This window comes from Streptomyces sp. NRRL S-340, assembly GCF_000720185.1.
Classification (GTDB): domain Bacteria; phylum Actinomycetota; class Actinomycetes; order Streptomycetales; family Streptomycetaceae; genus Streptomyces.
Map to the genome: position 1 here is coordinate 169704 of NZ_JOIY01000008.1, position 57510 is coordinate 227213.

Annotated in this window: 55 protein-coding genes and 4 pseudogenes (2 of these 59 running past the window's edge); 36 read left to right on the plus strand and 23 right to left on the minus strand. The window is 71.0% G+C overall.

The genetic code is table 11. The annotated features are described in order from the left end of the window. Nucleotides 1–405 carry the 5' portion of a sulfate adenylyltransferase subunit CysD gene (cysD, locus tag IG64_RS08120; RefSeq protein ID WP_037853592.1) on the minus strand. It extends 516 nt beyond the left edge of the window, so only the first 405 of its 921 coding nucleotides appear in the window; its start codon is at nt 403–405; its stop codon lies beyond the left edge, outside the window. Beyond that, nucleotides 402–962, minus strand: a complete 561-nt coding sequence (gene cysC, locus IG64_RS08125; RefSeq protein ID WP_037853594.1) for an adenylyl-sulfate kinase — start codon at nt 960–962, stop codon at nt 402–404. Before cysC ends, cysD begins: the two co-directional genes overlap by 4 nt. A 64-nt stretch (nt 963–1026) precedes the next feature. On the opposite strand from cysC, the gene IG64_RS08130 reads away from it, so the two are divergent. Continuing rightward, entirely contained in the window at nt 1027–1428 is a 402-nt protein-coding gene (locus tag IG64_RS08130; protein WP_199811534.1) for a PaaI family thioesterase, read from the plus strand. Nucleotides 1429–1625: 197 nt separating this feature from the next. On the opposite strand, the gene IG64_RS38505 is transcribed toward IG64_RS08130, so the two are convergent. The 6 genes from IG64_RS38505 to IG64_RS08155 form a co-directional block, all read right to left on the minus strand. Next, the gene (locus tag IG64_RS38505; protein ID WP_078883863.1) at nt 1626–1838 is read right to left on the minus strand and encodes an acyl-CoA carboxylase epsilon subunit; all 213 of its coding nucleotides are present in this window, start codon (nt 1836–1838) and stop codon (nt 1626–1628) included. Between the two features lie 3 nt (nt 1839–1841). Further along, nucleotides 1842–3053 carry an acyltransferase family protein gene (locus IG64_RS08135; RefSeq protein WP_051812495.1) on the minus strand — a complete coding sequence of 404 codons (1212 nt, stop codon included), beginning with the start codon at nt 3051–3053 and terminating at the stop codon, nt 1842–1844. After that, nucleotides 3050–3319: an acyl carrier protein gene (locus IG64_RS08140; protein WP_078883864.1), complete on the minus strand. Its 270-nt coding sequence runs from the start codon at nt 3317–3319 to the stop codon at nt 3050–3052. The genes IG64_RS08135 and IG64_RS08140 overlap by 4 nt, the downstream gene beginning before the upstream one ends. Beyond that, the gene (locus tag IG64_RS08145; RefSeq protein ID WP_051812497.1) at nt 3316–4338 is read right to left on the minus strand and encodes a transketolase family protein; all 1023 of its coding nucleotides are present in this window, start codon (nt 4336–4338) and stop codon (nt 3316–3318) included. Before IG64_RS08145 ends, IG64_RS08140 begins: the two co-directional genes overlap by 4 nt. Next, nucleotides 4335–5180, minus strand: coding sequence for a transketolase (locus IG64_RS08150; protein WP_234438429.1), 846 nt, complete (start codon nt 5178–5180; stop codon nt 4335–4337). Before IG64_RS08150 ends, IG64_RS08145 begins: the two co-directional genes overlap by 4 nt. 86 nt (nt 5181–5266) lie before the next feature. Then, the gene (locus IG64_RS08155; RefSeq protein WP_037853599.1) at nt 5267–6589 is read right to left on the minus strand and encodes a DegT/DnrJ/EryC1/StrS family aminotransferase; all 1323 of its coding nucleotides are present in this window, start codon (nt 6587–6589) and stop codon (nt 5267–5269) included. Nucleotides 6590–6787: 198 nt separating this feature from the next. Here IG64_RS08155 and IG64_RS08160 point away from each other — a divergent pair, with 198 nt between their 5' ends. The 18 genes from IG64_RS08160 to IG64_RS08245 all read left to right on the plus strand — a co-directional run bounded on the left by IG64_RS08160 (nt 6788) and on the right by IG64_RS08245 (nt 30982). After that, complete coding sequence (locus tag IG64_RS08160; RefSeq protein ID WP_037853601.1) at nt 6788–6967, plus strand: hypothetical protein; 180 nt, start codon at nt 6788–6790, stop codon at nt 6965–6967. Between the two features lie 8 nt (nt 6968–6975). After that, nucleotides 6976–7950, plus strand: coding sequence for an N-acetyl-gamma-glutamyl-phosphate reductase (argC, locus tag IG64_RS08165; protein ID WP_234438430.1), 975 nt, complete (start codon nt 6976–6978; stop codon nt 7948–7950). A gap of 78 nt (nt 7951–8028) precedes the next feature. Further along, nucleotides 8029–8907: an acetylglutamate kinase gene (argB, locus tag IG64_RS08170; protein ID WP_078883865.1), complete on the plus strand. Its 879-nt coding sequence runs from the start codon at nt 8029–8031 to the stop codon at nt 8905–8907. Further along, a complete protein-coding gene (locus IG64_RS08175) occupies nt 8900–10030 on the plus strand; it encodes a M20/M25/M40 family metallo-hydrolase (protein WP_051812499.1) in 1131 nt (376 codons plus the stop codon). Before argB ends, IG64_RS08175 begins: the two co-directional genes overlap by 8 nt. Next, nucleotides 10027–10851, plus strand: a complete 825-nt coding sequence (locus tag IG64_RS08180; protein WP_063758764.1) for a mycofactocin-coupled SDR family oxidoreductase — start codon at nt 10027–10029, stop codon at nt 10849–10851. The genes IG64_RS08175 and IG64_RS08180 overlap by 4 nt, the downstream gene beginning before the upstream one ends. Before the next feature lie 76 nt (nt 10852–10927). After that, on the plus strand, nt 10928–15553 hold the full coding sequence (locus IG64_RS08185) for a non-ribosomal peptide synthetase (protein WP_107474194.1): 4626 nt from the start codon (nt 10928–10930) through the stop codon (nt 15551–15553). Between the two features lie 30 nt (nt 15554–15583). Next, nucleotides 15584–15814 (plus strand): MbtH family protein, encoded by a 231-nt coding sequence (locus tag IG64_RS08190; protein ID WP_037853609.1) that lies wholly within the window; start codon nt 15584–15586, stop codon nt 15812–15814. Beyond that, the gene (locus tag IG64_RS08195) at nt 15807–21146 is read left to right on the plus strand and encodes a type I polyketide synthase (protein WP_107474195.1); all 5340 of its coding nucleotides are present in this window, start codon (nt 15807–15809) and stop codon (nt 21144–21146) included. Before IG64_RS08190 ends, IG64_RS08195 begins: the two co-directional genes overlap by 8 nt. A 302-nt stretch (nt 21147–21448) precedes the next feature. Beyond that, complete coding sequence (locus IG64_RS08200) at nt 21449–22123, plus strand: 2OG-Fe dioxygenase family protein (protein ID WP_037853611.1); 675 nt, start codon at nt 21449–21451, stop codon at nt 22121–22123. 19 nt (nt 22124–22142) lie between these two features. After that, nucleotides 22143–22799 (plus strand): hypothetical protein, encoded by a 657-nt coding sequence (locus tag IG64_RS08205; protein WP_199811535.1) that lies wholly within the window; start codon nt 22143–22145, stop codon nt 22797–22799. Continuing rightward, nucleotides 22796–23809, plus strand: coding sequence for a BtrH N-terminal domain-containing protein (locus tag IG64_RS08210; RefSeq protein ID WP_051812502.1), 1014 nt, complete (start codon nt 22796–22798; stop codon nt 23807–23809). Before IG64_RS08205 ends, IG64_RS08210 begins: the two co-directional genes overlap by 4 nt. 79 nt (nt 23810–23888) lie before the next feature. Next, nucleotides 23889–24752 (plus strand): RimK family alpha-L-glutamate ligase, encoded by an 864-nt coding sequence (locus IG64_RS08215; RefSeq protein ID WP_037853614.1) that lies wholly within the window; start codon nt 23889–23891, stop codon nt 24750–24752. Further along, nucleotides 24749–25480 (plus strand): hypothetical protein, encoded by a 732-nt coding sequence (locus IG64_RS08220; RefSeq protein WP_037853615.1) that lies wholly within the window; start codon nt 24749–24751, stop codon nt 25478–25480. Before IG64_RS08215 ends, IG64_RS08220 begins: the two co-directional genes overlap by 4 nt. A 69-nt stretch (nt 25481–25549) precedes the next feature. Next, nucleotides 25550–26809 (plus strand): cytochrome P450, encoded by a 1260-nt coding sequence (locus tag IG64_RS08225; RefSeq protein ID WP_037853616.1) that lies wholly within the window; start codon nt 25550–25552, stop codon nt 26807–26809. After that, nucleotides 26806–27570, plus strand: coding sequence for a thioesterase II family protein (locus IG64_RS08230; protein WP_199811536.1), 765 nt, complete (start codon nt 26806–26808; stop codon nt 27568–27570). The genes IG64_RS08225 and IG64_RS08230 overlap by 4 nt, the downstream gene beginning before the upstream one ends. A 21-nt stretch (nt 27571–27591) precedes the next feature. Continuing rightward, nucleotides 27592–28752, plus strand: a complete 1161-nt coding sequence (locus tag IG64_RS08235) for an acyl-CoA dehydrogenase family protein (RefSeq protein WP_037853618.1) — start codon at nt 27592–27594, stop codon at nt 28750–28752. Between the two features lie 5 nt (nt 28753–28757). Then, complete coding sequence (locus tag IG64_RS08240; protein ID WP_037853619.1) at nt 28758–29759, plus strand: acyl-CoA dehydrogenase family protein; 1002 nt, start codon at nt 28758–28760, stop codon at nt 29757–29759. A 143-nt stretch (nt 29760–29902) separates the two neighbouring features. Then, nucleotides 29903–30982 (plus strand): winged helix DNA-binding domain-containing protein, encoded by a 1080-nt coding sequence (locus IG64_RS08245; protein ID WP_051812505.1) that lies wholly within the window; start codon nt 29903–29905, stop codon nt 30980–30982. A 38-nt stretch (nt 30983–31020) separates the two neighbouring features. Here IG64_RS08245 and IG64_RS08250 read toward each other — a convergent pair whose 3' ends face one another. Continuing rightward, nucleotides 31021–31548, minus strand: coding sequence for a DinB family protein (locus tag IG64_RS08250; protein WP_037853621.1), 528 nt, complete (start codon nt 31546–31548; stop codon nt 31021–31023). A 318-nt stretch (nt 31549–31866) separates the two neighbouring features. On the opposite strand from IG64_RS08250, the gene IG64_RS08255 reads away from it, so the two are divergent. The 3 genes from IG64_RS08255 (at nt 31867) to IG64_RS41500 (ending at nt 33234) form a co-directional block, all read left to right on the plus strand. Further along, nucleotides 31867–32253 carry a VOC family protein gene (locus tag IG64_RS08255; RefSeq protein WP_037853623.1) on the plus strand — a complete coding sequence of 129 codons (387 nt, stop codon included), beginning with the start codon at nt 31867–31869 and terminating at the stop codon, nt 32251–32253. Between the two features lie 375 nt (nt 32254–32628). Next, nucleotides 32629–32925, plus strand: a complete 297-nt coding sequence (locus IG64_RS08260) for a hypothetical protein (RefSeq protein ID WP_037853625.1) — start codon at nt 32629–32631, stop codon at nt 32923–32925. A gap of 141 nt (nt 32926–33066) precedes the next feature. Further along, nucleotides 33067–33234, plus strand: coding sequence for a hypothetical protein (locus IG64_RS41500; protein ID WP_199811538.1), 168 nt, complete (start codon nt 33067–33069; stop codon nt 33232–33234). A 585-nt stretch (nt 33235–33819) separates the two neighbouring features. Here IG64_RS41500 and IG64_RS08265 read toward each other — a convergent pair. Both IG64_RS08265 and IG64_RS08270 read right to left on the minus strand, forming a co-directional pair. Beyond that, nucleotides 33820–35010, minus strand: a complete 1191-nt coding sequence (locus IG64_RS08265) for an FAD-dependent monooxygenase (RefSeq protein ID WP_037853802.1) — start codon at nt 35008–35010, stop codon at nt 33820–33822. 8 nt (nt 35011–35018) lie between these two features. Then, the gene (locus IG64_RS08270) at nt 35019–35804 is read right to left on the minus strand and encodes a hypothetical protein (RefSeq protein ID WP_063758766.1); all 786 of its coding nucleotides are present in this window, start codon (nt 35802–35804) and stop codon (nt 35019–35021) included. Nucleotides 35805–35931: 127 nt separating this feature from the next. On the opposite strand from IG64_RS08270, the gene IG64_RS08275 reads away from it, so the two are divergent. Next, nucleotides 35932–36588 (plus strand): TetR/AcrR family transcriptional regulator, encoded by a 657-nt coding sequence (locus IG64_RS08275; protein WP_234438431.1) that lies wholly within the window; start codon nt 35932–35934, stop codon nt 36586–36588. A 445-nt stretch (nt 36589–37033) separates the two neighbouring features. On the opposite strand, the gene IG64_RS08280 is transcribed toward IG64_RS08275, so the two are convergent. From IG64_RS08280 to IG64_RS08290, 3 genes and pseudogenes are all read right to left on the minus strand, one after another. Continuing rightward, a complete protein-coding gene (locus IG64_RS08280; RefSeq protein WP_107474196.1) occupies nt 37034–37444 on the minus strand; it encodes a RidA family protein in 411 nt (136 codons plus the stop codon). A gap of 445 nt (nt 37445–37889) precedes the next feature. Further along, nucleotides 37890–38155 (minus strand): annotated as a pseudogene (locus tag IG64_RS38510) (MFS transporter); the annotation flags it as partial. 85 nt (nt 38156–38240) lie between these two features. Beyond that, the gene (locus IG64_RS08290) at nt 38241–38459 is read right to left on the minus strand and encodes a hypothetical protein (protein ID WP_234438432.1); all 219 of its coding nucleotides are present in this window, start codon (nt 38457–38459) and stop codon (nt 38241–38243) included. A 523-nt stretch (nt 38460–38982) separates the two neighbouring features. On the opposite strand from IG64_RS08290, the gene IG64_RS08295 reads away from it, so the two are divergent. Together IG64_RS08295 and IG64_RS08305 are read left to right on the plus strand one after the other, a co-directional pair. Further along, nucleotides 38983–40119, plus strand: a complete 1137-nt coding sequence (locus IG64_RS08295) for a M23 family metallopeptidase (RefSeq protein WP_037853630.1) — start codon at nt 38983–38985, stop codon at nt 40117–40119. An 801-nt stretch (nt 40120–40920) separates the two neighbouring features. Next, on the plus strand, nt 40921–41265 hold the full coding sequence (locus IG64_RS08305; protein WP_037853634.1) for a hypothetical protein: 345 nt from the start codon (nt 40921–40923) through the stop codon (nt 41263–41265). 65 nt (nt 41266–41330) lie between these two features. On the opposite strand, the pseudogene IG64_RS08310 reads toward IG64_RS08305, so the two are convergent. Further along, a pseudogene (locus tag IG64_RS08310) lies at nt 41331–41951 on the minus strand (SDR family NAD(P)-dependent oxidoreductase); the annotation flags it as partial. A 29-nt stretch (nt 41952–41980) separates the two neighbouring features. On the opposite strand from IG64_RS08310, the gene IG64_RS08315 reads away from it, so the two are divergent. From IG64_RS08315 to IG64_RS41505, 4 genes and pseudogenes are all read left to right on the plus strand, one after another. Beyond that, entirely contained in the window at nt 41981–42331 is a 351-nt protein-coding gene (locus tag IG64_RS08315; protein WP_051812509.1) for a CmcI family methyltransferase, read from the plus strand. 105 nt (nt 42332–42436) lie between these two features. After that, nucleotides 42437–42550, plus strand: a pseudogene (locus tag IG64_RS43055) (N-acetyltransferase); the annotation flags it as partial. A 387-nt stretch (nt 42551–42937) separates the two neighbouring features. After that, nucleotides 42938–46168: a TIM-barrel domain-containing protein gene (locus IG64_RS08320; protein ID WP_078883870.1), complete on the plus strand. Its 3231-nt coding sequence runs from the start codon at nt 42938–42940 to the stop codon at nt 46166–46168. A 603-nt stretch (nt 46169–46771) separates the two neighbouring features. Then, entirely contained in the window at nt 46772–47065 is a 294-nt protein-coding gene (locus IG64_RS41505; RefSeq protein WP_199811539.1) for a hypothetical protein, read from the plus strand. A gap of 73 nt (nt 47066–47138) precedes the next feature. Here IG64_RS41505 and IG64_RS08335 read toward each other — a convergent pair whose 3' ends face one another. The 3 genes from IG64_RS08335 to IG64_RS08345 form a co-directional block, all read right to left on the minus strand. After that, nucleotides 47139–47426 carry a hypothetical protein gene (locus IG64_RS08335; protein ID WP_037853639.1) on the minus strand — a complete coding sequence of 96 codons (288 nt, stop codon included), beginning with the start codon at nt 47424–47426 and terminating at the stop codon, nt 47139–47141. Between the two features lie 108 nt (nt 47427–47534). After that, nucleotides 47535–48431, minus strand: a complete 897-nt coding sequence (locus IG64_RS08340) for an SCO6745 family protein (protein WP_037853640.1) — start codon at nt 48429–48431, stop codon at nt 47535–47537. Between the two features lie 33 nt (nt 48432–48464). Beyond that, nucleotides 48465–48998, minus strand: a complete 534-nt coding sequence (locus IG64_RS08345) for a YbhB/YbcL family Raf kinase inhibitor-like protein (RefSeq protein WP_037853641.1) — start codon at nt 48996–48998, stop codon at nt 48465–48467. 99 nt (nt 48999–49097) lie between these two features. On the opposite strand from IG64_RS08345, the gene IG64_RS08350 reads away from it, so the two are divergent. Then, nucleotides 49098–49790, plus strand: coding sequence for a GntR family transcriptional regulator (locus IG64_RS08350; protein WP_037853643.1), 693 nt, complete (start codon nt 49098–49100; stop codon nt 49788–49790). 287 nt (nt 49791–50077) lie between these two features. Here the strand turns inward: IG64_RS08350 and IG64_RS38520 are convergent, their stop codons facing one another. Beyond that, nucleotides 50078–50236 carry a transposase gene (locus IG64_RS38520; RefSeq protein WP_158771500.1) on the minus strand — a complete coding sequence of 53 codons (159 nt, stop codon included), beginning with the start codon at nt 50234–50236 and terminating at the stop codon, nt 50078–50080. A gap of 1074 nt (nt 50237–51310) precedes the next feature. Between IG64_RS38520 and IG64_RS08360 the strand changes: the two genes are divergently transcribed. Then, a complete protein-coding gene (locus IG64_RS08360) occupies nt 51311–51634 on the plus strand; it encodes a hypothetical protein (protein ID WP_158771502.1) in 324 nt (107 codons plus the stop codon). Between the two features lie 120 nt (nt 51635–51754). Here the strand turns inward: IG64_RS08360 and IG64_RS08365 are convergent, their stop codons facing one another. The 3 genes from IG64_RS08365 to IG64_RS42040 form a co-directional block, all read right to left on the minus strand. Continuing rightward, nucleotides 51755–52231 carry a hypothetical protein gene (locus IG64_RS08365; protein WP_158771504.1) on the minus strand — a complete coding sequence of 159 codons (477 nt, stop codon included), beginning with the start codon at nt 52229–52231 and terminating at the stop codon, nt 51755–51757. 174 nt (nt 52232–52405) lie between these two features. Further along, a complete protein-coding gene (locus tag IG64_RS42035; RefSeq protein ID WP_234438434.1) occupies nt 52406–52633 on the minus strand; it encodes a hypothetical protein in 228 nt (75 codons plus the stop codon). Between the two features lie 107 nt (nt 52634–52740). Further along, a complete protein-coding gene (locus tag IG64_RS42040) occupies nt 52741–52944 on the minus strand; it encodes a hypothetical protein (protein WP_234438435.1) in 204 nt (67 codons plus the stop codon). Nucleotides 52945–52980: 36 nt separating this feature from the next. Between IG64_RS42040 and IG64_RS08375 the strand changes: the two genes are divergently transcribed. The 3 genes from IG64_RS08375 (at nt 52981) to IG64_RS08385 (ending at nt 54528) form a co-directional block, all read left to right on the plus strand. Then, nucleotides 52981–53358, plus strand: coding sequence for a transposase family protein (locus tag IG64_RS08375; protein ID WP_234438436.1), 378 nt, complete (start codon nt 52981–52983; stop codon nt 53356–53358). A gap of 51 nt (nt 53359–53409) precedes the next feature. Continuing rightward, nucleotides 53410–53754, plus strand: coding sequence for a hypothetical protein (locus IG64_RS08380; protein ID WP_051812513.1), 345 nt, complete (start codon nt 53410–53412; stop codon nt 53752–53754). Between the two features lie 258 nt (nt 53755–54012). After that, complete coding sequence (locus IG64_RS08385; protein WP_158771506.1) at nt 54013–54528, plus strand: hypothetical protein; 516 nt, start codon at nt 54013–54015, stop codon at nt 54526–54528. Between the two features lie 4 nt (nt 54529–54532). Here IG64_RS08385 and IG64_RS38525 read toward each other — a convergent pair whose 3' ends face one another. Then, nucleotides 54533–55726, minus strand: coding sequence for an ISL3 family transposase (locus IG64_RS38525; protein WP_234438437.1), 1194 nt, complete (start codon nt 55724–55726; stop codon nt 54533–54535). A gap of 773 nt (nt 55727–56499) precedes the next feature. Between IG64_RS38525 and IG64_RS08395 the strand changes: the two genes are divergently transcribed. Then, a complete protein-coding gene (locus IG64_RS08395) occupies nt 56500–56949 on the plus strand; it encodes an ABC transporter permease (RefSeq protein WP_037853652.1) in 450 nt (149 codons plus the stop codon). A 244-nt stretch (nt 56950–57193) separates the two neighbouring features. Next, nucleotides 57194–57510, plus strand: a pseudogene (locus tag IG64_RS42045) (transposase) (its annotated part continues 147 nt past the right edge of the window); the annotation flags it as partial.

The following is a 57510-nucleotide window of genomic DNA, read 5'->3' on the forward strand; positions in this document are numbered from 1 at the left end:
AACCGCGTCGAACCCCTCGCTCTGGATCTTCTCCGTGAGCGGCACGGTCTGCAGCGGGTTGCGGGTGCCGTCCGGGCGCTCCCTGAGCACCCCGCGGTCGATGTAGTCCTGTACGGACGCGACGTGCAGCCGCAGCCCGTGGCGGGCCACCGCGCGATCACGGTAGGCGAGGACCTCGGGGAAGTTGTGCCCGGTGTCGACGTGCAGCAGCGAGAAGGGGGCCGGCGCGGGCGCGAACGCCTTGAGCGCCAGGTGCAGCATGACGATCGAGTCCTTGCCCCCGGAGAACAGGATCACCGGCTTCTCGAACTCGCCCGCCACCTCCCGGAAGATGTGCACGGCCTCGGACTCCAGCGCGTCCAGATGGCTGATCCCGTGGCGCGGGAGCGGTGTCGTCGCCGTCATGCCACGAACCGCCTGCGCACGAGCAGATCCATGAGCAGGGAGGCCGACGCGTCGGCCGACTGCCGGACCGTCGGGATGACGAGATCGGGCTTCTCGGGCGCCTGGTAGGGGTCGTCGACCCCGGTGAGGCCGGTGAGTTCGCCGGCCCGCTGCCGGGCGTACAGGCCCTTGACGTCCCGTTGCGCGCAGACCTCCACGGGCGTGGCCACATGGACTTCGAGGAAGGCGGTTCCGCTCGCGGTGTGCCGCTGCCGGACGGCGTCGCGGCTGTCGGCGTACGGCGCGACCACCGGCACGAGGACGATCACGCCGTTGCGGGCGAGGACCTCGGCCATCAGACCGATGCGCTGCAGATTCTCGTGCCGGTCCGCCCGGCCGAATCCGAGCCCTGCCGACAGGGTCTTCCGCATGACGTCACCGTCCAGGACCTCCACGCGGTGTCCCGCGTCGCGCAGTCGCCCGGCGAGCAGGGACGCGACCGTCGTCTTGCCCGCACTGGGCAGACCCGTCAGCAGGACGGTCACGCCGCAGTCACATGATTCAGGCCCGATCACCATGGTCGATCCGAACCGCCTTCCAGATGCAGTGGGAACTTACGACAAAAGCTGAAATACTCGATACATGATGACAACTGACAAGCTGCACAGCAGCCTTGGACCCTACGTCGAGCACCTGGGCCTGCGGTTCGAGCGGATCGGCCCGGACCAGGCGGTGGCGTACTGGTCGGTGCGCGCCGACCTGCTGCAGCCTCACGGGATACTGCACGGCGGGGTGCACTGCGCCGTGGTCGAGTCCGTGGCCAGCGCGGCGGCGGACCGCTGGCTGGGCGACCGGGGGACCGTGGTCGGGGTCAGCAACAGCACGGACTTCTTCGCTCCCGCGACCGTGGCCGACGGCCGCCTCACGTCGACGGCCCTGCCGGTCCACCGCGGCGCCACCCAACAGGTCTGGTCGGTGGAGACGGTGGACGCGGCGGGCCGGCTCCTCGCCCGTGGACAGGTCCGGCTGCAGAACCTGCGCTGACCGCGGCCCCGTACGGACAGGAAGGGAGAGGGCCTGAGAGCTGCGGACAGAAGCGGGCCCCGGCGGGCGGCGCCCGGCACGCGCCCCCGCCGCGCCGCCGGAAGGCCCTGGCAGCTCCACCACGAGGACCTTCTGGCGTCTTGCGGCCGCACGCACCGGACACCGCCCGCTGAGGAAACCACTTCTGTTCGCAGCTCTCAGTCCTGCCAGCTGTGCGGTGCCCGGAATCGCGGAATGCGCAGCGGGCGCCGCCGGCCGGCGGGGGAGTCGTCTCGGGAGGGGACACCCCCGGCCCGCCGCCGGGCCGCGGCGCAGACCAGCAACAAGGCGGCGAGAGCGGCGAGTTCCTCGGGCTCCGCGTGTCCCCTCTCGACCCGGAGCAACCAGGCGGGACCGGTCTGCCGGGACAGGGCTCAGCCCCGTTCCGGGGCGGCTGTGAGCACACTCTCGGCCCGGGCTGCGCGGGGACGGCTCCACCGCTTCATGACGGGCCGCTCCACCAGCGTGTACAGCAGCCACGCCAGCACCAGGCTGGTTGCGATGGTCAGGCCTGCCAGACCGAGGATCTCCGGCCATGACGAGGGGGCAGGCCGCGCGCCCCAGGCGGGGGAGCTGCGGCCGATCCAGCCGTAGGCCACCACCAGCCAGTGCACCAGGTACAGGGCGAAGGAGATCTCGCCCAGGAACACCAGGGGCCTGCTGCCGAGCCAGGTCCGGCCGCTGCGGGCGTCGATGTCGGCGCTGGCGACGGCCGCGACCAGGAAGGCGAGCGGTAGCGACGTGAGCGCCACGAACCCGAGCTCGTCGGGCATGCCGCCCTCGGCGACGAGCGGAATCAGCGGGAACACGAGCGCCACGACGAACGGCAGCCGGATCCACCGCCGGTTGACGACGATCAGCGCCGTCACGATGCCCAGCACGAACTCCAGCATCCGCACCGGCGGGAAGAACGTCATGAACCACATGGAGAGCCAGTTCTGGCCGGTGCCCGGGTGGACGCCCCCGGACGTCGGCATCCAGGAAGCCACCAGCGGCACCGCCCAGATCGCGGCGTAGACCACTGCGAACGTCACCCACAGGCGGGCGGGCGGAATCTTCCGCAGCAGCTTCAGGAGCCAGGGGAACGCGAGGTAGAAGAGCACCTCGCAGGCGAGCGACCAGGTCGGGGTGTTCGACCACAGGTTGTACTGGAGCTTCATGTCCGGGATCCAGGACTGCACCAGGAGCAGCGTCGTGCTCGCGTCCCGTCCCGACAGGGCATGTCCCGCGCCCGCCGCGAGCAGAAGGGCGGCGAGCATCGTGACCAGATGGTTCGGATAGATCTTGAAGAAGCGGCGCCGCCAGAACCGCCCCACGGAGTCTCCGTCCCGGGCGACCCAGGTCAGCACGAACCCGCTCAGGATGAAGAAGAACGACACCCCGAAGGCACCGCACTCGTACAGGACCCTGATCGCGAACGTCTGGTCCGGAGCCACCCGCGGCAGCAGGTTGGTCCCGACGTGCGAGATCACCACCAGGAACGCGGCGAAGAACCGCAGCCCGGTCAGGGACGGAAGCCGGTGGACCCGGTGTCCGGCCGTGGCGGCGGGCACCTCCGGTACCGGCACCGGTCTCTGGATGGTCATGGGGCCTCCCTGCGGGACGGGTCGAGCTCGAGGGCCAGCGCGCGCACCACGGTGGAGCGGTAGAAGTTCCGTACGGGGATGCGCAGCCCGCGTTCCCGCTCGATCAGGTCGATCACTTCCATGGCGGCCAGCGAGGTTCCGCCGAGCACGAAGAAGTCGTCGTCGGGGGCCGCGTCCTGTTCCAGACGGAGTACGCGTCGGAACACGCTCTGCACGTAACGGATGCGGTCCTCGTCGTGGACCAGCCCTGGGCTCGCCATCGTCATCCCCTCATGGTTGGGCCGGCGGCAGTGTGCTGCGCCGGTGATTCGGCTCGTGCTGCGTGCAGGTGCCGGGCCGCCTCCGCCACCGCGCCGGTGCTCACGCCGAGCTGCTCCAGCGCGGCGCGCTGGCCGGCGACGCGCACGCCCGGGCGGCCTCGTACGGCCACGCGGCGTACCGGGAGGGCCAGTTCGGCGGCGACCACCTCGGTGACCGCGTCGCCCAGCCCGCCCTGGGGCCGGTGCTCCTCCACCGTCACCACTCCGGCACGGCCCCGGCATGCGGCCAGCAGGCCCTCGTGGTCCAACGGGTGCAGGGTGTGCAGGTCCAGGACCTGCGCCTCGGTGCCGCCGGCCGCCAGTTCCGCCGCGGCCTCCAGCGCGAGGAGCAGGGGCAGCGGCCCCGCCGCCACCAGCGTGACGTCGGCGCCCTCGCGCAGGACCCGGGCGCGGCCCAGCCGGAAGGCGGGGGCGGGTCCCGGCGGCACGGGGGTGGCCGAGCGGCCCAGCCGCAGGTACCCGGGTCCGGGCACCTCGTGCAACTGGCGGGTGGCAGCGCCGATCTGACGCGCGTCACCAGGTACGACGACGGTCAGGTCGGACAGGGCGCGGGTCACCGCGAGGTCCTCCAGCGCGAAGTGGCTGGTGCCGAAGTGGGCGGCGGAGAGACCGCCGTGGGTGGCCACCACCCGCACGGGCAGCCGGTTCCCCACGACGTCCAGCTTGAGGAACTCGCCCGCGCGCATCGTGGCGAAGGTGGCCATCGTGTGCACGTAGGGAAGGAATCCGCGGCGGGCCAGTCCGGCGGCCACCGTCATCAGGTTCGCCTCCGCGATCCCCACATTGACGTACCGGTCCGGGAAGCGCTCGCCGAAGGTGTTCTCCAGGCCGCCGGTGTCGGAGTCGAGGCAGACCACGCGGCTGTCCGCAGCGGCCAGTTCCAGCAACGCCTCGCGGTACGCGGCCCGGGGATCCGGGCCGGGGACCGACTGCGGGGCCTGCCCGGCGGGGTGCGCTGTCGTCACGCCGTACCTCCCTGCGCGGGGTGGCCGAGCGCGGCCAGCGCCCTGCGGACCAGGGCCGGTTTGAGCTTGGCGTAGTGACCGGCAACGCGGGCCTCCAGGAACGGCACCCCGCGGCCCTTCACGGTGCGCGCGAGCACCGCGACCGGACCGCCCGGGGACGGCTGCAGGGCCTCGTACAGCGCGGGCAGGTCGTGTCCGTCGACGGCGCGTGTCTCCCAGCCGAAGGCCGCGAACTTGGCGTCCAGCGGTTCGAGCCCGACGCAGCCCTCCGTACCGCCCGTGATCTGCAGCCCGTTGCGGTCCACCACCGCGACCAGCCCGGGCGGCCTGCGGTGGCCGGCGAGCAGGGCGGCCTCCCAGACGCTGCCCTCCTGCAGTTCACCGTCTCCGAGCAGGGTGTACACGCGTCCGTCGCCGCCGCGCAGCTGCTCGGCGATGGCCAGCCCCACCGACAGGCCGAGTCCGTGGCCCAGGGAACCGGTGGCGAACTCGACCCCCGGCAGGTCGTGCGAGGGATGACCGAACAGCCGGCTGCCCGGCGCGGTGTAGCTGTCGAGTTCGTCCGCCGGGAGCCTGCCGAGCTGGACCAGCGTGCTGTACAGCGCGGGTGCGGCGTGGCCCTTGCTGAGCACGAACGAGTCGCCCGGGCGCAGGAGCCGAGCGTGCAGGACGGCCAGGACGTCCGCGCACGACAGACTGCCGCCGACGTGCGCGCCCTCGGGCCCGCCCGCCATGCGGATCACGTCCTGGCGGATCCGCCGGGCCATGTCCGCCGGGTCGAGCGGCTCCGGAGGCGGCGCGGGGGCGGGTGGGCGCGGTGGGCCGGTGAGGGGTACGGCCATCGTGCGGATTCCCTTCGGACGGGCGTCGGTCCGGGGCGTGGACCAGGACGTGGAGTGGAGGAACCGGCGGGGGAGCGGCGGGTGGCTCACCCCTGGCGCAGCGCCTCCCGCCAGCCGGGAGCGGGGCGGGAGGCGGCCATCCGGCGGACGAGGTCGAGGTGCTGCCAGACCTTCTCGAACGCGTCGGCGTACGACTGCAGCAGGGGCCCGGCGGCCGGATCGAGGTGCCGGCGCTGCAGGCACAGCGATCCGTCGACGACGGCGACGGTCACCGGGAGGAGGGCGTCCACCTGGTCCGCGGCGTCCGTCAGGGACGTCCCGGGGGGACGGAACGCGGGCTGCGCCGCGAGCGGAGCGACCTGGTACCGGGACACGGGCACACCCTCGGCCCGCAGGATCCGGTGCAGGGCGGCGCGCAGGGCGCAGCGGTGCTCGGGCCCGAGGCCGAACGCCTCCGGCTCCGGCATCAGCCGCAGGATGTGCCAGGCGTGGGTGCGTCCGGCCGGGACCTGTGGCACCCGCAGTCCGGGCAGCTGAGCCAGCCGGTTCAGGAATCGGCGGATCCCCGGCTCGCGGCGGCGGGCGTAGTCGTCGAAGCGGGCCAGCTGGGAGCGGGTGAAGGCGGCCGCCATCGGTGTGATCCGGGCGTTGAGCGCGGCCCGGTGGGCGATGTAGCTGCGGGCCCCGGTGGGTTCCAGTTCGCCGAAGTTGCGCAGCCGTACCAGCTGTTCGTGCAGGCTGTCGTCGTCAGTGGTGATCAGGCCGCCCTCACCGCAGCTCGGTAGGTTCTTGTGGGGATGCAGGCTGAAGCAGCCCGCCTTGCCGAGGGCGCCGACCCGGCGCCCGTCGACCTGTGCGCCGTGTGCCTGGGCCGCGTCCTCCACGACGGGGATGCCCCGTCGGCCGGCCAGTTCGTCCAGCGCCCGCATGTCGGCGGGCAGTCCGTGCAGGTGTACCGGCAGGAGCGCGGCGGTTCGCGGTCCGCAGACGGCTGAGGCGGACCTCGGGTCGAGTGTGTAGGTGTCGGGTTCCACGTCGGCGAACACGGGGGTGGCGCCCGCCGCGCACACTGCGTGGGCGGTGGCGTTCATGGTCAGTGCCGGGACGATCACCTCGTCGCCCGGACCGATCCCGCAGCCGCGCAGGGCCAGATGCAGGGCGGCGGTGCCGGAGGCGACAGCGACACAGTGCCGGGTCCCGGTGGCCTGCGCCCAGGTCCGTTCCAGGCCGCCGACCTCGGGTTCTCCGGGGGAGGCGGCGTTCAGGGGGCCCTCGCGCAACACCCGCAGCACGGCCCGTTCGTCGGCGGGGGTGACGAGCGGCCAGGTGCCGCCCGGGCTGTCCCTCGGTACGGCCCGGTCTCCGCCGAGCAGTGCCAGGCGGGTCGTGGCGTGGGCGAGCTCGGGCATGGACGGGCACCTCCGGTCGTACGGCTGCGAGTTCCCCACTGTGCAGATTCCGCGTACTCGGCGCCCCATTGTTGCCGCATCCTGGAGAGACTGTCGACAGTCTGAATCAACTGATCTTTGGGGGTGTGCCCTTGTAGAGACTGTGTTAGCTTCTGCAGTGTCCTTGGAGCTAATCACACAATCTACAGGAGGCAACACATGACTACGGCGCTGAGCGTGCCGTGTCCCGAGTGTGCCGGGACGCTGGAAGTACGCCCTGATGTGCTCGCCGCCGAGATCGTGGTCTGCGGACAGTGTTCGAGCGAGCTCGAGGTCGTGGCGACCGGGCCCGTGGTGCTGGCCCTCGCTCCCGAGGTCGAAGAGGACTGGGGCGAGTAGCCGTGAAGGTGAGCGTCGTCGGCGCGGCCGGGTACACCGGAGGTGAACTGCTGCGGCTGGTGCATGCCCACCCCAAGCTGGAACTGGGACAGGCCCTCTCGCGGCGGCATGCGGGCCGGCCGGTGGCGGAGGTGCACCCCAACCTGCATCATCTCGCCCTGACCTTCCGGTCCCCCGAGGAGCTGGAGCCGGTGGACGCGGCGTTCCTGGCCCTGCCCTCCGGCGCCTCCGCCGAGGTGGAGACGGCGGTGGCGGACCAGGCCACGACCATCGTGGACCTGAGCCCCGATTTCCGCGGCGGCCGGCCCTCGGCGGACGGCACCGCCTACCGGACCGGCCTGCCCGAGCTGTTCGCCGGCGAACTCGTCGGCGCCACCCGGATCAGCGTGCCCGGATGCATGGCCACGGCGGCCGTCCTGGCCCTGGCCCCGGTCCAGCGCAGCGGTCTGGTGGCCGGTGACGTGGTGGTGGACGCCCGGGCCGGGTCATCGGGTTCCGGGGCGGAGCCGAGCCCCGCCTCGCACCACGCGGAGCGCGGCAACGCCTTCCGGGTCTACAAGCCCGCGGGACACCGGCACGAGAAGGAGATCGCCGCACTGGCCGGGGTGCGGGCCCGGATGACGGTGACCGCCGTCCCCACGGTGCGCGGCGCGCAGGTGCTCTGCCATGTCACACCCCCGCGGCCGGTCACCCGCCGCGAGGTGCTGCAAGTGCTGCAACGCGCCTACCGCGACCATCCGTTCGTCCGGATCGTGTCCCGGGGGCGCGGGGTGCACCGGATGCCCGATCCGCAGTTCCTCGGCGGCACCAATTTCGTCGACATCGGTTGTGCCGTGGACGAGGACGGCGGCCGCATCGTCCTGGTCGCCGCGCTGGACAACCTCGTGAAGGGGGCCGCAGGGGGCGGGGTGCAGAGCCTGAACGTGGCGGCCGGCATGCCACAGGACGCCGGACTGGAATTCCCCGGACTGCACCCCGCCTGACGCCGGCCCGTGAACACGGCCCGTCCGAACGGCGCGAGGGGAACGGCGGCACGAGACGAGGGGAGGTGAGCGGGGAACATGGCGCAGGACCCGAGGGGGTACGAACCGAACCCGCTGATCGGCGAGTTCGCTGACGCCGGGCCGATCGTGGTCAAGATCGGCGGCGGGAGCGACCCGGAGCCCGTACTGGACGAGGTGGCCGAGTTGGCGCTCGCCGGCCGGCCGACGGTACTCGTTCACGGTGGTGGAGCGGTCGCCGACGGTCTGTCGGAACAACTCGGCGTGGAGCGCCGGATGATCAGGTCCCCGGACGGCACGCACAGCCGCCGCACGGACGCGGCCATGCTCGACGTCATCACCCTTGCCCTGCTCGGCCGGGTGAAACCGCGTCTGATCAGCGGACTACGGGCACGCGGCGCACGGTCAGTGGGCCTGAGCGGCGCGGACGGCGCCCTGCTGACCGCCACCCGCAAACCGGCCCTGCGCTCCGTGCAGGACGGCCGGACCGTACTGATCCGGGACGACCGGTCCGGCCGCATCGAGCACGTCGACCCCGCCCCGGTCCGCGCGGTGCTGGACCGGGGGCACGTCCCCGTGGTCTCCCCGCCGGCCAGCGACGCCGCGGGCAACCTGCTCAACGTGGACGCCGACGAGGCGGCGGCCCGGCTGGCGACCGCCCTGGACGCGTCGGCCCTGGTCCTGCTCACCGATGTGGGCGGCGTCCTGGCCGACCTCGGCGACCCCGCCACCCGGATCGCGCGGGTGGGCCCGCGCCTCCTGGAAGGTGACGTCGTCCGTGGACGGATGCGGCACAAGGTGCGCGCCGGACTCCGGGCCAGCAGGACCGTGGGTCAGGTGGCCATCGGGGCCGCCCATCTGCACCGGCCGATCCACCAGGCCCTGTCCGGTACCGGCAGCCGGCTGTGCGACGAAGGGGAGGGACACGGAGTTGGCTGACCATCAGCGCACCGCCGACCGTACCCGCCCCGCGGCGGGCGACGAGGACTACCCGGCCTGGCTCCTGCGGGCCGCGCTCGGCATCCCCTCGGTCTCCGGCCGGGAACTGCCCGTCGCCCGCTTCCTCGCCGACCGGATGGCCGAGCTGGGCCTCGACTCCTACGTCGACGAGGTCGGCAACGTGCACGGCCTGATCGGCCCGCGCACGGGCCCCACCGTCATGCTGCTCGGACACATCGACACCGTCCCCGGACAGGTACCGGTGGTCCAGGTCGGCGACCTGCTGTACGGCCGCGGCGCGGTGGACGCGAAGGGCTCCATCGTCACCATGATCTGTGCCGCTGCCCGCACCGAGGGAGTACGCGTGCACGTGATCGGCGCGGTCGGCGAGGAGGTCGCCGGCTCCCGCGGCGCCCACCACGTGCTGGCCACGGTGCCGCCCCCGGCGGCGCTGGTGATCGGTGAACCGAGCGGCTGGGACGGCGTCTGCCTGGGCTACAAGGGACGTATCGGCATCGGCTACGAGATCAGCCGGCCGCCCCTGCACACCAGCAGCCCGGAGCCGACCGCCGTGGAGCGCGCCGCCCGCTTCGCCCACGACATACAGGAGTACCTGCGGGGCCTCACGCCCGAACAGGACGACCCGGTCGCCTTCGGTGTCGCCGCGGCGACGCTCACCCGGCTGCACGGCGATCTGGCCGAGGCCGAGGCCTTCCTGAGCTGCCGGGTGCCGCCGGGGTTCGACTTCGCCGCGCTGGAACGCTTCGCCCGCAGCAGACCGCACAGCCGGATACGGGTGGACGAACGGGTCCCCGGAGTGACCCGGCCGCGCACCGACCCCGTCGTGAGCCAGCTCCGCGCCGCGATAGCCGCCCAGGGAGTCCGCCCGACGCTCAAACGCAAGGCCGGCACCTCGGACATGAACACCCTCGCCCCCTGGGGCATCCCCATGGCCGCCTACGGACCGGGCGACGCCCACCTGGACCACACCACCGACGAACACATCCCGCTCGGTGACCTGTACCGCGCGATCGACGTCCTGGCCCTCGCGCTGCCCCGGCTCGCGAGCCGCCTCGCGGCGCCGCCGCGGACGACCGGCGCGCCCGAGCTGCTGGAGGCATGATGATGCTCGACGGCGATGTCGCCCTGATCACCGGTGCCGCTCGCGCGCTGGGCCGCTCGCACGCGCTGGCCTTCGCCCGCGAAGGCGCGGACCTGATCCTCCTCGACCGCTGCGCCCCCGACGACGGCCCCTACCCGATGGCCGGCCGGCGCGACCTGGAGGAGACCGCGGAAGCCTGCCGAAGACTCGGCAGCCGCGTCCTGACAGGAGTCGCCGACGTACGCCACCAGGCGGACGTGGACAAGGTGGTGGACGCCGGGCTCGACGCGTTCGGGCGGATCGACGTCCTCCTCAACAACGCGGGCGTCCTCGGCCCCGGAGGCGTCCTGGTACACGAACTCACCGAGGAACAGTGGCAGTTGGCACTGGACGTCAACCTGAGCGGCACCTGGCGCACCTGCCGCGCGGTGCTGCCGCACATGGTCGAGCGGGGCGGCGGACGGATCGTCAACACCGCCTCCACCGGCGGGCGCGTCGCCTTCGAGCGGTACGCCAACTACGTCGCCTCAAAGCACGGCGTGATCGGACTGACCAAGTCCATCGCGCTGGAGTACGGACGCCACGGCATCCGTGCCAACGCGGTCTGTCCCACCACCGTGGCCGACGACGCCGCACTGGGCACCCGCAGCACCCGCGCGGTGGCCGCGTCGATGGGCGCCGAACTGCCCGACTACGAGCGCACGTCCGCGGCGCTGCACCCGATCGGCCGGCTGGTCACCGCCGCGGAGGTGTCGGCCGCCTGCCTCTGGCTGGCCGGTGACCGGTCCGGCGGTGTCACCGGCACCGAACTCCTGGTGGACGGCGGCTTCACCGCCCACTGAGCCGCCCGCCCGCACCACGTCCACGCGAACGACCTCCCGTACCGCGGACCGCCGACCCGACAAGGAGTCCTCTGCCATGGACCTGCCCACCGAGCAGCCACGGTCCCTGCCGGACACGCCGGTGGCCGCCGCGGTGCCGCCCGACATCGCCGCACTGCGCTCGCGGCTGGCCGGACTGAGTCCGGACAAGCGCCGGCTGGTGGAGCGACTGCTGGCCCGTCAGGGCGCCGGTCTCGGCATCACGCGCCGCGCCGGCGGTGCGCCGGAGGCCCCCTGCTCCTTCGAGCAGGAGCGGCTGTGGTTCATGTACGAGCTGCTGACCCGGCGCGAGATCTTCCACGTCCCGGTCGCCCTGCGCCTCGAAGGCGAACTGGACCCCGACGCGCTGGAGCGGGCACTGCAGCAGCTCGGCCGGCGGCACGAGGCACTGCGCACCGTGTTCCGGCAGCGCGACGGCCGCCCCTACCAGGTCGTACGGGAACAGCTCGGACTCCCGCTGGAGCGGGTCGACTGCCGCACCGCCGCCGATCCCGCCCGCACCGCCCGGCAGCAGGCCTCCGCACTGGTCGCCGAGGACTTCGACCTCGAAGAAGGACCCCTGGTGCGCTGCACGCTGTACCGCACGGGGGAACACGAACACCTGCTGGCCGTGGTGCAGCACCACATCGTCTCCGACAACTGGTCGCTGGGCATCCTGCTCGACGACCTCGGCAAGCTGTACGCCCGCGAGCTGGGGACACCGGGGGAGCTGCCCCCGCTCGACCTGCACTACCCCGACTTCGCCGCATGGCAGCGGGCCACGGTCGACGGCACGACGATGCGGCGCACCCTCGACCACTGGCGCGACCGCCTGGACGGTGCCCCGGACAGTCTCGACCTGCCCACCGACCGTCCCCGGCCCGCGGTCCGCGGCAGCCAGGGGCACTTCCACCACGTACGCTTCGACGCCGAACTGGTCGCCGGGCTGCGCGAAGCGGCCCGGCAGCACGACACCACCCTCCTGGGCGCGTTCCTCGCCGGGTACATCGCCCTGCTCTCCCGCCTGGTGCGGTCGGACTCGCTGGTGGTCGGTGTACCGGTGGCCGGGCGGCCGCGCGCGGAGATGCAGCAGATGATCGGGTACTTCCTGAACTGGCTGCCGATCCACGTCCAGGTCGGTGACCGGCCGGACCTGCACACCCTGATACGCCGCACCGGTACCGCCCTGAGCGAGGCGATGACCCATCAGGAGGTGCCGTTCGACATGCTGGTGCGCGAGCTCCAGCCCTCGCGGCGCCCCGGTGAGACACCGATCTTCCAGACCTCCTTCTCGCTGCGTGACGGCGCCCCCACCCCGCCGGCCATGCCGGGCATCGACGTCACCTTCGCCGAACTCGACGGCGGGGCCACCCATTACGACCTGATGGCCGAACTGTGGTGCGAGGGCGACGAGGTCGTGGGTTACATGCCCTACGACGACGAACTGCTGGACGCGGAGACGGTGGCCCGCTGGGCCGGCTGGTTCCAGACGCTGCTGCGCGCCGGGCTGGCCGCACCGCACACCCCGGTGGCGGACCTGGAGATGCTCGCTCCCGGCGAGCCCGTGGTGATCCCGGCCCGCGCGCCGGTCACGGCCGAGGGCGACGCCGCCCGGCCCGCGCGGACCCTGCACGGCGCGTTCGCCGCGCAGGCGGCCCGGCGGCCCGGCGCCCCCGCCGTCTGCGACGAACGCGACCGGCTCACCTACGCGGAACTGTCCGCGCGAGCCGACCGGATCGCCGCCGCACTGCAAGAGCGGGGCGAGGGACCCGGCAGCATCGTCGGCCTCGTCCTCGACCGCACCGTGGACCTGCCCGCCGCCGTTCTCGGCGTGCTTCGCGCAGGCGCCGCCTACCTGCCCGTCGACCCGGAGAACCCCGCGGGACGCACCGCCGACCAGTTCGCCGAGTGCCGGGTCCGGACCGTGCTGACCACCCCGGCCACCGCGTCGGCTCCCGCGTTGGAGGCCCTGGACGACGGGCCGCACACCGTCGTGGTCGACTGGCAGGACCCCGCATGGCGGGAAGAGACCCCGGGCCCGGCCGCCGTGGACGTCCCCGCGGACGCACCCGCCTACGTCATCTACACCTCGGGATCCACCGGCCGCCCCAAGGGCGTGCTCGTCACGCACCGCAACGTGCTCCGGCTGTTCGCCGCCTGCGGCGAGCACCTGAGTACGGGGCCGGACGACGTGTGGACCCTGTTCCACTCCTACGCCTTCGACTTCTCCGTCTGGGAGATCTGGGGTGCGCTGCTGCACGGGGGCAGGCTGGTGATCGTCCCGCAGTGGGCGACCCGCGCCCCCGACGTCTTCGCCGAGCTCGTACGGGACGAGCGGGTCACCGTGCTGAGCCAGACCCCGTCCGCGTTCGGCCAGGTGAGCGAGACCCTGCTGAAGCACCCCGACCCGGCGGCGCTGCGGTACGTGGTGTTCGGCGGCGAGGCACTCGACCCCGCCGCGCTGCGCCCCTGGACACGCGCGTACGGCGACCGGCGGCCGGAACTGATCAACATGTACGGGATCACCGAGACCACCGTGCACGTCACCGCGCGACCGGTGCGCGAGGAGGACCTCGCCGGGACGGCGTCCCCGATCGGGCCTCCGCTCGCCGACCTGTCCCTGTACCTGCTGGACGGTTCACTGCGTCCGGTCGGCACCGGCGTACCCGGAGAGATCTTCGTCGGAGGGGACGGGGTCAGCCTGGGCTACGTCGCCAACCCGGGGCTGACCGCGGAGCGCATGCTCCCCGACCCGTTCGCCGGACGACCCGGAGCCCGCATGTACCGCAGCGGCGACCTGGCGGTCCGCCGCGGCGACGGCGAGCTGGTATGTCTGGGCCGGGCCGACGACCAGGTGAAGATCCGCGGGCACCGGATCGAACCGGGCGAGGTCCGGGCGGCGCTGGACGCCCTGGACGTCGTCGCCCGTGCCGCCGTGGTGGTGGAACGCGACCGGGTGGGCGCCGCCGCCCTGGCGGCCTACGTCGTACCGGCCGACGGGAACGCCGGCGTCAGCGGCACCGCGATCCGCCGGACCCTGCTGCGCTCCCTGCCGGAATGGATGGTGCCCGCCTCGGTCACCGTCCTCGACGAGCTGCCCCTGACCCGGAACGGCAAGCTGGACCGCCGTGCCCTGGCCGACCGCAAGGAGCACGCGGGGCCGGCCGGACCGCGCGGCGAGGCGCCGCACAGCGACACCGCGCGGCAACTGGCGGTCATCTGGCAGGAGTTGCTCGGTGCCCACGCGGTGGGCGGCGAGGACAGCTTCTTCGAACTCGGCGGACACTCCCTGATGGTGATGCACCTCGTCGCCCGGATACGCACGGCCTTCGGCGTCGAGATGCCGGTGGAGACTCTCTTCCGTTGCCCTCAACTGCAGCCGCTGGCCGACGAGGTGGACGCGGTACGTGCCGCAGCGGGGAGCGCCGCGGCGCCGGAGCCGGGACAGGACACGGCGGCCGAACTCGCCGACGTGCGCGCCGACCTGGCCGCCCGCGCCGCCCGGATCCCCCGCCCGGGGACCCGGGCGGACGCGGACCGCGACACCGTCCTGCTCACCGGGGCCACCGGCTTCGTCGGCCGGTTCGTGCTCGCCGAACTCCTCGCCGCGGGGGCCCGGGTGATCTGCCTGCTGCGCGGGGGGACCGGCCGCCGGGAGCAGTTGGCGGCGGGGATGGCGGACCTCGGGCTGTGGCACGAGGAGCACGCCGCACGGCTGGAACTGGTCGACGGCGACATCGCCGCGCCCGGACTCGGGCTCGCCGGACTCGACCGCGACCGCCTGGCCGAGCAGGCGGGCCGCATCATCCACACGGCGGCCTGGGTGAACCACGTCTACCCCTACGAGCGGCTGGCCGCGGCGAACACGCACTGCATGGCGGGTCTGCTGGAACTCGCGGCCCGCGGCCGCCGCTCCGCTCTCACTCTGGTGTCCACCAGCTCGGTGGCCGACTCCGCCGCCTACCCGCCCGGTTCGACCGTGCCGCCGGGACCGCTGAAGGCACTGCCGTCCGCCGCGAACGGATACGTGCGTTCCAAGGCGATGGCCGAGCAGTACCTCCACCTGGCAGCCGAACTGGACGTACCCGCCGCGGTGATCAGGATTCCCAGCGTCTTCGGCGATCAGCGGCGGTACCAGATCAACCCCGCCGACGCCGTGTGGAGTTGGTGCCGGGCGATGATCGAGACCAGCAGCTTCCCCGAGAGCTTCGCGCAGCCGGGCAACGAACTGTTCCAGGCGTTGCCCGCCGACGCCGTGGCCCGGGCGGTGCTGCTGGCCGACCGCGGTCACACCGAACCGGGCACCCGTTACCTGGACGCCGTCCCGGCGGCCGTCGGCACGACGGAGGACCTGCTGGCCGCTCTGCGCGCCGCCGGTCATGCACTGAGCCCCTGCCCGGACCACGCGTGGTACACCGCCGTGGGCGACCTGGACCCCGGCCGGGTCTGGGTGGCGGGCATCGCAGGGCAGGCCGCCGCCCGGCTGGCCGCGGATCCCTCCGCCACGGCCCCCCGCGCCCTGCGCCGCTTCACCGCCCCCGCGGAACCCGGTGAGCTGGACGAGCTGCTGCGCACCCGGGCCCTGAACTCCTCGGCCCAGCTGGCCGGGTACATCCGGACGCTCGACGCGACCGCCCCGGCCGCCGGAAGCGACCGGGAGAAAGTCCAGCCCCCGCGCGGCTGACCCGCAGGACCGTACATCACCGCATGACCGATGGGAGTGGGAGTGAGTTCGGACGAGCGCACATACCTCGTGGTGCGCAACCACGAGGAGCAGTACTCGATCTGGCCCGCCGGGCAGGACGTCCCGGCCGGCTGGGCCGCGGAGGGCTTCGAGGGCCCCAAGAGCGACTGCCTGGCACACATAGCCGAGGTATGGACTGATCTGCGGCCGCTGAGCCTGCGCCGCGCCGGTGACGACAAGGGAGCAGAGCGCGTTGGCTGAGAATGTGCAGAACCCGTCCCTGGAGCCCCTCGCGGTGATCGGCATGAGCTGCCGGTTCGCCCCCGACCTCGACACCCCCGGCCGGCTCTGGGAGTTCCTGCGCGCCGGGGGCAGCGCGGTGGGCGAGATGCCCGACCGGCGCTGGGACCCGTACGTGAGGGACAGCCGCACCCGCGACATCCTGCGCACGACCACCCGCAAGGGCTCGTTCATGCGGGACATCGAGGGCTTCGACGCCGAGTTCTTCCAGATCACGCCCCGCGAGGCCGAGTACATCGACCCGCAGCAGCGGATCATGCTCGAACTCGCCTGGGAAGCCCTGTGCGACGCCGGACTGCCGCCGACCTCGCTGGCCGGCACCGACGCCGGCGTCTACGTGGCGGCGAACTCCAACGACTACGGCCGCCGCCTGCTCGAAGACCTGGACCGCACGGGCGCCTGGGCCGTGAACGGCACCACCTTCTACGGCATCGCCAACCGCATCTCGTACTTCCTGGACGCGCGCGGCCCCAGCATGGCCGTGGACACCGCCTGCGCCGGATCCCTGACCGCCCTGCACGTCGCCGGCCAGGCCCTGCACAGGGGCGAGACGAGCGTGGCCATCGTCGGCGGCATCAACATCATGGCCTCGCCGGCGCTGGTCGTGGCCCTGGACGCGGCCTCCGCGACCTCCCCGGACGGCCGCAGCAAGTCGTTCGACAAGGCGGCCGACGGCTACGGGCGCGGTGAGGGCGGCGGGGTCGTCGTGCTCAAGCGGCTGTCCGACGCGGTGCGCGACGGTGATCCGGTGCACGGACTCGTCCTGGCCAGCGGTGTCTTCCAGGACGGCCGCTCCGACGGCATGATGGCGCCGAACGGCAGTGCCCAGCAGCGCATGCTGGAAGAGATCTACCGGCGGTCCGGCATCGACCCCGGCACGGTGCAGTACGTCGAGGCGCACGGCACCGGCACCCAGCTCGGCGACGCCGCGGAGGCCCAGGCCATCGGCAGCGTCTTCGGCCCCGGCAGGGACGGCGACAACCCCCTGCTGATCGGGACGCTGAAGCCGAACGTGGGCCACGTCGAGGCAGCCTCCGGCATCGCGGGCGTGATCAAGGTCCTGCTGGGCATGCGCCACGGCGAACTGCCGCCCAGCCCGCACGAGGAACCCGATCCCGGGCTCGGGCTGGAGGCCCGGGGACTGCGCCTGGTCGCCGAGCCGACGCCGTGGCCGCGGGGCGAACACGGCATGCGCGCCGGAGTCTCCAGCTACGGCGTGGGCGGCTCGATCGCGCACGCCGTACTGCAGCAGGCCCCGCCGCGCCCGGACAGGAGCGAGCGTCCGGCTGCCGCCGCCACGGCCCGCCCCCGGGTCTTCCCGCTGTCCGCCGCCTCCGAGCAGGGTGTACGAGGACTGGCCGGCTCGGTCGCCGCGTGGCTGCGGGCACACCCCGAGACCGCGCTGGACGATCTCGCCCACACCTTCACCGCCCGCCGCTCCCACCTCTCCCGCCGGGCCGCCGTCGTGGCCGGCACCACGGAGGAACTGCTGGACGGACTCGACGCGCTGGCCGGCGGCGAGAACTCCCCCGCAGTGACCCTGGAGTCGGCGTCCGGGTTCGGTGACGGCGGCGCGGCCGGGCCCGCCTGGGTGTTCTCCGGGCACGGCGCGCAGTGGACCGGCATGGGGCAGGAACTGCTCACCACCGAGCCCGTGTTCGCCGAGGTCATCGACGAACTCGCCCCCGTGTTCTCCGAGGAGCTCGGATGGACCCCGCGCGAGGCGATCGAGGCGGGCGGCCCGTGGACCGTCGTCCGTACCCAGGCGATGACCTTCGCGATGCAGGTCGCCCTCGCCGAGGTGTGGTCGGACCTGGGCCTGCGTCCGGGCGCGATCATCGGGCACTCGGTCGGCGAGATCGCCGCCGCCGCGGTGGCCGGGAGCCTGGACCGCGCGGAGGCGGCACGCTTCGCCTGCCGCCGCGCCCGTGCCCTCGAGAAGGTCGCCGGGCGCGGCGCGATGGCGATGGTGCCCATGGCGTTCGCCGATGTCGTACAGCGGGTCGCCGACCGCGACGCGGTGGTCGCGGCGATCGCCGCCAGCCCGCTGTCGACCGTGGTGTCGGGCGACACCGCCGCGGTCGAGGCCCTGCTCGCGGACCTGGAGACCGACGGCATCCAGGCCCGCCGGGTCAACACCGACGTCGCCTTCCACAGCCCGCACGTGCAGGAGATCCTCGACGAGGTCAGACAGGCCGCCGCCGAACTGCGGGCCGGAACACCCCGGGTGACGCTCTACAGCACCGCCCTCGCGGACCCGCGCTCCGACGCTCCCCGCGAGGGCGAGTACTGGGCGACCAACCTGGCCGAACCGGTCCGCTTCCACCAGGCCGTACGGGCCGCGCTCGACGACGGCACCCGGGTCTTCCTCGAGGTCTCCTCGCACCCGGTGGTGGCCCACTCCATCACCGAGACCGCACTGGACGCCGGAGTCCCCGACGCCCACGTGGCTCTCACCCTGCGCAGGGAACAGCCGGAGCAGCGCACCGTGCTGGCCAACCTGGCCCGGCTCCACAGCCTCGGCAGTCCGGTCACCTGGTCGTACGACGGTGACCTCGTGGACGTCCCCGCGGTGCGCTGGCAGCACAAGCCGTACTGGATCTTCCCGGACACCGCACCGGAACAGGGCGCGGGCATCGGCCACGACCCGCAGACCCACACGCTGATCGGCGCGCGCACCACCGTCGCCAGCGCTCCGGTCCAGCGTGTCTGGCAGACCGAACTGCACATGGACAACCGTCCGTACGCGCAGTCGCACAAGGTCGTCGGCGTGGAGACGGTGCCCGCGTCCGTGGTGCTCAACTCGTTCATCGGCGCCGCCACCAACGAGGGCGAACGGGCCTGCGGACTGCGCGACATCGTCTTCCGCATCCCGCTGGCCGCGCACCCGACACGGGTGGTCCAGGTGGTGCTGGAGCAGGACAAGGTGCGCCTCGCCAGCCGCATCAAGCGCGACCAGGACAGCGGCGACGTCCGCGACGACGAGTGGCTGACCCACACCACCGCGACCGTCGTGCACGAGCCGGAGGTCGCAGCGGGCCCGATGGAGGACCCGGACGTCATCCGGGCCCGCTGCCCGGTGTCCTGGACCTGGGCCAAGGTCGACGGGATCTTCCGGACCATGGGCGTGGACGGGTACACCTTCCCCTGGGTCGTGGAGGAACTCCTGCGCGGCGAGGACGAGCAGTTCTCCACGATCACGGTGGACCACACGCCGAAGCTGCACCCGTCCAGCTGGACCGCGGTCATCGACGCCGCGCTGACCGCCAGCGGGGTGCTGGTGATGGACGAGAACTCCAACGTCCTGCGCACCTGCTCGCACCTGGAGTCCCTGTCCTTCGTCGGCCCCCCGCCGCCCAGGATCCACGTACACACCGTGCGTGACCCGCGCACCCCGGACACCATCAGCATGACGGTGGCCGACGAGAGCGGCGCCGTGGTCTGCGAGGCCCGGGGGCTGCGCTACGTCAAGGTCCAGGACATCGGCTCCGGCGCGGTCGGCCCGCGTGACCTGGTGCACGAACTCGCCTGGGAGCCGGTGGAGATCCCCGCCGACGCGCCGGTCCCGTCCCGGGCTCTGCTGGTGGGCGGCGCCGCCGGTGGCCCCGCCCTGGTCGAGGCGCTCACCGCACGCGGAGTGCGGGCACGGGCGGCAGCGGACCCGGCCGCGATCGGCGACGCCTCGCTCACCTGCGGCGACGTGGTCGTCGTGGCGCCCGAGGCGCTGCTGCCCGGGGAGGCACCCGAGCAGGCGGCGCGCCGGTGCACGCAGCTGCTCGTCGACGCCGTGCAGCAGGTGGCGGCCATCCCGGACGAGCAGCGGCGGCCCAAGGTGTGGGCGCTCACCCGCGAGGTGCGGGCGGCCACGACGGAAGCCGCGCTCGCGCACGCCCCGCTGTGGGGCGCCGGTCGCATCGTCGCCGGCGAGCGCCCCGACCTGTGGGGCGGCGTGATCGACGTCGCGGAGAGCGCCGAGCCCCAGCAGGTGGCCTCGCTGATCGGCGCTCTGCCGCCCACCGAGGACGTCCTGTCGCTCGACTCCGAAGGCGTCACCGCCGCCCGGCTGCGCCAGGTCGCGCGGCCCGCGGAGCGCGAGCCGGTGGACTGCCGCCCCGACGGCACGTACCTGGTCACCGGCGGGCTCGGCGCGCTCGGTCTGGAGGCCGCGCGCCATCTGGTCGAGCAGGGCGCCAGGCGTCTGGTGCTCATCGGCCGGCGGGGTCTTCCCTCCCGGGCGCGGTGGGACCAGGTGGACGATCCCGCCGTGGCCGCGCAGATCGCCGAGGTCGTCGCCCTGGAGGCGGCGGGTGCCACGGTGCGCGTCCTCAGCCTGGACATCTCCGACGCCGAGGCGACGGCTCGCGCCCTGGACCCGGGGGTTCTGGACATGCCGCCGGTCCGGGGCATCGTGCACTGCGCCGGTGTGGTCTCCGACGCACTGGTGGAGAAGACCGGTGCGGCGAACCTGGACACCACCATGGGCCCGAAGGCCGACGGCGCGATGGTCCTGCACCGGCTCTTCCCGGCCGGCACGCTGGACTTCTTCACGATGTTCTCCTCGTGCGGCCAGCTGGCACGGCTCACCGGCCAGGTCAGCTACGCCTCCGCGAACTCCTTCCTGGACGCGCTCGCCGCCTTGCGGCGTTCGCGGGGGGAGACGGGCACGACGAGCTTCGCGTGGGCGCAGTGGATCGGACGCGGCATGGGCGAGACCACCGGCAGGGCGACGATCCTGGAGGCGGAGTCCCGCGGACTCGGTGGCATCACCGTCTCCGAGGCGCTGCGCAGCTGGGCCTACGCGGACCGGTTCGCGCTGCCCTACGCGGCGGTGATGCGGGTCATGCCGGATCACACGCTGCCGGTGTTCTCCCACCTGTCCGTCACCGACGCGGGGGCGCAGAGCGCCGATGCCGGGGGCGTGGACTGGGCCACCGTGCCGGCCGGGGAACTGCCGGAGCTGGTGCTGAAGGCGACCCACGAGCAGGTGGCCGCCGAGCTCAACCTCGCGGTGGACGACATCGCGATCGACCAGCCCCTGCTGGAGCTCGGTGTCGACTCGGTGCTCACCGTGGCGCTCCGGGTACGGCTGCACCGGTGTTTCGCGGTGGACCTGCCGCCGACGATCCTGTGGAGCAACCCGACGGTCCGCGCCCTCGCGGAGTTCCTCGCCGCCGAGGTCGGCGGTGCCGCCGCGGACGCCGGTGAAACCGCCCCGGTCGACGAACGCCCGGTGCCTCGACGAGATGCGGGAACCCCCGAGCAGCTCGACGCCGTCGCGGCCGCGGCTGGGTGACCGGCCGACCGGCCCGGGGTGATGACGATCTCGCCACCCCGGGCCGTCCGGGCCCGGGACGGCGCGACCCACCTGTCCCGGGCCCGGCTCGTTGCGGATTTTCCAGAGGGTCGTCGCAGTATTGGTGCAGTATTTGTAGTATTGTTTCGGCAACGACTGCGGGTTTTTGTGTATGACGTCGCACCGCAGAGGGGAAGCCCCACATGCCAGGTCAGGACTCAGTGCTGATCGAAGAATCGACACCTGGAAGGTTGTGCGCCGATCACTTCGCTCAGCACGGTTGGGCACATGGCCGGCTGAGCGTGCCCACCGAGGGAAGCGACTGGGAACAATTCACCTCGGCCTGGGACGAACTCGTCCCGGACCCCTACCTCGGCGAGGAGCGGTGCCGTCGCAACCGGCGGTTCGGCAGAGTGCTCGCCCACCGGGACGGCGCGCTGGAGCCGCTGCGCGGATCCGACTTCTTCCAGAGCAAGGAGATCAACCGCGCCTTCGGCGGCCGGCTGCGTGTGTTCGAGCCGCTGACCGATGCCGTACTGGCGGGTGATTGCCTTCCCCGGCTGCTGCGCGAGACCGTCGCCGTCGTCAACGAGGCGGCGGGCAAGCAGGACTGGGAACTCGGCATCCATTTCATCCGGGTCATCGCGGATTCCGGTGAGAGCTCGGAACCGGCGCCGGAGGGCCGTCATTCGGACGGTCACGCCTACGTGGCCATACACCTGATCGACCGGCACCAGTGTGCCGGAGGACGTAACCACCTGTTCCGGAACAACGAGTCGCGGGCACAGTTCTCGGTCGCCATGACCGAGCCGCTGGAGACCCTGATCGTGTCCGACACGACGATGGAACACAGCGTCAGCGAGATCCGGCCCGAACCCGGCACCGAGTCCGGCTGGCGGGACACCATGATCGTCGACTTCAACCGCGTGCCCGTCCCGGACGAAGTGACAGGACGCACGTACAGATTTCTCCGGTGATGGGGGATTGATGAGTCACGTGGCAGAAACGTCAGTACGCACCGAAGGCAGACCGGACACGCGCGTGCTCAGACTGCCCGGAGCGGCATCGGCACCGGAGTTCCGCCTGATCGACATCGACGGCCTGCTCAACAACCGGGCGACGACCGACGTCCGCGACCTCGGCTCCGGGCGGCTGAACGCCTGGGGAAACTCCTTCCCGGCAGCGGAACTTCCCGCGCCCGGATCCCTGATCGAGGTGGCCGGCATCCCCTTCACCTGGGCGAACGCGCACGCGACGGGGGACAACGTCCGGTGTGAGGGACAGGTCGTCGACATCCCACCGGGCCGGTACGACTGGATCTATCTCCTCGCCGCCTCCGAACGGCGCAGCGAGGACACCATCTGGGCCCACTACGACGACGGGCACGCCGATCCGCTCCGGGTCGGAATCTCGGACTTCCTGGACGGCACCCCCGCCTTCGGAGAGCTCAGCGCCTTCCGCACCTCCCGGATGCACTACCCGCACCACGTCCAGGAAGGGCTGCCCACCACGATGTGGCTGACCCGCGTGGGGATGCCGCGCCACGGTGTCGCCCACTCCCTGCGGCTGCCGCGTTCGGTCGCGATGCACGTCTTCGCGCTCACCCTGCGGACCACGGCCGATGTACGACTCGCGCAGGGGGCGACGACATGACCACCACCGCACCGCCGGTCGAACTCTGGACACGCGACCTGGGCAGCTGCCTGCACGGCACCCTGGCGACGGCGCTGATCCGCGACGGCCACGACCCGGTCACCGTCCTCGGCGCGCCCTGGGAGTTCCGCCGCCGCCCCGGGGCCTGGAGCCCGGAGGAGTACTTCTTCCTCGCTCAACCCGATTCGCTCGCCGGGCGACTCGCTCTCCACCACCCCTTCGAGTCGGCCTGGCATCGCGGCGACGGCGACGGCGTCGACGATCTGCGCGAAGCGCTCGCGGCAGGCGTGCTGCCCATCGCCGCCGTCGACAACTTCCATCTGCCGTTCCGGCCCGCCTTCCACGACGTACACGCCGCACACCTCCTCGTCGTCTACCGGATCACCGACACCGAGGTGTACGTCTCCGACGCCCAACCGCCCGCGTTCCAGGGCGGGATACCCCTCGCCGACTTCCTGGCGAGCTGGGGATCGCTCAACCCGCCGGACGACGCGGACGTGTTCTTCAGCGCCAGCCCCAGCGGCCGCCGCTGGCTGAGCACCCGCATGACGGGCCCCGTCCCGGAACCGGACCGGCACTGGGTCGGCCATGTCATCCGGGAGAACGTCGCCCGGTACCGGCAGGAGTCCCCTGCGGACACCCAGACGGGACTGTCCGGCCTGCGCCAGTACCTCGACCAGCTGTGCGCGCTCACCCCCGGCACGGACGCGGCGTCCGAGGCCCTGAGCGAGCTGTACGTCATCTCGTGGAACATCCAGGCCCAGAGCGGCCTGCACGCCGAATTCCTGCGCGCCCAGTCGGTGCGATGGCGGATCCCGGAACTGGCGGAAGCGGCGGCCGGTGTCGACGCAGTGGCACACGGCTGGACCGGGGTGCGCATGACCGGCGCCCACTCACGCGTCTGGCAGCGGCACCGGCCGGCGGAACTGCGCGCGCACGCCACCGCACTCGTCCGGCGCCTGGAAGCCGCCCTCGACCTGCTCGAACTCGCCGCGGACGCGGTGTCCTGACCCGGCCGGCACGCGGCCGGCCGACGGCGCCTCCACCACCGCACATCGACCGTGAAGGGCAATCGTGGACAGAACTGCCATGCCCATAGCCGTGGTCGCCTCCCGGATACGCCGTGAGGAGCGACTGATCCTCGAAGCGTTCGAGCGGCTCGGGCTGCGCTGCGAGCACGTCGATCCGCGCGGGCTCAGGCTGCTGCTCGCCGACGGCCGGCCGCCCTACCGCGCCGCGCTCATGCGCGAAGTGAGCCACAGCCGTGCCGCCTCCGTCGCGACCACGCTGGAAGCGCTCGGGGTCCCCACCTGCAACACTCCCGCCGTACTGGACGTCTGCGGCGACAAACTGCGCACCGCACTCGCCTTTCACAACGCCGGGCTGCGGATGCCGCAGGCCGCGGCGACCTGGGGCACACGGGCGGCCCTGGAAGCGATGCCCGAACTCGGGTACCCCGTCGTGGTCAAACCCGTCACCGGTTCGTGGGGACACCTGACCACGCGGGTGCGCGACGAGGAGCAGGGCCGGGCCGTTCTCGAACACCGTGCCGCCCTGCCGAACCCGCAGCAGCACGTCTTCTTCCTCCAGGAGCACATCGACAAACCCGGGCGTGACATCAAGGCATACGTCGCGGGTGACCGGGTGATCTGCGCGATCTACAAGAACGCGGTCGACGACTGGCGGACCAACACCGCCATCGGAGGCGCGGCGACCCCCTGCCCGATCACCCCCGAACTGACGGAGCTCGCTGTCGCGGCGGCACACGCGGTGGGTGGCGGGTTCCTCGGCGTCGACCTGCTGATCGACCAGCAGGAACGCCTCTACGCCAACGAGGTCAACCACACCCCCGAGTTCCACGGCGCCGTCGACGCGACCGGAATCGACGTCGCCCAGGGCATCGTCGAGTGGGCCCTCGCGGAGATCGAGGCACGGGAAAAGGCGGCGACATGAGCGCGACGGCCGGCCACCCCTCACTGCTCGCGCTGTGGAGCGCGCCCCGCTCCCGCTCCACGGTGTTCTTCCGGATGATGGTGGAACGCCAGGACGTGCTGGCGCTGCACGAGCCGTTCTGCAACATCGCCAACGACGGCAGCACCGTGGTCGACGGCCGTGCGGTGCAGGACACGGACACCCTGACGGACACGCTCATCGCACTCGCGGCACGGCGGCCGGTGTTCTTCAAGGACACCACCGACTGCTTCTACGACTCCGTGTTCGCACGCCAGGACTTCCTCAAGAGCGGGCACCACGCCTTCCTGCTGCGGAACCCGAAGGAGATCATCCCCTCGTACGCGGCCATCAAGCCGGACATGGCCTGTCACGAAGTGGGCATCGCCTACCTGCACCGGATCCATCAGGCGGTCCTCGACGCCGGCGGCAGCGCGGTGATCCTGGACTCCGACGACTTCGTGGACCGCCCGGAGGCGACCGTCCGGCAGTACTGCGCGGCGGTGGGCCTGCCCTTCCGCCCCGACGCCCTGCGGTGGCAGCCGGGGGAGCGTCCGGAGTGGAGCCAGTCCGCGCGCTGGCACACGGATGTCAGCGCCACGTCGACGATACGGCGCCGCGAGCGGACCTACGACAGGACGACGGACAGCGACCCGCTGCTGCAGAGCTATTACGAACACCACATTCCCTTCTACGAGTACCTGTGGGAGCGGCGGCTCCGGATCCCGTGACGGGACCCGGGACACCGACTCGCCGATGAAATGGGCGCTCTGGCCGATCGAATCCGAGAGGTACGGCAGATGATCATTTCCAAGCCCCCGTTCTGCCCGGTGCAGTTCCAGGACTCCGACCTGCTCGACTCCGGATTCCACGCCGCGACGGACATGCACGCGCTCTGGGCCGACCTGCGTGACAACCAGCCGCTCTACCGTGCCGACCCCGGCGGCGGCCGGGAGCCGTTCTGGGTCGTGACCCGCCACGAGGACGTCAGCCGGGTGCTGCGCAGCTACGGGGAGTTCTCCTCCCGGCGGGGCACGATCCTGTGCGTGCTCGACCTCAACACCGCGGACATCGCGTCCGACAACATGATGGCCGACACCGATCCGCCCCGGCACCGGGAGTTCAGGGAGCCGCTCAACAAGGCCTTCTCACCCTCCGTGGTCGCCACTCAGGAGCGGCTGCTCAGAGAGCTGTCGCGGGACCTGATCCAGTCGGTCCTGGAAGCCGGCGTGTACGACATCGCCCACAAGACGATGATGTTCCCGATGGCCGTCACGGGCACGCTCATGGGCCTGCCCCCCGAGTCCTGGGAAAGACTCGCGGAGCTGGTGATGATGACGATCGCCTACGACGACCCCGACTACTCCGCCGGCAGCGCGCAGGCCACCGTGCGCCAGGCCCGGCACGAGCTGTTCGAGTACTTCCAGAAGGAGTACGCGCAGCGGAGCCGGGACGACGTCGACCCCGACGTCATCGGCGCGATGGTCGGGATGGATCTCTCGGAAGGACCGATGTCGCAGGAGCAGGTCCTCCTCAACGCCTTCGTGCTGCTCATCGGCGCGAACGTCACCACACCGCACGCACTGTGCACCCTGATGTCCGTGATGGCCGAACACCCGGACCAGTTCCGGGCCGTACAGGAGAACCCCGAGCTGCGGACATCCTGCCTCCAGGAACTCCTGCGCTGGTCCTCCCCGGTCACCGCGCTGATGCGGTACGCCGTCAAGGACGTGGAGATGCACGGCCGGACCATCCGGGCGGGCGAGCCGGTCACCGCCTGGATCGGCGCGGCCAACCGGGACGAGAGGGTCTTCCCCGACCCCTACACCTTCGATGTCGCACGACGGCCGAACAAGCACCTCGCCTTCGGCCTGGGACCGCACTACTGCATCGGCGCCAACCTGGCCAAGGTCGGCCTCGACATCTTCCTGGACGAACTCCTGGAGCGGGTGGAGAGCATCGAGATCGCCGGCGAGGTCAAGCACGTCGCCTCCCACTTCGTGCCCGGCTACAAGAGCATGCCGGTGCGGTTCACTCCCCGTCGGGCACACGTACGGTGAGCAGCTACCCCCTGCACCGCCCCGATGCCCGGCTGTGGTTCGACCGCCGGTTCCGCTCCGCCACGGCGACACACAGTCTGTACTGCTTCCCCTTCGCCGGCGGCTCCGCGACCTACTACGCCGACTGGGCACCGCACTGCGCGAGCCCCATCGAACTGGTGCCGGTGCAGCTGCCCGGCCGCGGTGGCCGCATGACCGAGCCGTCGGCCAAGGATCTCGTGCAGCTCGCCGAGGAGATCGCCGACACGATCGCCGCCGAACCCACGCGGACCCTCCTGTACGGGCACAGTATGGGAGCCATGCTCGCGTTCGAGGTCAGCCGGCGCCTTCAGACGCTGAACCGGCCGGTGCGGCACCTCTTCGTCAGCGGCCGCCCCGCGCCGACGATCGTGCGCCCGGTCGCTCCCGTCAGTCCCCTGCCCCGTGCAGAGTTCATCCAGATGCTGCGCGACTACGGCGCCGCCGACCAGACGGTCTTCGAGCACGACGAACTGCTGGACCTGCTCCTGCCGATGATCCGGGCGGACTTCGCGATGATCGAGAACTACCGGTACCACGAGGGACCGCGGCTGTCCTGCCCGATCTCCGCCTGGTGCGGAGACGCCGACCCGGAGGTGCCTCCCACGGCGATGCGCGGCTGGGGCGACCAGACATCGGGCGAGTTCACCCTCTCCGTGCTGCGAGGCGGCCACTTCTTCCTGAACGAGCACCGGGCCGAGATCATGCGGGCCGTACACGGCGCGATCCGTCGAGTGCGTTGACTACCGACAAGGAGTGAGAGCGTGGACTTCGATGTGCCACCGGAGAGCGTCGACTTCGCGAACGAGGTCGAGGAGATCCTGACGTCCCCGGAGACGGAACGGCTGCTGCGGGAACTCGCCACCCGGCAGGACGGCATGGACGGCGACCCCCGCGCCCTGTACCGGTATCTGGGCGACGCCGAAATCCTCGCTCCCTCCTGGCCGGTCGAGTACGGCGGCAGGGGCGCCGACTTCACCGCGACCGTGGCGCTGCTGGAGAAGCTCGTCGCCCACCGGATACCGCAGAATCTGTACTGCATCTCGGTGCAGAACGTCGGCTCCCTGATCCTGGCCGCGGGCTCGGAGCAGCAGCGCCGGACGCTCCTGCCCGCCCTGGCGAGCACCGAACTCACGTCGTGCATCCTGTTCACCGAGCCCGGCAACGGATCCGACCTGGCAGGCATCACCACGACCGCGGTGCGCGACGGCACCGGCTGGGTCCTCAACGGGCGCAAGACCTACAACCTCAAGAGCGCCTACGCCGACATCGCGCTCATCGCGGTACGGACCGATCCGCAGAGCAGCCAGTACGAGGGACTCACCCTCTTCCTCGTCCCCCTGGACGCACCCGGTGTCGTCATCCGTCCCATTCCCAGCCTGGCCAACGAGCAGTTCCACGACATCTGGTTCACCGATGTGCGGGTCGACGAGTCAGCGCTGTTCGGCCAGGTCGGCGAGGGCTGGTCGCTGATCACTCAGATGTTCGCCGCGGAGCGCACGGGGCTGGACTACTACGCGCGCGGACGCCACTGGCTGGATCTCGTCGCGCAGCGTGTCGACAGGGACGGTGCCCGGCAGTCCGATGCCGTACGCACCGAACTGGCTCGCCACGATGCGCGGATCACCGCGAGCAAACTGCTGAGCTGCCAGGTCATGCAGAACCTCCAGGACGGCCGTCCCGACATCGCCGAATCCTCGTTCGCCAAATGGCACTGCAGCGAATCGGCCCAGCGCATCGCCTGGTGGGCCCTGGACACCCTGGGCCAGGACCTGCTGGAACCCGGACCCGACCCCGGTGACCGCACACTGGAGGCGGCCTTCCGGGAGGCACCGGGAATGACCATCTCCGGCGGGGCCTCGGAGGTCATGCTGGACATTCTGAGCAGCGCCCGGGTATTCACCCACGCCCCGAGGGAGGACTGACCGCGATGGACCTGCGACCTGATCCGTTCCAACAGCGTCTGCGCAGCGCCGTGGACACGGTCCTCACGCGCACCGGCGACCTCCCCGCTCAACTGGCGGACATCGGTGTGCCCTGCCTCGGCGCACCGGAGCGCCTCGGCGGCTTCGCGCTCGGACTCAGCGCCGACATCGTCGTGAACGAACGCCTCGGACACGGACTGGAACCGCTCGACAGCTATCGGGCGACCGCGTTCGCGCTCGACCTGCTCGACTGCGACGGCACGCCCACGGAACTGCTGGGCGAGATCCTCGCGGACCTGTACAAGGGCACCCGGCACGCAGTGGTCGTGGGGACGCGAGGCGGCGGCACCGTACACGTGCGGGACGGAGGCCGGCTGTGGGGCGAGTCGGAATCGCTGCCCGTGGGTGACATCGCGCTGTGCGTCGTGCGGGCCGCCGGCGAGGACGGCGCCGCATGGCGTCTGGTGATTCCGGAACCCGACACCTGCGTCACGGAGTCCGCGGAGCATCTCGGCATACCCGCCTCGCGGTTGAGATTCGAGGGCGCGGCTTCCCGGTCCCTGGCGGTGACCGACGCTCACTGGCGGCGAGCCCTCGCGGCGGCGCGGATCCGTCAGGCGGCACTGCTGCTGGGCATCGCCGACTGGATCGTCGATGTGGCCCGCGCCCATGTCAACACCCGTACGCAGTCGGGAAAACCGCTCGTGGAGCGGCAGACGGTCGCGCACCGGCTGGCCCTCCTGATCGGCGAGGGGGAGGGCTGGAAGCTTCTGCTGAACAAGACGGCCTGGGAGTTCGACCGCGGCGAACGTCCCGACGCGGCGGCGATGCTGGCGGTCGCCGGCGAACACGCGCAGCTCGCCAGCCGCATCGCCCTCCAACTGCACGGCGTACGGGGAATGCTCGCACACTCGACAGCGGCATCCGTGTACCGGATGGTGGCCGTGGAGTCGGTGCGGCTGGGCACCCCCGCCGCGCTGTGGCGGGAAGCCGGATCCGCCGCCTGACTCCGGTCGGCCCACATTCGCTGTTCCGCTCGCATCCCGGGTTTCTCGGTGTAGGTTGACATGCAGATTCTGATGCAGTGTGTGAACTGTCGGCCGGAAGGAACGGTGTGAAGGTCAGCTGGAGGCAGGTATTTGCGTGGCGGATGCAGCGGCAGTTCCTGGAGCCGCGTACCCAGCCGAGTGCGAGTGACGTCGTCGGCAGACTGTGTGGCGTGCAGGCACAGGTCTGGAGTGTCGCCGAGCTGAACGTCGCACTTCGGCAGGCGGCACCCGACCGGGAGAGCGTCAACCGGGAGGTCGCCGGCCTCTCGTTGATGAAGACCTGGGCCATGCGCGGAACCCTGCACCTCCTGCGGCCGAGTGAGGCCGGGCCCTACCTGTCGCTCATGGCGAACACGGGAAGCTGGCTCAAGCCGTCCTGGACCCGGGCCTCCGGCGTCACGCCCCGGCAGGTCGACGAGTTGACCGAAGAGGTGGCGGGGATCCTCGACGGAGTGGTGCTCACCCGGGACGAACTCGTCACCCGGCTCGTCGCCGACAAGCGGTTCGTGAGCATGGAGGAGCGACTGCGGTCGGGGTGGGGCTCCGTGCTCAAACCGCTGGCCTGGCGGGGCGTCCTGTGCCACGGCCCGAACCAGGGCAACAAGATCACGTTCACGCTGCCGGCGAGCCAGTTCGGCGCGGACTGGGGCAAGATGCCCGAACCCGACGAGGCGGCGCCCACGGTGATCAAGGCGTACCTGGGTGCGTACGGCCCTGCGACGATCGAGACCTTCGACCGCTGGCTGTCGCTCAACAGTACGAGCAAGCCGAAGCTGCGCAAGTGGTTCGGTGACATGGGCGACGAGCTCACCGAGGTCGATGTCGAAGGGCGCAAGGCCTTCGTCCTGACGGAGCACGCGGAGGAACTCGCCGCCACCGCCCCGTGCACCGGCATCAGGCTGCTCGGCGGCTTCGACCAGTACCTCCTCGGCCCCGGAACCAAGGACGAGGTCGTCCTCGCACCGGAACACCGCTCCGCGGTGAGCCGCGCCGCCGGCTGGATCTCCCCCGTGGTCGTGAAGGACGGCAGAGTCGTCGGGGTGTGGGAGATCGTCGGCCAGGAGCTGGTGGTGACCCCGTTCCCGGACGCCGACCGGCTCGCCGTGAAGGCGGTCGAGAAGGAGGCCGCGCACGTCGCCCGCGCCAGTGGAGTGAGCCGGCTTCCGGTGCGCATCCGATGACGGCCTGGCTCGGCTGCTCTGCCGCGCTCACCCGGAGCTCACGCGAAGCGGGCGCGGTAGAGATCGCGGAGCAGGGCGATCTCCGCTCCGTGATGCATGACTTCACGGTTGACGTGCAGGAGCAGGGTCGCCATCGGCCGCTCTCCCCACTGCCCCTCGACATCTCCTATGGGCCGGCTCAGTTCCGCGTCGTCGAGGGAGAGCACCCCCTTGCGCCATGCGTGGTAGTGCTCGTGCAGCGCCTCGAGCCCGCCCGCGGCCGTGACGGGAATCGACGCGGTCTCGGAGGTCAGTGATCCGTCGCCGAAGTGAGCGCTGGACCGGATGCCCAGTACGTGAAAGGCGACGTGGCACAGGCGCCAGGCGATCGTCGTCACGGGAGGCGGCTCGGGGGCGGGGCGTCGCAGGTCGAGCGAGGCCCTTCCGTCCCCGCCGACGCGGACCGACCAGCAGTCCGCCACCGGCTCCCACAAGTATTCGTCGTCGGTGAGACCGGCCAGCCTGGGCATCAAGTGGTGGTCCCAGTACAGATCGAGCTGATCGAGGACCTCGGTACGCCAGATCATCCAGTACTCCTGCCGGAATCGGTGATGTCGGTGATGAACGCATCCGAGGGTAACCGATTCGGCACACTCTGCACTCGCATCGCGACCGACAGTAGCCGTATGGGGCATTGACCGTTGCCGGTACGTCGCGACTCATAGACTCCGTTGTCGCCACTGTCGTGTTGGTGTAAAAAGACCACATGGTGGCGGGGCGCGCGAAGGACGTGGGACAGGGAAGGGGACACGTACCAGCCCAAATGGGGTGCTGTGGTGGTTACTTGCCCACGACGCGATCTGCGATGTCCGTACCCGCGCGCCTGGTGGCGAGGGAGCACCCCGATGAGTGATCGCGTCCAGGTGACCGTCGACGCGCACGACCCGCGCACGCTGTCGTCCTTCTGGAGTGCCGCACTGGGCTACGTCCACGTCGGCACGGAGGACGAGCGCGACACGCGGGCGGTGCTGGAGGACCCCGGGGGCCGGGGATACCGGCTGTCGTTCCGGCGGGTGCCGGAGGCGGAGGGCACCGAGAACCGCCTCAGCATCGCGGTCCACGCGGCCCCCGGGCTGACGGGCGACGAGCGGATGACGGCGCTGGAGGCCGAGTGCAAGCGGCTTCTCGCACTCGGAGCGACACGCGTACGCCGCCAGGATCCCGCCTCCGCGATCGACGCCGGCCACATAGTGATGACGGACCTCGAAGGCAACGAGTTCCGTATTGAGTGACCTTGCCGGCGGACCTGACCGGTGGGACCGCCCCGCGGGGGCGCGGGTGAGGGGGCGCAAGGTGACATCGACATCCGGTGAAACGGTACAGCTGCCGGCCTGAAGTTCCCCGTGGTCTCGAACCCTGTGATCGTTGTGCCGCGAGGGCGTGCTGGTGCCGCTGCCTGGTCTCGGCCGGGACGAGACAGCCGGAGGCATCCCGAGACCGGTGATCCCGCAACCGACCGGGCCGTGGGACCGCCCACCGGTCTCGGGGCCGTGTCCGCCGGCCCCCGCTCGCCTCACCGTCGGGCCTTCAGCACACTGTCCCTGCGCACCGGCGGGAGATCCGCGCCGATCTGCACCATCGTGGTTCTTCGGGGTACACGGCCCGGCATGGCACCGAAGACCGAACGTATCCAGTTCCTGCGGGCCGTGCGGCAGTTGCACCGCGTCCGCTCCTTCTACGCCGGGGGTGCCCTGCTGTGGGCGGCGTCCTTGGCCTGGACGGGCTGGCAGGCTCCCGGGAGCCGGCAGATGTGGGTGTGCGCCCTCCTCCTGGCCGTCTTCACCGGCCTCCTTGTCACCGCGGGCTGGTCCCTGCGGCGTCTGCCCGTCCCCGCGACGGGCCGGCCCGCGCACCACGCCGCTCCGCGCAGGACGACGGCGAACACGCGCCACGCCCCCGCCTGATGGCGGAGCCGTCACCCCTGACCCGCGCGAGCCGTCGGGCTTCGCGCGGGTCGGGAGTGTGCGGATTCCCAGGTGCCGTCCGCGTCTACGGGGGCGGTGCCCGGGCATACGGACTTCACTTCCTTCGGAGAGGGGCTCGTCATGCTCGGCATGATCGCGGCAGTGCTGTTCTTCATCGCGTTCCTCATCAACGCGGCCGACATCAGCACCAATCAGACGTTCTCGTCAGTCAACGTCATGCTCCTCGGCCTGACCGCCCTCGCCCTGCACGTCGCGGGAATCGGCAGCGCCTGGCCCCGCAGACGCTGACCCGGCGCCAGCTCCCGCCCTTCTCGCGAGCCAGGACCCCGGCCGTACCGTGAACGGTCGCGGGCCGGCACGCCGGACGCGCGGCCGCCGCCGAGGAGCAGCGTGCTCCGCGGGTCAGCGGCCCGGCCCCGGCGGCGTCCTTCGCAGTACCGTGCGGGCAGCGCGGCGTACGGCCTTGACCGTGGGCATCGCGCGGTTCCCGGCCGCCCAGGGCAGGGCGGCGGTGCTGGGTGGCGTTCTTCTGCGCACGGAGTTCCGCCAGAACGGCACGACCGGTGAGCCAGGCAGTCACACTCCCGGGTGACCACGCTGGACTGCCCGGCCATCGGCACGCAAGACTGCTGCATCGGAGCCTCCTGCTGCTCGGTGATTCGACACCAACGAGCTGTTCAGGAGGCCCTGTCCGTATGCGCCAAGCGCCCCGCGACCATCCGATCGGGACTTCCGTTCGACAAGAAGCGGTGAGCAGCAGGTGCCATTGCGCGCCGGTCACCCTCGTCCGGCCGGCCGCCCGTAGTACCGCGCTCAGCAGGCGCCGGCTCCCGGGAACCGTGACAGGCTCATCCGTCGAGACAACCGTCAGGGTTACTCGTAGTCGGGCAGCGTGAGCGCGCTGAACGCGTCGTGCCCAGAGCCGGCGGGGAGGGTTGAGAGCGCGCGGAGGGCCGCGTTGCGCTCTTGGAGGGACTCGTCGGTGGCGGGGAAGAAGCGTGTGTCGCCCCCGTTCGCGAGTTCCTGGTTGAGGGTCACGAACGGCCGCATCACCCTGTCATAGGCGTCGAACGCCTCGGTGTGGTCGGCGTGCGTGGCCAGCTCTCCGGCCAGGACATACGCGCCGACCAGGGCGAGGCTGGTGCCCTGTCCCGTCAGGAACGAGGGGGCGTAGGCGGCGTCGCCGACCAGCGCGACCCGGCCCTGGGACCAGTGGGTCATCCGTATCTGGCTGATGGCGTCGAAGAACAGGTCCTCGGCGGTGCGCATCGCGGCGACCATCCGGGGGATCTCCCAGCATTCGTCCGGGAATGCGGCGGCGACCAGTTCGCGCTGCGCGTCCGGGTCGCGGAGGACGTGGAAGGGCAGGTCCGGGCGCCTGAAGGAGAGCAGTCCGAACACCTGACCGCCGGAGCCGGCGGCGTAGAGGGCGGCGCGCCGGCTGGGAGTGTTCCACAGCATGCCCTCGTGGGAGAGCCCGAGGTGGTTGGGCACGGTGAAACCGGCGAAGCAGGCTCCGAGGTAGTGGTGGAAGGGCTCCTCGCGGCCGAAGATCAGTCGGCGGGTGTGGGAGTGGATTCCGTCCGCCCCGATGACGATGTCGAAGGTGCGGCCGGCGCCGCTGCGGAAGGTCACCTCGATGCCGTCGGGACGGTCGTCGAGGGCGGCGATGGAGTCGTTGAACATGAACGTGACGGATTCGCGGACGGCGTCGTAGACGGTCTCGGTCAGGTCGCCGCGCTGTACCTCAAGGTCTTCGCCCGCGCCGATGGCCACGCTCTCGGCGCTCAGGGCCGCGATGGTGCTGCCGTCGGTGTCCACGAAGGTGATGCGATCCGTGTCGACATGCGCTTTCTGCAGTCGGGGCAGGATGTTCATGCGCCGCACGACCTCCAGGGCGGTGCCACGGATGTCGATGGGGTAGCCGCCTCCGCGCACGGAGCCTGCCTTTTCGACGACGGTGACGTCGAAGCCGTGACGGTGCAGCCAGTAGGCGATCGCAGGGCCGGCGATACTCGCGCCGGAGACGAGGACGGAGCGGTGGGGGCGGCGTGTCTCAGTCATGTTCTGAGTCATGTGCAGTCCTTCAGGGGTTGCGGGTGTTTTCTGGAGGTGCGCTCGGCAGGACGCACTCCTGGGGTACTGCTCCGCGCGGGTCGTGTCGGCGGGCACCACGGTCCCGCCCTGCCGGTGGCCCAGTACGGCTTCGTGGTGATGGCATGGCGCGGCAGGTTCAGGCTGTCGGTGATCACCCGCCGCTGGCGCTGGATCGACTGGGCGTGGCCCAGCAGCACGGCGCCGTCGAGGTTTCTGACCTCGTCGCCGCCGACGGTCCGTTCGAGCCAGGTCTGCTGTGCGTCGCCCGGCGCTCCCGTGGCGGGCAGGAAGCGGTACCGAGGCCAGCGGTCGGCGAGGGGCCCGACGGCGTCTGCCGGTACCTCGACGGTCACGATCGGTGCATCGCCGCCCTGGGCGTAGGCGTCAAGGGTGCCGAGGGCGCAGCCGTCTCCGAGGTGGAGGCGGCGGGTTCCGTGCTCGCGGAGCGGCCGGTGGCGACCGGCCGGCACCGTCGTGCGGCTGTCGACACGCAGTCGGCGCATCCACATGGTGCCTGGCCCGTCGGCGTCGGTGGCGGCGAGGACGGTGATGCGCTCGGAGCCGGAGTCCGTGACGCCCACCGCCCGCACGGTGTAGCGACGCCCCTGGGTGGGGGTGGCGCGGATCTGTATCTCGTGGCCGGGATGCCAGCCGCCGGGCGGCGGCTCGGCGTCGAGTTCCAGTTCGAGGAAGCCGGGGGCGGGCTCACTGACGTCGAGTGGCTGGAGCCGGCCGCCCCATGGCGGATGAGACGAGATCACCGATGACAGCAGGCGCTCGCGGCATGAGCGATTCCTCTTCTCCTGAGGTCCTGGTGGTGTTGCCGTCAATAAAACTACACCGTGCAGTGCAGTAGGTAAACTGCACGGTGTAGAGTTGCCTTCGGAGGTGGCAGTGAGCTCTTACGGTGGGCAGAAGACGGTGCGCGAAGGGTCCTCGGAGAAGCGGAAGGCGATCCTCGCCGCCGCCCGGGACCTGTTCGTCCACGAAGGCGTGGACCGCGTCAACATGGATGCTGTCGCGACCCGAGCGGCTGTCTCGAAACGCACCGTGTACGACTACTTCGGCGACAAGCGGAGCCTCTTCCTGGCCATCCTCTCCGAAGTGTCCGAGTCACTACTGGCCACGGGACTCCGGGCGATCGAGGAACATCTTCCGAAAGATGCGCTGATCACGACAGTGCCGGAACTGGAAGCGGCACTCACCGCGTTGGCGATCGACCTCGGCGCGACGGTCGTCGGCTCCGCCGACCTGCACGCCGGGTTCGCCCTCGTCGCCCAGGAGCGCCTGCGGACGCCGACAACCGAGGACGACATCGAAACGGCGCCGATACAGGCAGCACTCGCGGAACGCATCGCCCACTTCGTCGACGCCGGACTCCTCGACACGGACAACCCGCGCCTGGCCGCCGATCACTTCGGCGCCCTGACTCTCCTTTTGGCCTACGAACGCCAACCGGTTCCCGCCCACGCCGACCCTGACCAGATCCGCCAGATCATGATCGACGGAGCCCATGCGTTCATCCGCGCGTATGCCAGGCGCTGAGACCTCCTCACGAGAATGATCTTCCGGTCAGGAGGTGATCTCTCAACGGAGGGTGCCAACCCCGGTCTCTGCTGGCCGACTCGACCGACGCGGGCACGTACGACTGCGGCCCGGCTCTCCTGAAGCTCTGTCGGCTTCGCGACCCTGAGCTGCCAAGAGGCCCTGCCTTCATGCCTGCGGCCGACCGCGACCATCCGAACGAGACTTCCGTTCGGCACCCACCCCTCAAGATCGGAACCACAAAAGCTACTTAGAGCTGCGAACAAAAGTGGGCCCCGGCTGGCGGCGCCCGGCACGCGCCCTCGCCGCGTTGCCGGAGAAAGCCCTGGCAGCTCCGCCACACGGACCTTCCGACGCCTTGCGAGCGCACGCACCGGACACCGCCCGCTGACCGGAACCCACTTTTGTTCGCAGCTCTCAGCCGAGGGCGGTGTGTCAATGGGCCTCAGGAGTCGAGCACGGCGGCTACGGCCTCGATCTCGACGAGCTGGTCCTCATAGCCGAGCACGGTGACGCCCATCAAGGTGCTGGGGACGTCATGGTCAGCGAACGAGTCCCGGACCACCTTCCAGGCAGCCACCAGGTCCTCCCGCCGCGCCGATGCGACGAGAACCCTGGTGCTGATGACGTCCTGGAGTGACGCGCCGGAGGCAGTGAGAGCAGTCTGCATGTTCTCGACTGCTTTCAATGCCTGACCTGCGTAGTCCCCGATCGCTGCCGTCGAACCGTCGTCGTTGAGGGGACACGCCCCTGCGAGGAAGATCAGGCGGGAGTCGGCGGGCGCCGTGGCTGCATAGGCGTACTCGGCGATGTCGGACAGGGAGGCGGAGCGGATCAGTGTGATGGCATGAGCCACGGTCGTCGGGTCCTTTCCCATCGGGGGAGCTGAGCGCGGACATCCTGTCAACGACCCGTTGGCACCCGCCTCCCCTTTTCTCGCCACCCCCTCGGCAACGCCGTCGTTCCCGGTCGGCACCCGTGGACCAGGTGATCACCAACCGACTCCGGAACCCGTCGAGAAACGCTGCTGCCGGTGATCGACGAAGCCACCGCCACGGGGACGACAGCTCCTGGCAGCACGCCCGTTTCATCGGATCCAGCCCCTACGTGTTCGGCCGGGCGACCGCCCTGGCCATGGTGCACCAGCACGCCGACCGGGCGCGGCCGAGGCGGAGAAGGGCGCCCCCGATGAGCGGCAGCAGGTGGGCCGTGCTCCTGGCCCGGCACCTGCCCGAGGTCACGGCAACAACGTGGAACCGTGCTTTGACACCGGCGCCTGGCGTATCACGGTTCACCGCCCTGCCCGTCGCGGTGGCGGCCAGTACGTTGCCGGCGAGGCTGATGATCAGCACCATCAGTGCCGTACGTGGTGGGAACTTCATCAGGGCCACGGTCAGGAACGGGCCGCCGGCGGCCATGGCCACCGCGAAAGCGGTGATGAGGTAGCCGATCTGGCCGATGGTCGCGTCCAGTCCTCGGCCATCTGTGGCGTCAGCCCGGCGACCACGAACTCACTGGTCACCATGGCGAAGATGCCGAGTGCCAGGACGTACACGGCAAGGGGCACGGGGCGATCTCCTTCGAGACCAGTTGTGTATCGGGCGACCCAAAACTTGGGCAGGCGTGGACGCGGCGCCCGGCGGCGTGCACCGTCAACCGGCGAGTGCGTCCATGGTGACGTCGGCGATCGACTCCGGTGCGGCCCGGTCGGCACCACCCTGACTGGAGATGCGCATGCCGGCGATCGTCGCGTTGACGAAGCGGGCAAGCGTTCCGGCGTCGCGGGGAAGGGGGATGCTGCCTACCCGTTGTCCCTCCTGGAGCATCGCGCGCAGTGCCGTCAGCCGACGCCGTGTGTCGCGATCCAGCATTTCCGCTGCTCGTGGGTCCGGTGTCCGACGTGGCGGACGGCGCCCGTGACCATGTTCCCCGTACCGGGACCGGCCTCCGAGCCGGCCCCCCGGTCCGGCCTGCAGCACTCGCAGCGCGGTACGCCCCCCCCGGGGCCACGGCATCTCGTCGCCGTTCTCCGCGCCGCAGCCGCCCGGGGCACGCACACCGGCGGGAGAGGGGAGCGGACCACCGGGCACCGACGGTGCCCCAACGGGCAGTTCATCTTGACCCGTGGCCCGGTGACGCCGCGTCAAGGGCAGGTTAACGTCCGGGCGTGACCCGATACACCCCGCTGACTTCACGGCCCGCCGTGGCGCCTTCATGGAGCCGGCCCGGCAGGTGACCAAGGACAGGGAGGGCACGGCGTACCCCCGGGCGGTGGGGACGACCGCGCATGACGACGACTTCCGGCCGGGTCCCGCGGCACCGCCCCCCGGCCCGGCCCTGGCCTCCGATCCGGCGGAGCACTGCTCGGCACGGCCCGGATCGCGGACGCCCGTCGTGGAACCGCTCGTCGTGGAGCCGGCCGCCCCCTCGCCGGCCGGGAACCCCTCGTCCGAGGGTCCGTCGGCCGGTGTCGGGACCGGAGTCCGCACCTCCCCGCGCCGTCGCCGCGGCCCCGGTCCCTTCGTCCTGATCGTGCTGCCCGGCCTGGTGACGCTCACCGGGGCCCTCGCCTTCGTCGCCCTGTCCGGCATCCCCGGCACGGACCAGTCGCAGGAGCCGGGCCCGAGCCAGTCGTCCGACAGCAATGTGGACGGCTCCTACGTCCCCTGGCTGCGCAGGGCGACCACGGACTGCCCGGGCGTCACCCCCGCACTCCTCGCCGCGCACATCGACCAGCTCTCCGGGTGGCAGGGCGACACCGCGAGCCTCACCGAGCGGGGCATCGCCCGCTTCACGGACGCCGACTGGAAGACCTGGGGCCGGGACGAGGACGGCAACGGCAGCTCCTCGCCGGGCGACGCGGTGGACGCGATCATGGCGCTGGGGCGGAAGGACTGCTCCCTGGCGAAGGAGGTGACCGCCCTGCGCACCAAGGGCACCGTCAACGGCGACATCGCCGACCTCACGCTCGCCGCATACCGGACCGGAACCGACCAGGTCAAGGAGGCCGGCAAGGTGCCCGCCTCGGCCCGCACGTTCGTCGCCGATGTCAAGAAGCGGCTGCCGCGGTACGACGCCCTGGTCCGGCAGAACCCCGAGCAGGAGAGCGGCCGGGCCCCCGGCGCGCTGCTGACGCCGCCCGTCACCGTGCTCACCGTCACCTCGCCGTTCGGTTCGCGCACACACCCGCTGACCGGGGTCACCAAGCTCCACACGGGTGTCGACTTCGGTGCGCCGCGAGGGGCCCAGGTGTCCGCGGCACGGGCGGGGCGGGTCGAGTTCGCGGGCATGACCCGGGCCTACGGCAACCGCGTGGTGATCGACCACGGCACGGTCGACGGAAAGCGGCTGGAGACCACCTACAGCCACTTGGCCGTCCTCCAGGTGTCCGCCGGCCAGAACGTGTCCGTCGGCCAACCCGTCGGACTCGTCGGCTCGACAGGTCTGTCCACCGGCCCGCACCTCCACTTCGAGGTCATCTTCGACGGCCAGTACATGGACCCGGTCGCCTGGCTCAACAGCGGCGGCTGAGCCCCGGACACGTCCTCACCGTTGACGACAACCAGGCCGCACCCCCGAGGTACGACGTGCTGAGCATCCCGGCCCTGATCCTCCTCTCAGACGGCCAACCGGCACACAAGGTGGTTGGCGCCCCGTCGGCGGCCAGTCTCAAGCACCAGTTCTCGCCCTGGCTGTCCTGATCTCCTTCGCCTGCCTCCACTCAGTCGGCGCAGCCATAGCGGACCCGCACTGGGTCTTCAGCGCAATCGGAGTCATCCCGGCTCGCGCCGTCTGCATCCTCGGCGGGAGCTGATCAGCGGCGGCCAACGGCGGCAGCAGGTACGGCGCCCCGTCGAGCATGCCCAGGTCATCGAATCCGAAGCTCCCACTTGTCCGGTGAAACCGCCAGCCCATCAGGGTCCCGGCCGCTAGCGCCTCCACGTAGACGGCGACCTGGTGCCGATCCATGCCTGCGACCTGGCCAGATGACTGCGGCGGGCACTTGAACGACCTGGTCCGGCTGGCGGCGAGCTGAGAAGACGTTCCCGCATCGGGAACCGGCGCGGTGCCCGCTGTAGCTGCGCGGTGCCACCGCCCGGACCCGCACGAGGCGAGACGTTTCTTCGCCGTTCACAGGCCTGCTGGAAGCGTTCCGTGGCGGGTACATGCGGGCACCGGCGGCAGGGTGCACGAGTCACGAACCACGGCCGTCTCTGAAATGGGCGAACGCAGGACTCGTTCGAACGCGCTGGATTATGCTCGCCGCGACGGTCTACGTTCGCAGTCCCGGCGGCACTGACCAGGCCGCCGTCCAACAAGCATGGGGGAAGTATGCGCAAGTTCATCGCGTCCGCCGCAGGTGCCACTCTCGCTCTGGGGGTCCTCGGCATCGGTCTGGCGCCCACTGCGTCCGCGGCGGCGCCCTGCCCGTCCGGCGCGGTCTGCATCCGCGAGCCGGACGGCAGCATCCTGCCCAAGAACATCTTCTACAAGTACGGCGCGCACAACTTGGAAAAAGTGCTTGGCGTCCGCGACGTCGTGAACAACCAGACCGGCGGCGCGGGTTACCAGATCTGCCGGGGGTACAACGGCACCGACTGCGGCGGCGTCAACCGTCTGGTCACCACCATCTCGTACGACATGACGCCGGTGAACTCGGTCGTCCTCGTGAAGTGACGCCGCTGTCCTGACGCGGCACCAGGTGCCCGTCCTCGCGCGTATCAGGACCCGGGCCATTCTTGTCAGGCGCCGGCGCCGGCGCCGCCGTCGACCGGCAGGATCGCGCCGGTCACGTACGAGGCGCGGTCGCTGAGCAGCCACGCGGCCGCCTCGGCGGTCTGCCGGGGCTCCGCCATCTGACCGAGCGGGATCGACTTGGTCATCTGCTCGACGATGCCGGGAGTCGCTGCCTCCCAGGTGTCGATCATTTCGGTGCGGGTGCCGCCGGGGGTGATGGCGTTGACTCGAATACGGTCACCGGCCCAGTTCACCGCGGCGGTCTCGGTGAGGCTGTTGAGCGCGCGCTTCATGGCGCCGTAGGCGGGCAGGGCGGGGTTCGCGCGGCGGCTGCCGATGCTGGAGGTGTTGACGATCGCCCCGCCGCCGCCCCGCCGCATGAGCGCGGCCTCCGTGGTCATGGCAGTCCAGTGCGAACGGAAGTTGACGGTGAACTGCTCGTCGACGTCCTCGTCGCTGGTGGTCTCGACCGGGCCGGACTGCCGTTGGGGAAGCGCGCCGTTGTTGAAGGCGCCGTCCAGCCGTCCGTGAAGCGCTTCGACGTGGTCGACAGCGGCGCGGACGCTCGCGGGGTCGGCGAGGTCCAGGGTGACGGCGTCGGCGACGCCGCTGTCGGCGCGGATCTCTGCCGCGCCTGGACCGGTCCGACCGGGACGTGCTCGCGGCCCTGGCGATCCCGGTCCGCAACTTCGTCGCCGCCCAGGGCGTCAGCGATCATCTGACCTGGGCCGGCCGGCCGCTCTACAAGACGGTGTTCGAGCTGGCGTGCTATCCGATGCTGATCGCCGAACTCGCCCCGGGCACGATCATCGAACTCGGCTCCGGCAGCGGCGGGAGCGCGCTCTGGCCGGCCGACGTCGCCCAGGCGCACGGCTTGCGGTCGTCGATCATCTCGATCGATCGCACCGAGGTGGATGTCGAGGACGCCCGGGTCGGCTTTCGTACCGGGGACGTCGGCCACCTCGACGAGGTGCTCACCGACTGCGGCGACCTGCCCAGGCCCTGACTGGTGATCGAGCACGTGCACGCGCACGTCCGGACCGTGCTGGACTTCTCCGACGCCCGGCTGACCGCCGGTGACTACCTGCTGGTCGAGGACAGCCTGGCGAACTGGCCGGGCGTGGTGCTCGCCGACGGCCAGGTGATCGGGTAGGTCACCGTCGGAGGCATCCTGCCGCAGGTGCACCTGCGCCGCGGCTCCGTGGGGTACTGGATCGTCAGTGTGCCGGACACCGCCCGCCGGGGCCCACTTCTGTTCGTGGGCGGGCAGGTCCGCCAGGACGGGTGAGACCGCCGCCGAACCCTGCCGAGGGGCCGCCCGCCGCCCCACCTACCCGGCCGCGCCGACGCATTGACGAAGTGTGGCGTGGTGGGTTGATATTGAAGGGAACATGATCTGAGGTACCGGTGCCGGTCGAGAGGCGGTCGCGGATGGCTCGGACAACGCGTCCCGTCGGCAACCGCCGTAGTCGTACTCACACTTCGAGACGCGCCCCCGGCCCTTCCCCCACCTGGTGTGCGCGCCCCGGCTGCCACTTCATCGATTCTTGACATCGTTGTCAGCACCGGCGAAGTACCCCCTCCAGGAGATACCGAAGGAGTACCGGGTTCCATGACGCACAGATGGCGACAACGTCGCGAACTCACGGCGGCCGCTGCCGCGGCCGGCGTTCTGGTGGCCCTGGGGGCCGCCGGGTCCCCCGCACAGGCAGCGCACGGCGCGCAAGCGGATCGCGGTCACAGCGCCGCGCGCTCTGAGGTCGTCTCGGGCGACGCCCGGTTCGAGGTCCTCTCCCCGACGCTCATACGCACCGAGTACGCGGGGGACGCGAAGTTCGTCGACGCGGCGACCTTCAACGCCGTCGGCCGCGACACCTTCGGCAGGACCCCGTTCACGTCGTCGACGCGCCACGGCGAGCTGACGATCCGCACGAGCGCCATGACGCTGACGTACAAGGTCGGCTCAGGGAAGTTCACCGCGGACAACCTGAAGGTGACGGAGAAGGCCGGCAAGCAGTCGGTCACCGCCGCTCCCTGGCCCGACGCGCCGGTCTGCGCCGTCGGGACGCGGTGCGAGGCAGAGGACCAGACCCTCAACGGCGTCGGCGTCGCCATGGACCACTCCGGTTACACCGGCTCCGGATTCGCGGCCGGCTTCCAGTCGACGGGCAACTCTCTGTCGTTCTCCGTGACCGTCCCCAAGGCCGGCACCTACCAGGTCGCCACCCGCTACGCGAACGCCGTCGGCGGCGACGGCGGCGACGAGGACCGCACCCTGAGCGTGTCGGCGGACGGCGGCGCCGCGAAGACGCTGACGCTCCCGAAGACCGCGAGCTGGGACACCTGGTCCACGACGTCGGTCACGCTCGACCTGTCGGCCGGCACCCACACCCTGACCTTCGCCCGCACTGCGGCCGACTCCGGCAACGTCAACCTTGACAACGTTGCCGTCCTGGCGCCGGGAGCGCCCTACCCGGACTCCGTGCCGCCACCGGTCGAGGACTGCTCCTTCGGCACCGTCTGCCAGGCCGAGACCGCGGGCCTCGGCGGTTCCGCCGCGCTCAAGTCCGACCACAACGGCTACTCGGGCCGCGGGTTCGTGGCCGGTCTCGAGTCCTCGGGCGCGCGGGACACGCTGCACGTCGTCGACGTGCCCAAGGCCGGCGACTACGCCCTCCAGCTTCGGTACTCCAACGGCGACGCGAGCGGCGCCGCCCGTGACATCTCCGTCAAGGCCGGCGCGGGCGTCCCCGTGAAGGCCTCGCTGCCCGCCACGAGCGACTGGGACGCCTGGCGCACCGCCACCGTTCCGGTGCACCTGGCCGCGGGGGTCAACGACGTGACCGTCGGCTGCCCGGAGGACGACGGCTGCCGCGTCAACCTCGACACCGCAGCGGTGACCTCGCGCACCTCGCCGCTGCTCTCCCCGCACGCGCCGCTCGGCGGGTACCGCCGCAGCCTCGACGGCGTCAACGGCGAGGCGCCCACGACGCCGGGCCTGCTCTACCAGGACGGCTGGACGCTGCTCGACGACACCGCCTCGGCGATCTTCGACAACGCCACCCGGAAGGTCACGCAGCGGGGCGACCACGCGGGGAAGGGCTACCAGGACGGGTACGTGTTCGGCTACGGACACGACTACCAGCAGGGCCTGGCCGACCTCGCCACCCTGACCGGGCCCTCCGCGCTGCTGCCGCGCTGGGCGTACGGCGTCTGGTACTCCGAGTACTACGACCGCAGCGCCGCGGACTACCAGAACACCATCCTGCCCAAGTTCCGCAAGGACGGCGTCCCGCTCGACGTCCTGGTGACCGACACGGACTTCAAGTCGCCCAGCACCTGGAACGGCTGGGAGATGGACCCGAAGAAGTTCCCCGACCCCAAGGCGTTCTTCGACTGGTCGGCCGCGCAGGGGCTGCACAACTCGCTCAACATCCACCCGAGCATCTCCGGTGACGACCCCAGGTTCGCCCAGGCGCAGGCCACGGCCAAGGGCAAGCTGAAGGACAGCGGCAACAACACCTACACCTTCGACTGGGGCGACCCCGACCAGCTCGAAGCGTACTTCGACCTGCACGAGCCCATGGACAAGGCCGGCGTGGACGTCTGGTGGCTCGACTGGTGCTGCGACGCGTCCGTCTCGTCCCTCGGCGGGGTGACGCCTGACGCCTGGATCAACCAGCAGTACGCCGACGACTCGGCGAAGAACGGCCGGCGCTCCTTCGCGCTCTCCCGGGCCTTCGGGGCGCTGCCGCAGGGCAACTACAACCCGCACGGCCTGCCGACAGGGCCATGGGCCGACAAGCGCACCACCGCACACTTCACGGGCGACTCGACGTCCAGTTGGGCCACCCTCAAGTTCGAGGTCGGCTACACCCCGGGCGAGTCGGCGTCCACCGGCCTGTCCAACGTGTCGCACGACATCGGCGGGTTCAACAACGACGGCACCCAGGCCAAGGGCGCGGAACCCGGGACCACGAAGCTGCCCGACGACCTGTACGCCCGCTGGGTGCAGCTGGGCACCTTCCAGCCGGTGGACCGCCTGCACGGCAACCACGCCGACCGGCTGCCCTGGCAGTACGGCCCGGCCTCCGACGCGTCCGCCGAGAAGTTCCTGAACCTGCGGGAGAACCTCGTCCCGTACACGTACAGCCTCTCCGAGCAGGCCGCCCGCACCGGGACCCCCGTGGTGCGGCCGACCTACGTGCAGTACCCGGAGAGCCAGGACGCTTACGCGACGGCGGGCAGCGAGTACTTCTACGGCCCCGACGTGCTGGTCGCCCCGGTGACCACGCCCGGCGAATCGGCCACGACGTCCGTCTGGTTCCCGGCCGGCTCCTCGTGGACCGACTACTTCACCGGCGAGACGTACGCGGGCGGCACCACGCAGAAGATCACCACGGGCCTGGACTCGATGCCCGTCTTCATCAAGTCGGGCGGCATCATGACGACGCGCACCGGCAACGTCGCCAATGATGTCCAGAACCCCCTCACCAAGGCGACGGTCACCGTCGCGCAGGGCGCGCCGGGGGCCACGAGCCTGTATGAGGACAACGGCACCACGGCCGACAGCAGGCAGAGCGCCACGACGGCGATCCGCTACGCCGAGCACGGCGCCACCCACACGGTCTCGATCGCCCCGGCGTCGCGATCGTTCAAGGGCCAGGTCTCCCGCCGCGCGTGGACGGTCTCCTTCATGAACGCGCACGCGCCGAAGCAGGTCTTCGTCAACGGGCGGCGGGTCTCCGCCTCCCGCTGGTCCTTCGACGCGGGCTCGCGGACCCTTACCGTCACCGCACCGGCCCAGTCGGTGCACCGTCCGCTGGAGGTCAGGTACCACTGAGACAGACGGCCGGGCCCCGGCGGTGGCGCCGGGGCCCGACCGTGCGGCCGGTCAGCCGACCCCTCCCGACGGGTGTGACCCCCGGACCAAAGGGCGGATTCAATCGATCGCCGCAACACCTTGATCGAGAGACGGGGCTGCCTCGTCATCCTCGTCCTCGTCCTCGTCTTCGGCCTCGACCGAATCATGCAGAGGCCGCAGCACGCCGCCGGCCGGCGTGGAGCCGCCGGAGCCGTCGGCCTCGCACGTTCGGGTCGGCGTGCTCGAGCGCGGAGAGCCGGGCCACATCCTCGTCCAGCACCGGTTGCTCGCCGGCCGGCGGTAGGCGCTCCGGAGACGTGACGGAGATCAAGCTCGGTGCCGTGTCGACAACCCCCGCGCCAGGCCGACAAGCTGACCGACCGGCAGCGGACGGAGTGGGCCGCGCTCGGGATGCGCAACGCCGAGGAGCCGGGCCGGGGCCGCGGCTGGTTCCGCCGGCGGCCCTGTCGACCCCCTCTGCACCCTGCCCCCCTCTGCACCCGACGAGGCGGCCACGGGCCCGGGTGTTCTTCCCGCGGCGTGCACGGAGGGACTGGCGCGGCTCCGTGCACCACCGAGAGGATGAAGCCGGATCACCCGACGGTAGAAGGGGCGCAGATGGACGCGGTGCACTACGAGGTGCGGTCCGCCGGCGAGGCATTTTTCTACGACCGCAGCCGCGCTCGCAAGCCCGCGCGCGAAGTCGTTGTCCAAGAGCTCGGCCACCAGCTGCTTCACATTGGCTGGCACCTGGGAGCGGAGCGCTTGGACGACGCCCGCAGCGACCTGTACGCGCTGTGCTGCCTGCAGTACGAACTGCCCATGGGCGCGCTGCCGTTCACGGGGCCGGCTGGGATGTGCTCTCCCAGCATCTGAGCCGGCAGCCTGCCCCGCTGCGCTGACGCTGGCGGCGCGCACGATCCCGAAGTCGCACGCCCTTACCGTCCCGTCACCGCTCAGCAGGACGTTGGCGGGTGAAGACCACTCGATCGGTGCCGGCGGCGAGGTACCCGGCCGCCACGGGCGGGTCCGGTCCGCGGTCGGCCGGGGTCGGCACCCGCAGCGCCTTCTTCAGCCGGGGCTCCAGGGTGAAGCGGCGGGTGTGGTAGGCGGAGGCGACCGCGCCCCCGCGCGAGCGGCAGGGCGAGCCGGGCTGGACGTCACACTTCGGACAGGCGTGCTGTTCGACATCGTCCACGTCCCACTGGTTGGTTGGGGGCTGCTGAGTGACCGCCATGGGCCCGGATTTCGCTTCAATGCAAGTCTCAGAAGGGGGTCGTCCCGCTTCCGAGTGAGAACGGGTTCTGAGAGTGAATCCGGGATCGGCGGGGTCCGGCGGGACCGTTTATGCGAGATCAGACTGTCCGCGAACGGCCTGGAACGTCCCTGCTGCGGTGAACGCGTTGGAGATCGGCGCGATGAGCGAGGCGAAGCGGCGGGCGCCTGCGTTGCCGATCGGTGCCCATAGCGCGGCGCAGTGCTCGTCTGTCTCCACTTCGATGCGCTCGCGTGCCGCACTGCCGGTGTCGGTGACAACGCCGTGGGAGTCGAGCCAGCCGCGCGCGACGAGGCGTGCCGTCGCCGCGCTCCACTCCTCGTCGTCCCACTGGCGGGTCGCTCGCGCGAGAGCTGCGGGGAGGCGGCCGGTTGCGGTGTGCAGGACGAGGCAGTCGCACGGCCCGACTCCGTTGTCGGCGAGTACGACGAGATGGGCGTCGCCGCGCCACTCGCGTGCCACTGTGATCTGCTGCCACAGTGCGACAAGGGGATCGGATGGAAGCGGGACCGATGCGTTCGCGGCGGCCAGCACCTTGCCGGCGTAGTCGGCACGGGCGAAGACCGGGTCGATCAGCGAGCGCGCCTCGGCGAGGTGGTCGTCCGTGAGCTGCACGTTGACGCGCCGCATCGCCCGTCCGACGGCCCGGAAGCGGGCGGCCTGCCACCGCTCCGGCGGCGCGGCGTCCCATACGCCCGTCATGGCCCGCACTGCCCGCGGGCTGAAGTTGTAGAAGGCCGCGAGCGTGACCTGCCACGGAACCGCGCCCATCGCGGCCGATCGGAAGGCCAGATACGCCGGTCCGCGGTCGGTCACGCCGAGCTCGGCCGCCTCCTCGGCGCTCTCGGGGGCAAGATAGATGAACAGGTGGGCGGCGCTGACGGCGCGGCTGACGTCGCGGACGGCGTTCAGGTCCATCGTGCCGCCGCCGGTACGGGCGGAGCCGGGAATGGCGTCGAGGTGCATGGCGGTGGTGTCTCCGGGAGTCGGGCGGCGCTGTCAGGCGGGTGTTTCGGCAGTGGCGATCAGCACTGCGCGTCCGAGGGTGTGACCGGCCATGGTGAAGCCGAGGACGGCCGGTGTGGCGTCGGCCGGGACGCCTGCCGAGGGAATGTCGAGGGCGTGCACCACGACGAAGTAGCGGTGCGGTCCGTGGCCGGCGGGCGGGGCGGCGCCGATGTAGCGGGCCGCGCGGGCGTCGTTGGGCAACTGGTAGGCACCCTCGGGCAGGCCCGAGCCGGTGTCGTCGCCGGCGCCCTCGGGCAGCTCGGTGACCGTGGCGGGGATGTCGGCGACCGCCCAGTGCCAGAACCCGGACCCGGTGGGGGCGTCGGGGTCGTAGACGGTGACGGCATAGCTCTTGGTGCCGTTCGGAGCGCCGCTCCAGGACAGTTGCGGGGATGTGTCCTTCCCGCCGGGCAGGGCGGAGGAGTGCTGCTCGGGCGGCCACGCGGCGCCGTCGGTGACGGTGGTGCTGGTGACGGTGAACGAGGCCGCCTGGGGGAGGCGGGCGAAGGGGTCGTTGGCAGGCACAGCGGCCGTTCCTTTCCGGACGAGGGAGTCCTCATCGACTGCTGAATCGACAGTAACACTAATAATCGATTATCCCGAGGATCGGTCTAGGATGGACTCATGACTCAGACGGCGCACTCCTCGCCCCCGCCGGGGAAACAGATGCTTTCCGAGCAGGTCTACGCACACCTGCGGGACGCGATCATGCGCGGGGACTATCCCCCCGGCGCCCCTCTCAAGCCGCAGGATCTTGCCAGGGAGCAGGGCGTGAGCCTGGCTGTGGTGCGCGAGGCGCTCGTGCGGGTGGTCGGCGAGGGGCTCGCCGACCGGCTGCCCAACCGCGGTTTCGCAGTCCCGTCCTTCTCCGACCGCCGCTGGCAGGAGATCGCGGAAGCCCGTCGGACCGTCGAACCGGTCATCCTGCGCATGTCCATCGAGCGCGGCGACATCGACTGGGAGGCCCGCGTGCGGGCCGCCCACCATCGTCTGGTGCGCACTCCGGCGTACGTGCCGGAGGAGGGCGAGTACTACACCGGCACCTGGGCCGAGGCTCACCGGGCCTTTCACCGCACGTTGCTGGAGGGGTGCGGCAACCGCGCGCTGCTGGAGACCTTCGACCGGTTGTGGACCGCGAGTGAGCTGGCCCGCCGTTGGTCGGCGCACCGCAACCCCGACCGGGACGGCGCCAAGGAACACCGCAGGCTGGAGCAGGCGGTGCTGGCCCGTGACGCCGACACCGCAGCTGCGGTCCTGGTCCAGCACCTCACCTTGACCGCGGCTGCTCTGACCGACGGTTCAGGCCAGGCCACCTAATACTCCAGCCGGACTTTTGCATCTCTGCTGGTCATCGGCCTGGCGGTGGGGAGTGCAGCGGGGGCTGGGCAAGCGTGGGACGGTCTTGAGCCGGCGGTCCGCCGCGGGACCGCCGATGGCATGGTCGTCCGGCTCGCCGGCCGGGGCCCGTTTTCACGGGCCCCGGCCGCGTGCTGGTGAGCGCGCACGATGGCGGAGTCCACGGACACGACTCAGTTGAAGTCCTCGTCAACGTCGGCCTGGACCACCATGACGGTGAACACCCGCTCCCACGTGCCGTCGACGGCTCACATCCGCAGCCGGTTGCAGACGCCCCGCCAGTTGCCGTACTTCTCCGGTAGGTGCACCCACTGGATTCCCGTCCGGACCTTGAAGGTGATCGCGTCGACCACCTCATGATGGTCCCGCCAGCGGCCACCCCGCTTCGGCGTCCGATCCGGAAGCAACGGCTCGATCCCCGCCTACTGCGCATCAGTGAACGGCACACCGGAACCAACGACCAACCGATCCAAGCGGAACTGCCTAGCTAGTCGGCCGTGCCGCTACCGCTCTTGGAGGAGGCTGAGGACTCGCTTCGGTCAGCAACTGCGGTGCGCGGGGGCACGCCCCCCGGTCTCGAGTGCCCAGTGCTGCGGTGCGGGTCGGAGGCATTCGCCGACGCCTGTCACCGGGCCGGGTTCCTCCGATCCACGGGTGCGGTCGGCACCTCCGCGGACAACGCCGCCGCCAGTCGTCGTCACATCACGGCCATGTGCGGGGCAGCGGGTGCCGGTTGCCGTCACGTCGTCGCCGGGAGGTAGGGGCCGGGACCCTTCAGAGTGCGGTGGATGGGGGCGGTCGCTGTGTGGCGGAGGCCGGGGAGGGTGGAGACCGACTCGGTGAGGTAGCGGTAGAAGTTTCTCGCCGACCTGACCCCACCCTGCGCCCGACCGCCGACGCTGCCGCCCAAGCTTCCTGCGCCCTGCGCGGCGCGGAGAGCACCGAGACCCTGACCGCACCCCTGGGAGGCGTCCCTGGCCGCCGGCGAGCACCTGATCGCAGAAGCGGGCCGCCTGCTCGGCATCTGACCCCCAGCACCACGATGAAGGGGCAGGGGCCGGTCACCTACACGGTGACCGGTGCGACCTGATGCTTAGCGGCATCGGCGGGGGCCGCGAAGACGGATGGGCGTGACACTGACCGAGACGTCCTTGTCGAGCTGCTGCCGCAGAGCCCCGTTGTCGCTGAACACCCTTCACCCGACCGCCCGCGACGTCGACCTCGCTGACCATGAATTCGCCGCCGCGCAGTGGCGCCGGCCCGTTCCCGGCAGAAGCGACAAGACCACCGGCCCGTGCATCCGCAGGCACGGCCCGATCGCCCGCAACTCGATCAGGTCGAAGTCGAGGGGCATGTATGCCAGCGGGCGCGCTTTCGCTCGAACGGATGGCGATCACCGATCCCGCTGCGGATGACGGGCGGGCTCACCAGGATGCAATGACCACCCGTCACACACCACCGCACCAGTTCGGGAGAAGACCATGTCCGATGCAGAAACAGCGCCCGCTCAGGGCCCGGCCGACGCCGAAGTGCCGCAGATCCCGAACACGATCACTGTCCGGGAAGTACCGGCCTCCGCCGACGCACGCGAGGCCCTGCTGAAGGCCATCGCCTCCGAAGCGCAGGCCGTCACCACCCAGCACGCGGGGCAGGCAGCCGCGGCGCTGGAGACACTCGCTCGCGCCTACGCCCTGGTGACCGGCTCCGCCACCGCCGTCACCCCCACCGGTGAGGCCACGACAGTCCCTCTCCTGAACCGGGCGGGCGGGCACCAGGTCGGGCTCTGCCTCGAACTGGAGCCGTGAAAGCAGCGTCCCCGCAGACGGCCAGCCCGCCGTCCGGGACGTGGTCCCGGACGGCGGGCGTGAAGGCCGGCGTTGTGTGGGGCGAGGGCGGGGCGTCTTCCGGGCGGCCGGGGGCCCGCTTCAGGCACGCGAGGGTGTGTACCGCGTGCGCAGGTGGTCGAGGTAGTCGTCGGGGTCCGGGTAGGGCTGGTTCTGGGCGCCGTGGCATTGCAGTGTCAGGCGGCCGTCGGGGTGCAGGGCCACGGTGGTCGTCGCCCGCCGGGCCGGGCCACCTGCCGGATCGTCGGCTGGGTGCGGCAGGTGCAGGACGGGGACGGTGGCGGGGAACATGGCCAGTGCTTCGGCCGGGGTGGCGGCGGGCGGGTGGCCGGTGCGGTCGGCGCTGCTCACGCACAGCACCCGGTGTTCGTCCAGGAGCGGGGCGAGCGGCCGCCAGCAGGCGCCGAAGAGCAGCGCCCGGTCGTCCTTGCAGGCGGGCGCGAGCCAGGCCGGCAACTGGGTGCCCGCGCGGAGCGGCAGGAGCAGGGTGAGGTGTTCCTCGGCCAGTAGCCGGGCGGCCAGGCCCACGCTGGCGACGTGGTGCGCCCATAGGGCCACCGCCTGTCCGGGGGGGGCCGGGCCTTGGCCTCGTTCACGGTGTGCGGCCTGGTGGCGGTGACGACGTGGGTCAGCGGTGCCGGGTTCGGCAGCACCACGGCGCACCCCCGCGCAGGGCACGACGGACATCGTCCACGCCTGCAGCCTCGCGCGGCCCAGCGTCGGGGCCGGGGCTCACGGTGCGTTCCCGGCAGCCGGGTGGGTGAGGCCGTCGAGGTAGCCGGCGAAGACGCTGTCCTCGACCACGGCCTCGCCGGTGCGGTAGGCGCGCTGTTTCACCCAGGCCAGCGCCGTGCGGGTCTGTACACCATCGAGGGCGTGGCCGAGGCGGGCGGCCACCGCGGTGACGACACGCGCACTGGCCAGGTGGGTGAGGACCACCCGGGGCGTGATGCCCAGCACTTCCTGGGGGGCTGGAACAGTCGCGGGTGGACGAACGGTGTGCCGGTGGAAATGGAGCCCACCCCCGTCCCGACGATCGGTGCGGTGACGCTGAGCGGGGCACCCGTCTAGGCGGCCACCATCTGCGCGATGACCGGCAGCCGCGTCAGATCCGGCGGTGTCCACCACGGCGCGGCGGCCGCTCCCAGTAGTTCTCCGGTGTGCCGGGCGAGGAGAAACAGCAGCTGCTCGGTGGCGACCATCCCGGCCCGCTCGGCGATGCCCAGCCACGAGGAGGACACCACCCGGACTCCTGCGGTGAGTGCCTGCAAGGTGTTGGCCAGTCCCAGCCTGAGATCGTTGTGCAGGTGCGAGGCAGCACGACCTCATCGCCGGCTTCCGCACGCACCCGCGCGAACATCCGCGCGCAGTCGGCCGGGAGCCACGCACGACCTGACCGCGGCCCGGACCCACGACCCCCGGCCACGCTGTCCGCCCACAACATCAAGTGCTGGGCGGACAAGGCGTACCAGGGCGCGAGCCTCACCATCCGCGTTCCGTTCCGCGGCAGGAATCTGCGCGGCTGGTGTCGGCGTCACCACCGGGACCATGCCAAGATCCGCAGCCTCGGAGAACGCGCCATGGCAGTCCTGAAGGGCTGGCGGATCCTGCGGAAGCTCCGCTGCGGCACCCCCGGCATCACGGCCATAGTCCGAGGCATCGTCGCTCTCGAACTCGCCAAGTGATCGGGATGGCCAGCGTTCAATGCCTCTTTGCAGAGACTACATACTTGAATAGTGATCATCCTCTTCGTCTTGAATGCGATCCTCGCTGCGGGTGGCGTCTTCTTCGCGATACTCGCCGCACTCCGTCCTTCGGTTCTCGTCACGGAGGGTGCCGACAGCGTCGGCATTCTCTTCTACGCACGGATGTACGCGGCCAAAGCCGTCCCGCTCTGCGTGCTCGCCGCCGTCATTCCGTTTCTCGCCACGGGAGTCGTACCCGGCCTATGCCTGCTCGGTGCAGCCCTCTCCCAGGCGATGGACGCAACAATCGGACTCGGGAGACGCAACCTGCGTCAGGTCATCGGCGGCACCATCGCGACCGTCGTGCATGCTCTGGTCGCCATCCAAATTTGGTGACGGAGCGCAATCGTTTTGCTCCTGTCGAGCAGAGATCATCGTGCTGCCCGAGTACTTGGCGGCCTTTCGGCGCGAACGTCCGGCCGCCCTGATGGAGACAGCGGACTGGCGGCTCCGGGCAGGACGGTGAACGGCCGGAAGGGCCGACGGTGATCTGCGTGGCTTTGTTCATGATTCGTGGTTCTGGCACAGGTCCCGTGCAGCAGTGACTGAGCGTTGCGAGCCGGGAGGTGGCTGCCTCGCTGGTCAGTACTGAATTTGATCCAGCTCTACGAGGTTAGGGTGCTGATTCACGAACCGAGGAGAGCTGACGTGCACGACAGACCGCTGATAGAGGAAACCCATGCTGTTCTGCGTGCCGAGCTGGAGGTCGAGCGATTGGCGAAGGCCGAGCTGACCACCCGGGCTGTATGGCTGGCCTTCATGCGATTCGCGCGGCAGCGCTTTGCCACCGCGCCCACCCCCGACTCAGACGGCTTGCTCTTCCAGTACGGCACGTACGCCTTCAGCGGGCGTCCGATGTTCACGGTGGACCTCACGAGACAGTTCGACATCAGCGACGACGGCGGTGAGCACGACCACCACGTACAGATTCACTGCGAACTCCGCTACGAATGCGAACCCGCCCTGGACGCTCTGGGAAGCTTCAACTCCTGGTTCTTCCCCGACGCCGACGCGGACCTCGACGAGTGGATCGCCGCCATGGAGGGGCACCTAGAACTGTTGCTTGCTCGCGTGCCCTCCGAAATCGATGTGTACGAGGAGCCGGTCTAGGACGTCACGCCAGCAGGACTCGTTTACGCAGAAGGTCAAAGCTGGCGCGGCCGAACATCTGGCGCTTCAGCATCTTGACCCGGTTGACGTGGCCTTCGACGACTCCGGAGTTCCAGGGCAGCGTCAGGCCGGCGATGACGGCGTCGCGGTCTCGGTCGATGCCGGCCGCGAGAGTGTGGAGGCTGGGCAGGTCGTCCTGGCGGACGGCGTCGAGCCACTGCGGGAGTTGTTCGCCCTGGCGCTCGGTGAGCATGTGGGCGAAGGACCGGACGTGACCGGTCAGGGCATCGAGTTCGGGGCAGTTGGTCAGGACGGCCTTGAGTCTGAGCCGTTCGATCTCGGTCAGGGTCTCGGGTCGGCTCAGGATCCATCGCGTCACCACGCGGGGTGCCGGCGGTTGCGTGGTGACCGGCCGTGGCGAGGTGGGTTTCTCTCGCAGGTAGGCGCTGACCCGGCCGTAGCTGCCTCGATAGCCCAAGGGAACGATCTCTTCCCAGAGCTTCCAGGCGTTGGTGCAGCCCTCGTCCCAGCGTTGGTCCAGGTAGGGCTTGTACTCGTCGAGGACGGAGGTCCTGTTGTGCTGCCACTGGCCGCGGAAGAGGTCTTCCGGCTTCGGAGCGTCGGCGAGGCTCTTGACGGTGCGGTGGGTCATGTTCAGCTGGCGCCCGATGGATCGACGGCTGTGGCCGGCTTCTAGCAGCGCGTGGACCGTGGCGTGCCGGGCTCGGACGCGGTTGGCGAATCGCTCGCTCCGCCATGGCGAGTCCGTCTTCTCCTGGGGCGGCGCCGGTTCGTCGGCCTTCGCCATGGGATCGGGGACCAGGACCCGAAGGCACTGGCGGTGGCGGGCCACCACCCGCTCAGCGGCTTTCCCCAGGTTGTGCCATAAGTGCCAACGGTCCGCGACTTGCGTCGCCTGGGGTGCCCCAGCGGTGGCGCCTTCCGCGAAGAACGGCGCGCGGTCCCGGCAGACGACCTCGATCCCTGGCCGCTGTGCGAGCCAGGCGGCCAGGCTTGATGCCTCTCGATCAGGCAGGAGATCGAGCGGACGACGGGTCTCGACGTCCACCAGGACAGTGCCGTAGCGGCGGCCCTTACGGGTGGTGTACTCATCAACGCCGACCACCCGAGGCATCGGCACCTCCGGCTCGGGCAGCGCCTCGACCAGGCGCAGGACCGTGCTCCGGCTGATGGACATGCCGAGCACGGCAGCCAGGCGGGCGCCGGCTCGACCAGCCAGGCGAGGCCGACTGCGGTCAGGATGGAACGTAGTCGTTCGGTGCGCTGGCCGTGCCTGCGGGTGAGACCGGATATCTGCTCCACGAACGTCCGACGTGGGCACTTGGTGTTCCCGCACCGGAACCGCCGGACTCGCAGCTGGAGTACGACGCTTCGTCCGGCGCTCGGGACATCAGCGAGGAACCGCAGGTAGGAGCTGTGAACCCGGGTCGACCAGACTCCCCATCCCGGGCAGGCGGCGCCGGCCGTGGTGCACTGCGCGTCAAGGCGCACGCTCTCGATATCCCCGTCCACCGACAGCACCGCGATGTCCGCGATCGCCGGGAACAACAGCTCCTTCAGCTGGAGTGCAACGTCTTCCACGGCCCGGACTGTCAGCCCAGCTGCACTGACCACCGTCCATTTTCGGGCGACTTCGCATACCGCCCGGAGACCTCAGCCGTCACTCACCGTGGCCGCTGCACGAAAGCTGAGCCAGAACCTGATTCGTGACGGCGCTTGTACACGTGTTTGGGAGGCGCCCAGATCCACGGTCGGGTGATGTTCACGAGTTTTGACGGCGGTGGTGGGCTTGCCAGGACAGCATCGGGGTGTTCTCAGTGAAAGTGCAACAGAACAGTTTCCAGCCCGGCTCCGTCCAGCGGATCCTCGTCCGTACCGACAGCGGCGCGGCCTCGAAGACCACCGAGAACCGACTGCGCACCGCCACGGGCAACAGCCCGCTGCTCCAGAGTGAAGGACCGGGAGGAACTCGTCGACGAGGCCGCCGGTGCCATGGGCGACCTGCTGACCCTGATGTACGGGCTGCTCGTCATCGGCGCCGTGATCTCCGCCCTCGGCATCGTGAACACCCTGGCCATGTCGGTGGCGGAACGCACTCGCGAGATCGGCGTACTGCGCGCCCTCGGCATGGACCGCACCGGCATCCGGCGGATGATCCGCCTGGAGTCGGTGACCGTCGCCGCGTTCGGGACACTTCTCGGCCTGGCGAGCGGGCTGTTCGGCGCCTGGGCGGTCGGCTCGCTGGCCAACGGAGCGATGGCGCGGTACTCCCTGGCGCTGCCCTGGGGGACGCTGCTCCTCGTGTGCCTGGTGTCCCTCGTGATCGGCGCGGTCGCGGCAGCCGTCCCGGCCCGCCGGGCAGCCGCCCTCAGCCCGCTGGAAGCCGTCGCGGAGACGTGACGCACGGCCTCCGCCCCGCCGCGCCACACTTCGCCGGAACCGAGGGTCACGGCCAGACGCAGAGGACGGTTGCTACCGACAGCGCAGGTCACCGCGTCGAGAGCCACCTCGCCTTCTCCGTCGGCGTCCCGGAGCCGATCCGGGGCACTCGAGGCCGTCCGATCGCTGCGCGGAGACCTGCGCCCCTGCCGGGCCGCGGGGTGCGGTGCGCCGCCGAACTCGACGAGCGTGCCCGCCTCTTCTTTTCACCGGCTGCCTGAAACTTCTGTACAAGTACATCAACCAGGGCCGCGCCGACACCGACCGCAGCCATATCTCCCCGCGTCAGCTCGCCCGGATGCTGCTGACCAGGCCCGGCAACCTCAGGCCGAGCAACACGAGCTCCTTGCCAAGCCCACCGCCGCCTGCGCCGAGATGACCCAACTGACCTCGGGCAGGAACTTCTCCCTGCCCCTTGCACCTCACGCCGACAACGTTGAGGAGGCGTTCACGAACTGGGTCTCCCAGGTCCGCGGCGCCGACCTGCCCCACTTGTGTGCCTCCGCCCGAGGTCTGGAGCAA

Coding starts and splice junctions, on each gene's coding strand:
- cysC (WP_037853594.1), bottom strand. CDS start 962: ATGGTGATCGGGCCTGAATCATGTGACTGCGGCGTGACCGTCCTGCTG.
- IG64_RS08130 (WP_199811534.1), top strand. CDS start 1,027: ATGATGACAACTGACAAGCTGCACAGCAGCCTTGGACCCTACGTCGAG.
- IG64_RS08135 (WP_051812495.1), bottom strand. CDS start 3,053: ATGACCATCCAGAGACCGGTGCCGGTACCGGAGGTGCCCGCCGCCACG.
- IG64_RS08140 (WP_078883864.1), bottom strand. CDS start 3,319: ATGACGATGGCGAGCCCAGGGCTGGTCCACGACGAGGACCGCATCCGT.
- IG64_RS08150 (WP_234438429.1), bottom strand. CDS start 5,180: ATGGCCGTACCCCTCACCGGCCCACCGCGCCCACCCGCCCCCGCGCCG.
- IG64_RS08155 (WP_037853599.1), bottom strand. CDS start 6,589: ATGCCCGAGCTCGCCCACGCCACGACCCGCCTGGCACTGCTCGGCGGA.
- IG64_RS08160 (WP_037853601.1), top strand. CDS start 6,788: ATGACTACGGCGCTGAGCGTGCCGTGTCCCGAGTGTGCCGGGACGCTG.
- argB (WP_078883865.1), top strand. CDS start 8,029: ATGGCGCAGGACCCGAGGGGGTACGAACCGAACCCGCTGATCGGCGAG.
- IG64_RS08180 (WP_063758764.1), top strand. CDS start 10,027: ATGATGATGCTCGACGGCGATGTCGCCCTGATCACCGGTGCCGCTCGC.
- IG64_RS08185 (WP_107474194.1), top strand. CDS start 10,928: ATGGACCTGCCCACCGAGCAGCCACGGTCCCTGCCGGACACGCCGGTG.
- IG64_RS08190 (WP_037853609.1), top strand. CDS start 15,584: ATGGGAGTGGGAGTGAGTTCGGACGAGCGCACATACCTCGTGGTGCGC.
- IG64_RS08210 (WP_051812502.1), top strand. CDS start 22,796: ATGACCACCACCGCACCGCCGGTCGAACTCTGGACACGCGACCTGGGC.
- IG64_RS08215 (WP_037853614.1), top strand. CDS start 23,889: ATGCCCATAGCCGTGGTCGCCTCCCGGATACGCCGTGAGGAGCGACTG.
- IG64_RS08220 (WP_037853615.1), top strand. CDS start 24,749: ATGAGCGCGACGGCCGGCCACCCCTCACTGCTCGCGCTGTGGAGCGCG.
- IG64_RS08225 (WP_037853616.1), top strand. CDS start 25,550: ATGATCATTTCCAAGCCCCCGTTCTGCCCGGTGCAGTTCCAGGACTCC.
- IG64_RS08240 (WP_037853619.1), top strand. CDS start 28,758: ATGGACCTGCGACCTGATCCGTTCCAACAGCGTCTGCGCAGCGCCGTG.
- IG64_RS08245 (WP_051812505.1), top strand. CDS start 29,903: ATGCAGCGGCAGTTCCTGGAGCCGCGTACCCAGCCGAGTGCGAGTGAC.
- IG64_RS08250 (WP_037853621.1), bottom strand. CDS start 31,548: ATGATCTGGCGTACCGAGGTCCTCGATCAGCTCGATCTGTACTGGGAC.
- IG64_RS08255 (WP_037853623.1), top strand. CDS start 31,867: ATGAGTGATCGCGTCCAGGTGACCGTCGACGCGCACGACCCGCGCACG.
- IG64_RS08260 (WP_037853625.1), top strand. CDS start 32,629: ATGGCACCGAAGACCGAACGTATCCAGTTCCTGCGGGCCGTGCGGCAG.
- IG64_RS41500 (WP_199811538.1), top strand. CDS start 33,067: ATGCTCGGCATGATCGCGGCAGTGCTGTTCTTCATCGCGTTCCTCATC.
- IG64_RS08265 (WP_037853802.1), bottom strand. CDS start 35,010: ATGACTGAGACACGCCGCCCCCACCGCTCCGTCCTCGTCTCCGGCGCG.
- IG64_RS08290 (WP_234438432.1), bottom strand. CDS start 38,459: ATGCTGGATCGCGACACACGGCGTCGGCTGACGGCACTGCGCGCGATG.
- IG64_RS08305 (WP_037853634.1), top strand. CDS start 40,921: ATGCGCAAGTTCATCGCGTCCGCCGCAGGTGCCACTCTCGCTCTGGGG.
- IG64_RS08320 (WP_078883870.1), top strand. CDS start 42,938: ATGACGCACAGATGGCGACAACGTCGCGAACTCACGGCGGCCGCTGCC.
- IG64_RS41505 (WP_199811539.1), top strand. CDS start 46,772: ATGAAGCCGGATCACCCGACGGTAGAAGGGGCGCAGATGGACGCGGTG.
- IG64_RS08335 (WP_037853639.1), bottom strand. CDS start 47,426: ATGGCGGTCACTCAGCAGCCCCCAACCAACCAGTGGGACGTGGACGAT.
- IG64_RS08340 (WP_037853640.1), bottom strand. CDS start 48,431: ATGCACCTCGACGCCATTCCCGGCTCCGCCCGTACCGGCGGCGGCACG.
- IG64_RS08350 (WP_037853643.1), top strand. CDS start 49,098: ATGACTCAGACGGCGCACTCCTCGCCCCCGCCGGGGAAACAGATGCTT.
- IG64_RS08360 (WP_158771502.1), top strand. CDS start 51,311: ATGTCCGATGCAGAAACAGCGCCCGCTCAGGGCCCGGCCGACGCCGAA.
- IG64_RS38525 (WP_234438437.1), bottom strand. CDS start 55,726: ATGTCCATCAGCCGGAGCACGGTCCTGCGCCTGGTCGAGGCGCTGCCC.